We start from the raw sequence: 57,671 nt of genomic DNA, 5'->3' as shown, positions 1-57,671 counted from the left end.
TTCTCTACCTAATGACATAACATCTAGTTTTTTAAAGTCATCATATAAGAATGCAAAAAGTATTAGTATAACTATAATTGATACAAACAGTATCTGTGTATTTACTAAACTAAATGAAGCATATAATCTACTTTGTAATGCATCATATTCATTAGGATCTATAAGAACTTGAATAAAAGTTGAGAAACTTCTAAATAAAGTTCCTAGTACTGTTCCTACTAAAAGCAAGAAAAATATATTGTTTTTCCCTTTTTTTAATACAACTTTAAATAACAGCATTGCAAGTCCTATCATAATTGTTCCTGATACTATGAAGTTTATAGTTTTGTTAGTCATAAATATAGAGCTTGACCCAAATACGAATACTACAAAACTTTGAACTAAGCCATATAATGCATCTAATCCTATTATGCTAGGTGTAATAATTCTATTATTTGTAATAGTTTGAAATAGTATTGATGCTACTGCTATTGTTCCTCCTGCTATTATTATCCCTAAAACCTTTGGAAGTCTATGTGATAAATTGTAAGTATAGTTATTAGAATTTAATCCCCATACAATATATAAAATTAAAAAAATTACTGCTAGTATAAAAAGTGCCCATGTTCTTTTTTTCTTATTTATCATTACTTATTCCTCCTAAATATTAGATAAAGGAATATTATTCCACCAATTACCCCAACAGTTAAATCTATTGGTATTTCATAAGGGAAAATTATTAAACGACTTAATATATCACATGCTAATAAAAAGCTAGATCCTAAAAGTGCAACTAAAGGCATATTATTTTTTAAGTTGTCCCCTTTCCAAATAGATACAATATTCGGGATAATAAGTCCTATAAATGGGATACTTCCAACTGTTATTACAACTAAAGCTGATATTAATGCAACTAATATAACTCCTATATTAGTTACTCTTTTGTAGTTTAGCCCAAGGCTAACTGACATCTCTTCCCCCATACCTGCTAATGTAAACTTATGTACATATGAAAAAGCAATTATTACCAAGGGAATACTTAAGTACAATATTTCATAGTTTCCCTTTATTACTGATGAGAAACTACCTTGCATAAAAACTCCAATATTTTGAGTTAAATTGTATTTGAATGCAAAGAAATCTGTTATTGAGCCTATTACATTTCCGAGCATTATACCTACTAAAGGAATAAAAATTACATTTTTAAATTTTATCTTTTTAAGTATTGCCATAAAAATAAAAGTACCCATTATTGCAAATAAAAAGGATAAAAACATTTTTTGCATTATAGTAGCTGAGTTAAACACTATTAATGAAAATAAAACTCCAAGCTTAGCCGAATCAACTGTTGCTGCTGTTGTTGGAGAAATAAATTTATTATTACTTATTTGCTGCATTATAACTCCACTAATGCTCATTCCTATTCCGGCTACTAATATGCTTAACACCCTAGGTATCCTACTTATCATAAGCACTTCTATTTCTTCTGCTCCTATATTAAAAAAATTAATATCTGATACTCCAACAAATAGGGATATTACTGATAATATAATAGTAGTTGCTATTAAAGATTTCTTAGTCATATACTCACTCCTGTTATTTGATAATACCTATCAACTGATTATCATTATAAATGATAAAGATTATCATTGTCAATATACTTTTGGAAAATCAATCTAATTCTTTTTATATAGAATTAACATTTTTAAATTTTCTGCATATTATGTAATATATCAATAACTTATGAAAAAAGGAGAAATACAAATGAGTATTGACAATTATCCAAATAATTTTTATTACGATGATTCTTCAAATGATTATTCAGAATCTAAAGCAATGTACGAAGAAGATGAATGTGATGATAAACACAGATGGCATGATGAGCACAAATGTCATGATGAGCATAGATGTGATGATGATCACAGATGTCATGAAAAACATTGTAGAGAAATAAGATTAGCTTCAAGTATAATTCCATTTGCATCAGGAGGTACTGTAAGTTTAAATGTAATTCAACCTAATACTGTTAATGTAAATGAAAGTGCAATTGCTTTTGGTAATAATGCAACTCCACTTACATTAAATGTACCGAGTGGAACTATTACTTTGCCGCTAGCGGGCACTGTTAATATGGCATTTACTATGCCAAGAAATGGAATTATAAGATCACTAGCTGCAGATTTTACTTTATCTAATTTATCAGGTATTACTGCAGGGGCAGTTCTTATAAGGGCTCAGTTATACAGATCATTCCCACCAAGTATTACTTTCACAGCAATACCAGGTACAGAAGTAACATTAGCACCACCAATCACAGGTGCTTCAATTATAGGTAGTGTATCTACTGGAATTAGGCGAAATATAAATATACCTGTAAGAAGGCAAACACGCTTAATGTTAGTTTTCTCAGCTATAGCTCAAGGAACAACAACTGTTGCTCCTAATCCAATAGTAGGTTATGCAAGTGCAGGATTGGGTATATTATAAAAAATTTAAAATAGATTTAAATAATATCTTATAAAAAATAAAAAATAGGGGATATTTTCACATGTCTAAATTGTGAAAATATCCCCTTCTTTAAAATACTAATTATTGATTTTTAAATATTAATTATCTTTATACTTATTTATATCTCTTTTAATAGATACTAGTAGATTGTTAAGTTCATATATCTCTCCATCTTCTATTAACTTATTTAATGAACTTTCATATCTACTTGCTTCAGCAAACTTTCCTAATGATATAAGAGTTAATATATTATGCATTATACTTGAAATAATATCTGACTTTATTTCAAATAGCCTTTGAGCATCTTTAATTTCATCCTTAATATCAAGCATTTGTTCATCTAATTCAAAAGCTGCATCAGCTGCTTTCTTAAGCTTCTCTCTTACATTATCAGGTAATTGTTTTTTATACTTATAATTTAAAGAATGCTCTATAGTTGCCCAAAAGTTCATAGCTAATGTTCTTATCTGAAATTCAGCTAATATCTCCTTTTGGCCTTCTGCCATATTTATTGGATACTTAATTATAATATGATAGCTTCTATATCCACTTTCTTTTACACCTCTAACATAGTCCTTTTCATAGAGTATTTGCATATCTTTTCTTGCTCTTAATATTTCTACAACTCTATCTATATCATCTACAAACTGACACATTATCCTAATGCCAGCTATGTCTTCAATTTCATATTGAAGCCTATCTAAAGGAATTCCGAATTTATTAGCTTTTTCAAGAAGACTTGATATTTCTTTTACTCTTCCTGTAACAAATTCTATTGGAGAATATTCATTCTTCTTTCTATATTCCTTTCTTATGCTTCTAAGTTTTACTTTCAGTTCATCTACAGCCTGTTCATAAGGCATAAAAAAACTTTTCCAATCTTGAATTGCCATATCTTATCACCCTTTTCAAACTTCACCTTAACTATTATATCAAAAATATTAAAATGTGTAATCAAATTATTTAAGTTATATTCTTATATTTATAAATGCCTTATCTACAAAATTACTCCAATATGTTATAATTAACTATATGTGTAATATTGAGGTGGTAACTTATGATAAAATCTTCAGACAACATAAATACTAAAGATTTAAAAGAAGTAAACGATAATAATCATAAATTAATAAATAATTTATTCCTTAAGGAAGTATCTTGTCCAGTTTGTGATAACTCTTTTAGAACACCAGCTGTAAAGGTTAATGCACCTAGAGTTGTTTCTAGAGACTCAGACTTATTTATAAGATATTCTGTTATAAACCCATATTTTTATGAAGTATGGTTATGCCCAACTTGTGGTTACGCGTCCTTAAAAACAGATTTTAATAAAATAAGAGAATTTCAAATAAAACTAGTTAAAGAAAAAATCACACCTAAATGGATCAATCGTGAATATGATATTCCTTTTAATGAAAAAATTGCAATTGAAAGATATAAATTAGCTTTACTTAACGCCTTAATTATTGAAGGTAAGAGTAGTACTAAAGCTATGCTTTGCTTAAAAATCGCTTGGATGTACAGGCTATTAATGGACGATGTTAATGAAAAAAACTTTATTAAACAAGCATTAGTAGCTTTTAATGATACATTTACGAATGAAAAACTTCCAGTATATGGATTGGATAGGTTTTCTATTATGTTCCTAATCGGTGAATTATATAGAAGAATTAGTGAAGATACCCTTGCTCTAAAATGGTTTTCTGAAGTAATTACTTCTATAGGTTCACCTCAAAAAATAAAAGAGATGGCTCGTGATGGAAAGGATAAAATTAGGAGGTACTAAAATGGGTTTATTTTCTAAATCAAAGAAGAATAGTGAAGTAACCAAAAATAATGTAGAGGAAATTTCAAATGAGTTCGTTACTACTAACATTAACAAAAAAGAAAATGCAAACGAGAATCTAAAAAATGAGATGGTTATGTTAAGTGAAAGCAGTTCTAGTATATCTAGTGCAATACACGATGTTAATAGTTCATTATCAAATTTAACTACTGCTACTCTTACACAAGCTGAAGAAATTAATAATGTTAACAATATAATGGCAAATTTCAATAGTCGTATGGAACAGTTAGCTTATAATGTTACTAATGTGCAAATAGCAGTATTTGATACAGATAAAGTTGCTGATGAAGGATTAAATACATTTACTGGCTTAAATGAATCATTAATGTCATTACAACAAGCTTTCACAATAGTAAGCCAAACTGTAAATTCTCTTGTTTCAAAATTAGAATCAGTAAATACAATTACAGATTCTATAAGTCAAATTGCAAGCCAAACAAACTTACTTTCGCTTAACGCAGCAATTGAAGCTGCAAGAGCTGGAGAAGCTGGTAGAGGCTTCTCAGTAGTTGCTGGTGAAGTAAGAAAGCTTGCTGAAAACTCAAAGCAATCTGTTGAAAGTATCACTAAAATATTAGATGATATTAAATCTGATATAATCGATACTTCAAAAGCTGTGCAAGCTGGTAGTTCAGCTATAGATAATCAACAAAAAACCCTTCTTAGCACTAAAAGTAGCTTTACAAATATAAAATCATCAATAAGTGATTCAATTACAGAAATTGATAGCTGTATAGAAAATCTAACTGTAGCTTCTTCTGAAAAAGATAATGTTTTATCTACAATAGAAAGAGTTTCTACTATTTCTCAAGAGCATTCTGCTTTATGTGAAGAAATTGCTGCAAATATGGACTTACAAACAACTAGCCTAGAAAAGCTTGATGATACTATATCTTCATTAAATAATCAAATTTAATAGTATAAATAAATATCTCACAATAGTTATCTAGAATAAATATAGAAATATAATTTCATAAAGAGTAAAAAGGGATATGCAAAACATATCCCTTTAGTTTTTAAGTTTTTTAACTCTTATTTAAATAAATAGGTTAACATTAGAATCATCAGCTTCTCCAAGGTAATATCCTACACCACCATAGCTTATACCATCTATTAATTCTTCTTTTTTAATTCCCATAACATCCATAGACATTGTGCAAACTACTATTTCAACTCCATTTTCAATAGCTGCCTCCATTAAGTCTTCAAGAGATTGAATGTTTTTGTTGTTCATGACACCTCTTATCATTTTAGCACCCATTCCTCCCATATTCATCTTTGATAAGCCTAGCTTTTTGCTACCTCTTGGCATCATGATTCCAAAGGCTTTTTCTATTAAATTCTTGGAAGTTTTAATTTTTTCTGGTTTTCTTAATATATTTAGTCCCCAGAAAGTGAAAAACATAGTGACTTTTTTACCCATCGTTGCAGCACCATTTGCTATTATAAATGAAGCTATAGCTTTATCTAAATCTCCACTAAACACTACCATTGTTTGTCCATTTTTAGTTGGAAGATTTGAACAAGCATTAGAAACTGCTTTTTCTGATAAAAACTGATCTGAACATTTTTTAATCGTAGCTTCTATTATACCTTTATTCTTTTCTATGCTTAAAAGTCTATTATTAGTCTTTTTAGTCCATGCTTCAATATCTCTACAGAAACCCTCATCTGATACCTTTACTTTTAGTACTTCTCCATCATCCATAGTATCCATAGTTGCTTTTACTTGCATTAATGGTCCTGGACAAGATAATCCAGTTGCATTCAATTCTCTTATTTGATCTGCTGCTACTTCCTTCATTACAGAATCTCCGCCATAGTTATTTTCGTTATTATCATCCATAGAATCTTCTATAACTCTAGCTTTATAGTTCCAGTTTGCATAAGTTTTGTATCCACCGTTTAAGTTTCTAGCCTTAAACCCATTAGCCTTTAATATTCTTACAGCTATATAACCTCTTATACCAACAGCACAGTAAACCAAAATCTCCTTATCCTTATCTAACTTATCTAAGTTTTCTCTTAAATCATTAACTGGTATATTTATCGAATCTTTTATTTTACCAAGTTCAACTTCTTGCTTGTCTCTTGTATCTAGTAAAATTTGCTTTGATGAATCAAAGTCTTTTAACTCTTCTATGTTTATAGTATCTACTAATCCTTTGTTTTGATTTTGAGCAACAAAACCTGCCATATTTGCTGGAGATTTTGCTGATAAAAATGGAGGTGCATATGCAAGTTCAAGCTCTGCTAGGTCTTCCATTGTTCCACCAAATTTAATTGAAGTTGCTATTACATCTATAAATTTATCTACACCTTCGTAACCTAAAGCCTGTGCTCCTAATATTTTTCCTTCAATATCATATATAACTTTAATTGTTAATGGTGTAGCATCTGGATAATATCCCGCATGGCTCATTGGATGTAAATAAGCCTTATTAAATTTAATTCCAAATCTATTTAGTGTTCTTTCATTATTTCCAGTTGATGCAGCAACCATATCAAAAACTTTAATTATTGAAGTTCCTAATGTTCCTTTATAAGCTGAGTTTAATCCAGCTATATTATCTGCTACTATTCTTCCTTGTCTATTTGCAGGTCCTGCTAATGGGATAAATGATTCTTTTCCATTTACATAATCTTTAACAACTACGGCATCTCCTACTGCAAAAATCCCCTCTTTATTTGTTCTCATATGATCATCAACTATTATATGACCTCTTTCCCCAAGCTCTATTCCTGTATCTCTAATAAAAGAAGTGTCAGGAGTAACTCCAATTGCTGAAATGACCATATCAGCAACTATTTCTTTTCCACTTCCAAGGTTAACCTTTATTGAATCTGAAGTTTCTTCAAATCCATTAACCTTGTCATTTAGTATTATGCTTATGTCATTTGCATTTAATTCTCTTTCAATTAAACATGAAAATTCAGAATCAAATGGTGCTAAAACATGAGGCGCAGCTTCAACTAAAGTTACTTTTATTCCTCTTTCTTTTAAGTTTTCAGCCATTTCTACTCCGATAAATCCTCCTCCTATAACAACAGCAGATTTAATCTCTTTCGAATCTACATAAGCTTTTATTCTATCTATGTCTGGAACATTTCTAACAGCAAATATTTTTTCACTATCAATCCCTGGTAAATTAGGTCTTATTGGTTTAGCTCCTGGTGATAGAACTAAGTAATCAAAGTTCTCTTCATACTCACCATCCTTTAAAGATTTAACTTTAACAGTTTTCTTTTCTGAATTAATACTTAATACTTCACTATTAACTCTAACGTCTATATTAAATCTAGATTTCATTTTTTCTGGTGTTTGAAGTAAAAGTGCGTCTCTTTCTTTTATAACTTCTCCAACATAGTAAGGAAGTCCACAATTTGCAAATGAAATATATTCACCTTTTTCAAACATTACTATATCAATATTTTCATCTAACCTTCTAAGTCTAGCTGCAGCAGATGCTCCTCCTGCAACACCACCAACTATTAAAACCTTCTTTTTCATTTAAAATCCTCCTAAATTAAATAATACTAATCTTTATAAAAATTTAAATAAATGAATTTCATTTTAATATCTATTTAATAAGTTATTTGTATATTATAATATTACGATTTATGCTATAAATTTAAAGAACAGCTTTATATTAGCTGTCCTAAATTAACAACTACTTATTATCACTTATCATTCAATAAGTGATTTTATTATTTTTCCTGCTCTTTTATCTACTACTTCATAAACTATTTCTAGTCCATTTCTTTCACCTTTTATTATTCCAACACTTTTTAGCTTTTGTAAATGCTGAGAAATTGTAGATTGAGGCATCCCTAAACAACTATGCATATTAGTTACATTACAACAACCTTTTTCTAAAAGATTCTTTACTATACAAAGTCTAACAGGATGAGCTAAAACCTTTAAAAACTCTGCTATATCTTCATATTGTTTATAATTACTATCCAAGCTATCACCTCTTCCCCCTTCTCAATATAAATATCATCGCACTTTGTTATTAATCTGTCAATAATATTACTATATTCAAATTTTATGATATTGTTACTGAGATGTCAATATAAATTTAATAACTCCAATTTATAATTTTAATTTTTCCTCTACTTAGTTTTAAAATGCCACGTTTTTCTAAAGCTTTTAAACTTCTGCTTACAACTTCTCTAGATGAGCCTATATCAGCTGCAATTTTTTCATGAGTGGTATAAATTATCTTACTACCATTATTATCTTTCATTTTTTCCTTAAAATAATTTATAAGTCTATTTTCTATACTGTCAAATGTAACTTTTTCTAACCCTTGCACTACATCTTCAAACTTATTATATAAATTTTTAAATATATATTTTAAGAAACTACTATTATCTAATAAGGTTCTTTTAAAAAAGTCCATTGGTATAAGGGCAATAACAGAATTCTCTTCTACTTCTGCAAAAGAAGTATCTTCTGATTTAGTTAATGCACATAGTATTGTATTAAAACAATTATCACCTTTTTTCAACCTATATAAAGTTATGTCTTTACCGTCATCCCCTAATTTGTAAACTCTTATTGTTCCTTCTAGTATAAAAGAAAAACCTATACAACTTTGTATATTATTAAACATACTATCTCCAATTGAATAATTATTTATAATGATTCTATTGAAAAGCTCTTCTAATAAATCTTCATTTAAATCTTTTAAGAATGGATAACTTTCCATTAATTCATTTCTTAAATCCATATTATACATACCTCATAAACTCTAAAAAAAGTAAAACTAATATTATTTTAGCTTTACTTTTTTTCTTTATCAACCCATTTGATAACTATTTTAATTTATAGTCCTAATAAATTATCTATTCTATTCTTGTCAAACCCAACAACTATTTTTCCATCTATATCTAAAACAGGAACTCCCATTTGTCCACTCTTGTTTACCATTTCCATAGCTGCTGCTCTATTTAAGCCTACGTTAACTTCTTCATAACTTATATTGTTAATTGTTAAATAATTTTTAACCTTAGTACACCATGGACAAGTGTTTGTTGTATAAACTCTTATATTATTCATTTTTATTTCCTCCAATATCATATTATTTATTCTATGATATAAGTATATTCTTTTATATTGTTTTTGACTGTAACAAAGTCACAAAACTTAATTTTTATATTATTATATTAATTTGCTTTTATATAGTTTACTGCAGATTATACTGCTATTTACCATATAAAAATAATCTACATTTTAGATATGCAAAAATCTAAAATGTAGATTATTTTATAAAATTCTTTTAGGATTAAAATCTAAAAAATCACAGGCTGTCATTATATATTCAATTCCTTCGTATTCTCCATTAAGTGCATTTGCTAATGAAGGTCCATGTAAATGTCCATATATAACCTTCTCTACAGCATATTCTTTAAATAGCTCTGTAAAGGCTGAAGGTTCTCTTTTCTCGTTAATTGGAGGATAATGTATCATCACTATTATCTTTGTATATCCTTCTGCTTTTGCTTTATCTAGGGAAAGTCTTAATCTTATAAGTTCTCTATTAAATATCTTTTTATCCTTTTCTGTAAATCTATCTGTTCCTTCTAAGATCCATCCTCTTGAACCACAAATAGCATAATCCTCATAGGTATAAAAATTATTCTGGAGAAACTTTGTGTTTTCATACATCTTATTAAGCTTTGATATTCCACCCCACCAATAATCATGGTTTCCCTTTGATATAATTTTTTTCCCTGGCAGGGCATTTATCCAATCTAAATCAACTTTACTTTCATCCGATCTCATTGACCAAGATATATCTCCTGCTATAAGCACTGTATCATCATTTGTGATTTTATTCATCCAATTATCCTTTATCTTTTCATCATGCTTAAGCCACTTTTCTCCAAATATGTCCATTGGTTTGTCTGTTGTAAAAGCAAGATGAAGATCTGAAATAGCATATAAAGCCATTTAATCTACTCACCTTTCTACTATTCTATCTAAATCTGTTACATATGCAATAATATGTGCTACTGCTTCATAAAGATCAGAAGGTATTTGTTCTCCTATATCTACATTACAAAGCAAGTCTGTCAATTCCTTATTATACACTACAGGAACATAATTTTCTTCTGCTTTTTCAAGTATTTTATCTGCAATATGTCCCATTCCACTTGCTGTAACAATTGGAGCAATTAAATTTTCTTCATATTTTAAAGCAGCAGCCTTTTTTCTTCCTTTCATATTCTCCTCCTAAACTCTTTACTTTAAACTCTCCTATCAAGTGATATTCCTGAGTTTGAACTAAAGAAATCCCTGCATGATGTTAATGAAACTTCACTTTCTTTTTTAGATACTTTTACACCTACTAAAAATCCCATATTCTCTATATTATTAACTAATTTTGTCTTTGCCATATCTACTATTTTAACAAATTTTTCTTCACATTTTAAATCTATGTCTATTTTTCTATCTAAAACCTTCATATATCCATCTATTGTGCCTAAATTTTTAGTATCAACTGTAACTACCATTTTTACATTTGTACTATCTATTTTTTTGCCTTCTTTTCTATTATCCTTAATTATTAGCTTACATGGATATTCTCTTTCTTTAATATTAACTGGAACATCTGCATAATAGTATTCTTCACTTATTTTATTAAACATCTTTATTTCATTTATATTATTTTTTATAATATCTATAACTTTTTCAGAAATTATAGACTCTCCCTTTAAAGTAGATATAATATCTTTAATTATTTCTTTATTATTTTCTCCACCTTTATTAATAGAAGCTTCTATTAACTCTTTTGATGGTATATTTAATTTATTATTAATGGATATATCAGATTTTATTATAGCATCTTTTATTGTAGTATCTTTAATAACTCCATCTTTAAGTAAATCACTTGTTTCAGTATTTTTAATTGAATCTTTATCTAAAGTTTCTTGGTACTTTAAATTTATAACATCCTTTAATTTTGAAAACTCCTCTTCTGTTAATGTTATTCCTTTTCCCATAGCAGTAGATAGTAATTTTTCTAATTGTCCTTTACTAAAGTCTAATGATTCTGTTACTCCTAATGATTCATTATTAGCTTTATTTAAATAATTATTAAACTCATCTACTATATTTTTAGCCCCAATTTCATTAAACTCAGCTATTATTTCTTTAAGCTTGCCTATAAATTCTTCTGGCTTTATTAAATTTATTGAGTTAAAAGTTCTATCAAATTCATTACTTGTAAACTCTACTCTTCTATTACTTAAGATTTCTTTTAATGAAGTATTAAGCAAGTCTTCTGCTTGACCTGAAATAGATTTAAGTAATGAAAGCATACTAACCTTAGAATTACCTGAATCACTTTTTTGATATAATTCATTCACTAATTTATTACTTATATTATTAACCTCTTGCCCCTTATTAGTTTCTTGACCATTACTAACTTTTTGATCAATATTAACTTCTTCCCCATTACTAATTTGAAGATTTTTTATATCTATTGCCTCTTCTATATCTGTAGTCTTAATATTTATATTATTTAACTTCAAATTATCCTTATTATGATTTGAATTATTAAGATTTAACCTATCTTCTAAAATTCCTTCTTTAAACTTTGGAATAGAATTAGAAATATCATCAAGTAATTTAGATATATTATTTTCACCTTTTAAAATATTATTATATCCCTTTATATTTTCTTTATTAAATTCTATATCATTTTCAAAAAATAATAAAATATCTTCTTTTGATAATGTCTTAAACTCTCCTAAAAATTCTTTAAGAATATTATTAATTTTTATTCCTTCTTCACTATTCTTGCTTATTCCTTTGCTCATTAAGTATTTTGATATAAACTCATCTATCTCTTTTGGATTAGCTTGTATCTTATCCGAAAACTGAATTAACCCCTTAATTTCTTTTATATTTTCTTTAGTAAGGGGGATTCCAAACTTTAACATAGACTTTAATAAGTTTGTATCTTCTTTGCTTAATCCTTCTTTCGAAATAATATTATTAAATTCACCTTGAGCTAACTCATCTCCAGAAACACTCTTAGCTATAACCTTTAATTTTAATTTTCCGTTTACAAAACCTTCAACTTGAAATCTTTGTAACCCATTATCTAATGATTCTATATCTCCATCAATTTCCGCTGAAAATTCCCAACCATCTAGCAGCTTTATAGTAACTTCATTTTTATCATCTTTGTTAATTATCTTCCCTGAAAATTTTTCACCAGAATCAAAGGTCAGTTTACTAGATATCCTTTTATTGTTTACATTATATGAATTACCTACATTAAAAACTCCTGGCATAATTTCACCTCATATACATCTATATTATTTATAATGTCGAATACTTTATACAAATTCTTAACATATATAACCTCAGAAAGCTTTATTTAAAATCCAAATTAATTTTCTTTTGGAAATAAGTTAGAAATAACTATATAATCTTTAGAAATTTTTACCTTATATGATATAAGTATAGAAATCAATGGAGGTTAAGAAATGAATAAAAAACTTTTTTCAAAAATAATAATTATATCTGTTATTACAATTTCATCAACCCTAGTATCTTGTCAAAATACTTCAAAAAAAATAACTATATCGGATAATACAAAAAACACAATTTCCTCTGAGGAAAATGAAATAAATCAAGCTATAAAAACTGGTGAGGAATATCTTAATGAAAATAATTTTGATGAAGCTAAAGAATATTTCAATAAAGCAATATCTCTAGATAAAACAAATAAGGACATATATTTAAAAATTAAGGATATCTATATGTCTCTAAATAGATTTGATGATGCCTATTTTATTGTAAAGACAGCACTAACAAACAATATAGATATTGAGAATATGAAATTAATTTTAAAAGATATTTCCTCTAAATTTGAATCAATAAACACGACTTTATCTATATATCAAAATACTAACTACACCTTACCTAACGAAGTTAAAACTGTAATTTCAGGAAATACAATATCACTTCCTATAACTTGGGATAACCAAGTAGTTGACTCTTCAACTACAGGCACTTTTATTTACGAAGGTTTTAATGAAGAATACGGTAGAAGGGCAAAAATGGAATTAACAGTTCTAGAAAATGTTTATGATAAGCAAATTGGATCTATAAATAAAATTTATACTTCTAATGGAAAAACCTATATAGATGTAGATTTAGTAGAATTATATTTAGACCCTAATGAAGCTTTAATTGAAGCCAAAAAAGATAATATGGCTGCTTATGATGAGGAAAAAGGAGAATACTTTCTTCCATTTAGCTACTATATAAGAAATAATAATAGCACTATAACTACTTACGAAGTTTCAAGAGATTGTGTATTCCAACTATTTTTTATTGATTTATTTGTCTTAGGTTATGATAGTGAATCAAATCTACCTGAACTAAATACAGTTTCTTATGAAACCTTCAAAAATTATATTGATATGATGTATAAAATGCACTTAGATAATAAGCAAGAATTAGGTGACAAAATAATAACTAATAGAACAACTTTATGCTGGGTTGAAATCAAAAATAACACTGTGTACTCTATATCTAGAAAATATTTATAAATTCTAAAATAAAGGAGACTTTACTATGAATAAAAAACTTATAAAATTAGCTATTATACCTATTTTTTTAATATTAACTACTTCATTATTTGCCTGCACTGACACGACAAAAAAAGTAACAGTTTCTAATGATACTCAAGGTGAAATTTTAGTAGAAGAAACTGAAGTTAATGAAGCTATTAGCAATGCAAAAAAACTTCTTGATGATGATAAATACGATGAAGCCAAGGCATATTTTAATAAAGCTATTGATCTAGATAAAACAAATAAAGATTTATATTTAGAAATAAAGGATATATATATGAACTCTAATAAACTTGATGATGCCTACTTTATAGTTAAAACTGCTCTAGCTAATGGAGTAGACAGTGAAAACATGAAAACAATAGCTAAAGAAATTTCATCTAAATTTGATGTAATTAAGCTTATAAATTCTGTTTATCAAGATTCAGAATTTAACCTACCTCAAAGTGTAATTACTGATATAAACGAAGAACAAATCTCACTTCCTCTAACATGGAATGTATCAAAAGTTGATACATTAAGTCCAGGTACCTTTAGTTATTATGGTACCAATGAAGAATATGGCCGGCAAGTAGAAATGAACCTAACAGTTTTAGAAAATGTTTATGATAAGCAAATTGGATGTATTAATAATATCTATACTATTGATGGAAAAACTTATATAGATGTTGACTTAGTTGAATTTTATCGTGGCGGAGAAGAATCTCTTAGGGAATTTCTCAAAGATAATAAAGATAAAGATAAGATAGATCTTCCTACTAATGATAAGGGAGAGTATTATGTTCCAGATAGTTATTATATAAGAAATAACTATGATAAATTAACCACCTATGAAATATCAAACAACTGTAGCTTTCAATTATTAAATCATGATTTTCTAGATTTGGGGATTAATGTTGCTCCACCTAAAAATTCTTCTATAACCGAAGTAGCTTCATTTAAAGATTTTAAAGATTATATTAATTTGCGAAAATCAATGGATATAAGAGATCCTGTTATAAAGGATGATAAGCCATTAACTAATAGAGGTACACTTTGTTGGATAGAATTAAAAAATGGATCTGCTTACTCTATCTATAGACAATACACACCTTAAGTTTATTCTTGTAATCTTAATTTTTAATGTATATGAAAGTATAAAAATTTATACTTTTAAAAATATGATTATATAATTTCTTTAAAACATCAATGTTTGAAATTTAGATTTAATTTATACTTTCTTCCTTCAGTTTTCAAGTGGACATATAAGTTATCATTGACTTAGAGCAAAGTGACGGAATAAGCAAATTTATATATGTCCACTTTTTTTATTTCTTTAGTATTACATTTATTATCAATAGTTTTTATGGCTCTATTTATTATTTACTAAATATTTAATATAATTATATTATAATATCCACATTAAGGAGAATATGTAATGAATACTCAAATACTTATTATCGAAGATGATAAATCTATAAATGATATACTATTTCATACTTTAAAGTCTGAAGGTTATTTACCTCATAGTGTCTTTTCTTTAAAAGAAGCTAATGATTTTTTAAGTACAAACTTACCTGACTTAATTTTATTAGATTTAAACTTGCCAGATGGAAGTGGTTTTGACTTATGTAAAGATATAAATGCTAAATATACTATACCTATTATAATTCTTACTGCCAAATGTGATGTATTTGATAAAGTTCTTGGCCTTGAACTTGGAGCTGATGACTACATTACTAAGCCATTCCATATAAAAGAAGTCATAAGTAGAATAAAGGTTGTATTTAGGCGTATTGAAAAGTCCTCTTCAAAAAATAATAAAAATTTTATTAATATAAATTCAAATATAAAAATTAATTTTAATAACAGAACTGTTTTAAAAAATGATGAAGTTATCCAACTTAAACCTAAAGAATATGAACTCCTTGAATTTTTTGTTCAAAACAGAAATAAAGTTTTTTCTAGAGAGCAACTTATAGATAATATTTGGGAGTTTTCTTATGATGGTGATATAAGAACTGTCGATATTCATATAAGAAGAATTAGAAGTAAACTTGATATAGTTGGACAACCATCAATAATTGAAACAGTATTTGGTATTGGATATATGATGAGGTAAACATGAAAATTAAATATAAATTTACTTTAATTATTACTCTTACAATTGTCTTACTTGGTATTTCATTAAATATATCTGTTAGAAAAATATTAAAAGATAATATGGAAAATACAGTTACTTCTTCATTAAAAGAAATAATGAAGAGTACCCGTGAATCTGTTAAATACACATTATCTGTAAGAAATTATCTTTATAAAGATAAAGCTTTATCTCAAGAAAGTAAATATTTAATGGAATATATCTCTTTAAACTATGATAGTAAGCTTCAAATATGTGATATAGATGGTAATGTACTTGCTTCTAATTTAGAAAAAGCTAATCCTGAATTTACTGAAAATCTTCCTCAAGTTAAATCTGGTAAAACTATTGTTGATATAAAATATAATAATAAAACCCTTACAGGAAAGCTTTCTTATCCAATAATAATTAATGAATCCTACATAGGTATAATAAATTTAAATAAAGACTATACCTATCTTTATTCGGATTATACTAAAGCAACAAATATATTAACTTTAATTGAAATAGTGTTAATCTTATTTATCTTCTCAATTTCATATTTCTTAACAAATAAGATAGTACAACCAATTACTTATTTAACTTTAGCTTCTAAAAAAGTTGGAGAAGGTGACTATAATGTTTCTATAGATTATTCAGGAAATGATGAAATTTCCATATTATCTAAAGAATTTATAAATATGAAATCTAAAATCCAAGAACAAATTTTAGATATTGAGCAGGAAAAAGAAAAGGTTGAAAAACTAGCCTTAAGTAGGAAAATATTTTTTGATACTGTTACTCACGAGTTAAAAACACCTCTTACCTCCATTATTGGCTATTCTGAAATGATAATAGAAAATATAGTGGATGATGAAGAATTTAAATCTCGTGCAATTAATCAAATACATTCAGAAAGTCAAAGATTAAATAAATTAGTCCTTGAAATAATAAATATTTCAAAGGGATTATCTTCTATAAATGAAAATTTCGTAGAAGTTGATATATGCTCTTTAATTAAGCAAGTATGCTTAGATATGAATATTAAAGCTGAAAAGTATAATTTAATAATTTCATTTATATTAGAGGATTCTTTTATATCAATTAAACAAAATAAAATAAAAGAGGTATTAATAAATTTATTAGATAATGCAATAAAATACTCCCTAGAAAACTCAACTATAATAATTAATTCATATATAATTGATGATTTCTATATAGTTGATATAGTTAACGAATCTCATCCAATTCCAAATGAAATATATGAACATATATTTGAACCATTTGTAAAGTCAACTACTTCGGATGATTTATATAGTACTGGTCTAGGACTTTATTTATGTAAGGAAATAATACAAGATCATAACGGTACAATTTTATTAGATAATGGTAATGAAATAATTACAACTATAAAGCTTCCCTTAATTACTATAAATTAAGTAGAATTTTTCAATAAAGTGCTTTTTAAACAAAATATTATTAAATATATTATTTACCTTTAATTGTTATATTTAATTAATCACTTATTAACTATAAAATAAAAAATAAATTCAGACGTACTTATTTTATTTAATCTAAAAGGCTATTAATAATTAATACTCTATCTAGAAATAATATTGCTAGATTTTCAGTATTTTATATTAATAGCCTTATTTTTATAATTTACTTATTCAACTACTATTTTATTATAATTTTTCTTTCCTCTTTTAATTAAAGCTGAACCATCTTCTAAATCTGATTCTTCTAAAGTTCTACTAACTTCAGTAACCTTTTCTCCATTTAGTGATAATCCACCTTGTTGAATTAATCTTCTTCCCTCAGCTTTAGATGGAACTATTTTGTTTTCAGCCATTATATCTAAGATAGTTGATCCTAACTTTTCTTTGCTTATAGTTACAGTTGGAACATTACTCATATCTACTCCACCTGAAAATAAAGCTTCAGCAGCTGTTTTAGCTTTATTAGCTTCTTCTTCGCCATGAACTAACTTTGTAACTTCAAATGCAAGACGCTTTTTAGCTTCATTTATAGCTGAACCTTCTACTGAACATATTTCTCTTACTTCATCCATAGGAACAAATGTTAATAATGATAAGCATTTTTCTACATCAGCATCATCAACATTTCTCCAGTATTGATAGAAATCAAATGGTGAAACTTTGTTTGGATCAAGCCATAAAGCTCCTCCAACAGTTTTCCCCATCTTTTGACCTTGGCTATTAGTTAATAAAGTACAAGTCATTGCCATTGATTGACCTTGTGCTTTTCTTCTAACTAATTCAACACCTGCAATCATATTTGACCATTGGTCATCTCCGCCTAATTGCATCTTACAATTATACTTTTGATTTAATACGTAGAAATCATATCCTTGCATTAACATATAATTAAACTCTAAGAAGGAAAGGCCTTTTTCTAATCTTTGCTTAAAGCACTCAGCAGAAAGCATTCTATTTACAGAAAAATGCACTCCAACCTCTCTTAAGAAATCTACATAATTTAAGTTTAATAACCAATCTGCATTATTTACTAATATAGCTTTATCATCAGAAAAATCTATAAATCTTCCCATTTGCTTCTTTATTGAATCAACATTATGTTGAATTTGTTCTTTTGTAAGCATAGATCTCATATCAGTTTTTCCTGAAGGGTCTCCTACCATTGCAGTTCCCCCACCAAGAAGTGCTATTGGTCTATGTCCTGCTCTTTGCATATGAGCCATAAACATTAATGCAATGAAATGTCCAACATGTAAACTATCAGCTGTTGGATCAAAGCCTATATAAAAAGTTATCTTCTCCTTTTCTAGCAATTCTCTAGTTTCATCTTCATGAGTAAATTGCTTTATGTATCCACGATCTAATAACTCATCTAAAACATTAGCCATTCTACGTAACCTCCTACTTTTATTACTTATTATAGTATATCTTTTAATTTAAATATTATCAACTGATTAAAGCTTAAAAAAGTGAACATATATAAGTTTACTTATTCCGTCGCTCCGCTCCAAGTCAACATAAACTTACATATGTCCACTTACAAACTGAAGGTAAGGAAAGTGGATAGTAAAAACTATCCACTTTTGAACCTTTGACATTTATGCTGCATATTTCTTTATAAAGTCTGGTAAATCTTCTTTGCAATCACAATTTAAATTTATAAATAAATTTAGATTAAATTTTTGAGAGAATTCCTTTAATTTCATAAACAGGTTTGTTGATTCTAAATTACTACACTCTACTATATTAGATAAAGCATCTATATATATATTTTCAACATCATAATTTTGAGATATAACTCCACAAAGTAATCCATAAAAGCTATCACAATCTATTACGCCTAATTCATTAGTATTTATAAACCTTATCTTTCTTCTAAGCTGCATCATGTATCTTGTATCATTATCAATGTAAACTGAATCCCCTTTTGCCTGGCTTAAACGTTCATTTGCAAGTTCTATTAATCTTTTAGTTTTACCTGACCCCCTACTTGCGCAAAAAACTTGAATCATTGGAATCCACTCCTTCTATATAAAATTTTTTATTCTCTTAATATATATATATTCTATCTTGTTGAAATTATTTACAATATTATATTTAAAAAAATAAAAAGATAGAGAATTCCTTTTAATCTCTATCTTTTTACCTAAAAAAGTGCGAACTCATTACTTTATTTTTACCTGCATGTTTTGCTTTATAAAGATACTTATCTGCGCAATTTATAACTTCTTCTAAAGTTTCTCCATCATAAGGATAAAAACCTACTCCAAAGCTTGCAGTAACATTTCTAACAATTCCTTCTTTTAAAACAAAGTTTCTAGACACTGCTTCTCTGATTTTATCTATTCTTTCATACACTCCTTCGGTGTCATTCATACAATCTATATATAATATTATTTCTTCTCCACCATACCTTGCAATTATATCTTGTTGATATAACCTATCTCTTATTATGTTTGCAGTTTCTATTAAAACCTTATCACCAAATTGATGCCCTAATGTGTCATTAACCCTCTTAAAATTATCTAAGTCAATCATAACTATAGCATACTTATCTACTCTTCCATTATCCAATCTTTCTTCTATAATTTCATAAAATGTCTTTCTATTATAAATTCCAATTAGTGCATCAAACTTCGCTGCCTTTTCTATTTTTTTATATAAAATAGAATTTTCTAAAGCAATTGCAATTTGACTAGCTATAGAACTTAAAAATATTTCATGAAACTCAGTTAAATAATTATAATGTGTATGATCAACAATTATATATCCTATGAATTTTTCTCCAACCTTAATTGGTACTCCCATTCTTGAGTGAATAAATATACCATTTAATTCATCTTTTACAATCGGTTCTTTTGAATTTACTATAAATGTTTTATTCTTACCTATGTTCCTCTTACACTCTTCTGTAAGCCCTATACTTTCCTTTGTTCCATTAGTAGCCTTTATTACAAATTTAAAATCTTCTAACAAGTATATAGTAGATTGTGTTACTCCTATAATTCCTATTATCATATCATTTATCATTTGTATTATATTCTTATTACTTAAATTTGAATTTATATAATTGCTAATTAATATTACATTAGAAAGCATATCAAGATTTTTTTCATATTGAACATTAACACAACTTAATTCTTGTATTTTTTCTTCTGTGATTTTCTGATAGCTTTCGTACTCTGACTTAAGTTGATGATACTTAACTTTATAATCGTCCATACTCCCTCCCTATTTCATCTTACATAGTATGAATCGAATCCAGACAATCTATAGATTAATATTACTTTATTTTCCTTTTAATATCAATAGCTTTTTCTTACTGAAAATTTTTTAGCTAAACTATTGTTATAGACTATCTTTAATTAAGCTGCTTCCCTCAATTATTAAGTTAACATTAACTTCTAAATCTGTTTTCGAAATAGGATCAGAGACTGCTGCTTTAGGATAGTATATATCCAAAAGTCTTTCAACCTCAAAAACATCTAAATCTTTTTCTTTATACTCATTAAATATATCTTCAAGATAATTTTCTATTTCCTTTGATTTAACCTCTTTTATATATTTCAACAATTCATTATCAACAATAAATCTATCTTGAGTTTCTGCAATTGATACTTTTACTTCTAAATTTTTAACTAACTTTATATTATCTCCATCTAATCTCAGTTTACTTTCTGTATTACTATCTAATACATCAAGAGTTATAAAACCTCTTTTGGATTGTGGATTTGACATTTCAAGGGTTCCTCTTTTAATCTTATTCATTAGTAAATTATAGCTCATAGCATCTTTTGCATCTATTCTTTCAACTAAAGTATTATCCTTTATTATAGCTCCTCCACCTATTTCTATTTTCTTGTCTAATGCATCATCTCTTATTTCAATTACTCCTACTATATATGTATCGCTAGCTGTTATTGAATTACTTAAGTAATCATTTATATTTGCTCTCATTGCTCTTGGGTTTCTTTTATTCTTATGAACTAATTCTTCTAAATATAACCCCAAATATTCTTCATCACTTGAAGTAACTTTTAATAAATCATCAACTTCACCAAAATATACAAATATATCTGGTTTAATTTGAAATTCTTGATTGTTATTTATTAAGTCTACATATTTTTTAATTCCTTTTCTAGCTGCTTTTTCTGTAAATATGTAAGCTCTATTTTGAGAATAATTTAACTCGTAACTAGAAGCTAAATTTACATCTCTTAATGCTTCTAAAGCCGTTTTCCCTACGCCCTTATATATTACTCTTTTTCCTTTATCTGAACTTTCATTAGTACTTCTATAAGGCTTTACACCGTCTACATAAACTATGGCTCTATCGAACTCATCTGTATCAAAAATAACACTTGTTGCAAAGCTTACCTTATTTATATCTCTATAATTAAAACATCCAACTAAAAATAAAGGAATAAAAAATATAGTTAAAATCTTACTTAATATTTTAATTTTCATTTTTAATTCCCCTTTTTTATTATATTCTTTGATATTTTTCCAAGACCACCTCTTAAAACTACGTCTTTAAATCTATATTCGTTTATGCTTCCAACTGGAAATAAAAATTGATATCCAACTGAATCTAATTCTGCTAATTGTATTAATAGTAATAAAGCTCCACATAAAAATCCTGGTATTCCAAATGCAGCTGAAAATACAACTAATATCAATGCCCAAAAGGATACTGCTCCATAAAGCTTTGGAATTAAGAAATATGATAAAGTACTTAATGCTACTACTATTATTGTTATTCTTGATGCAATACCAGCACCTACTGCAGCATCTCCTAAAATTAATGCTGAAACTATGCTCATTGCTCCACCTATCGGCTGTGGTAACCTTAAGCCTGCTTCTTTTATAAATTGAAAGGCAAGCATCATTAACATTACCTCAATAAATGTAGGAAATGGAACCCCCGCTCTAGATACTGCAAGCCTAAACATAAATAATGAAGGTATCATAGCAAAGTGATATGTTATTACGGCAACATAAAGTCCTGGTACTAATGTAGCTATAAAAAATGCGAACCATCGTAATATACGATTAAAATTTGTATAATATTTATTTAAATAGTAATCATCTGGCATTTGAAAATTTTCTAAAAAGAAGTATGGCGCCGTAATTACAAATGGTGTTCCATCAACAATTACTCCAACTCTTCCTTCTAATAATTTTGCACTAACTTCATCTGGTTTTTCTGTATAACCAACTGTATCAAAAAAGCTTTTTTGGTTTTTAAGGGCATCTTCTACATAATTAGTATCTAATATAAATCTTAAATCTAAATTATTTACTTTTTCCTTTATATTCTCTACTAATTCGCTTGGAGCAACTCCATCTATATAACATACAGCTACTGATGTTTTAGATTGTTCTCCTACTACTACTGCCTCAAACTTTAAATTAGGATTCTTAACTCTTCTTCTTATTAATGCAATATTAGTTACCATTAACTCATTAAAGCCCTCTCTTGGTCCCTTCAAAACCGATTCTGTCTGTGGGGTTCCAACACTTCTTACTGGAAAGCCTTTTGTTTCTACATAAATTATCTCTTGAAAGTTATCAAATATTAATATAGGATCTCCTGATAACACATGCATTATTGCATCGTCTATATCTTTAGCAATATCTGTTGCATTTATGTCTAATGCATTTTCTATTACTTCTTTAGGAGAATTAATACTTCTACTATTAGGAGTCATTTCTCCAAATCTCCTTAATGGTAAAACTACATATTCGCTTATCATAGCCACATTACATAAATCATCAATAAATACTACTGTAGCCTTTCCTATTACTGTTTGGATTGGTCTATACTTAACATCAAAAGAGTTCTTTAATTTCTCTTTTACATATTCTAAATTATTCATATACATCACCTGATTGTATTATTTGTTGAAAAACTGTTTAATATTCATTTTTTTGCTAATACTAAATAATGCACAAAATCAATGCATTAGTGAAAATCTTAATTGTTAAGTATTAAATATTCAGAAAGGTGATAAAGATGAATAAAATTTCTAGTAAACATTTTATATTATTTATAATTGGAGTAGCCCTTATATCTGTTAAAACATATCCATCTATATTTGTTGACATAGGGGGAAGAGATACTTGGCTTGCATCATTAATAGCATCTATAGCATTTATAGTTTTCTTAATGTATATAATTAGTGTTTGTAAAACAACAAAAACCTACGATATAAACGATATATTTTATCGTTCCATGCCTAAATGGATAGGTATAATTTTAATGCTTATATTTTTATTAACTTTATTTATAAATGCAATTGAAGCAGGTGCCGTAGAAGCAAATGTATTACATTCCACACTTTTTCTTGAAACTCCTGTTTGGTATGCATTAATTTTTTTCCTTCTTCCATCTCTTTTTATTTTTAATAAAAAGCTAAAAACTATCTTAATCTTTGTCTTAGTTAGCGTATTTATACTTATAGTAAATGGAATAATATTTTTTATCTTATCTCAAAGCTATAAGGATATAAATAATTTACTCCCTGTAATTGGAAACGGAATTTCTATGGAATTTATAATTTCAAGCTTTCTTGTACTTGGGGGATTTTCTTCCTTTATGATAGCCCTACCATTTTTAAAGTACATAGAAAAATATGAAAATATAAGAAGACATACTTTTTACGCTGGAATTATTACCTCTGCCTTGGTAGTTATATCAATGATAGGAGTAATAACAGCCTTTGGTCCATTAAGGACTGCAAATATCTTTTATCCAGAATTTATATTAGGTCAGAGAATTGAAGTTGCTGGTTTTTTAGAATTTGGAGAACTATTTTTTATAGTTCAGACAGTAATGGGATTTTTTGTAAAATATGTTTTATCAACTTATAGCATTCTATTAATTTGTGGGAAATATATGAAAAATAAGCGTATTTTTATAGGTATATATACATTTCTAATATTTGTTTTTTCTAATTTTTTAGGAATGAATAATTATATACTTTATGATGCTTTAAAGTATTTACAAATACTTAATTTATTTAGTTTTATTTTAATACCTCTTATAGTATTTTCTTCTTATTACTTTAAATTTAAGTCTATGGAGAAGTTTTCAAAAAATTCTAAATAATTTATAAATATTTTTATTATATCTTATTGAAATAATTATGATTTATGGTATAATTATTTTGAAAATTTAAATGATTAGGAAAAATCTCGATACATTCTCTATCCCTTAAAGTTCATAGTACACCTTAAGGAAGAAGATTTATCAAGTTTATCCCTATGAATTTTAAGGAGGATTTTAAAATGGAAGATAAGAAAATAATTTGTAAAGATTGTGGAAAGGAATTTGTTTTCACAGTTGGAGAACAAGAATTCTACAAGGAAAAAGGATTTGACAACGAGCCAGTAAGATGCCCTGATTGTAGAAGAGCTAGAAAAGCACAAAACAATAGAAGATAATTCTATTTCTAAAGACTAACCATTAAAGGTTAGTCTTTATTTTACGTATTTTTTTTGGAAATTTGCATAAACTAAGTATCTAGACCTATCATTACATTATAGGAGGACTTACTTAATGAAATTTCTAAAAATATTTTTTAATATATTTGTTTTATTCACATTAATTGCTTTAATATTTAAATTTTCAGTTTGGTCAATTAATATAATACTACTTCTATCTATGTTAGTATTATTTATTGACATTTTTTATGTAAAAGCTTAGATATTATTAATAAATAACATCTAAATTAAATTCTTGATTAATGTATTGGCATTGTAAAGATTTTTAATTTCTCCCTCTCTTAAAAATCTTTTTATATAAATTTAATATTTATCATAATTTAAATTAATCTTATAAACATGCTTCTTACCTAAATTTTTGCCTCTTTATAAAACCTCAAATTAATTCATTACCACTTTCATATTACATCAATATTGCTACCTATAGTATTAATAACTTTAATATTAATCCATCCTTATTGACATCATAATTTTCCAAATCTATAATTAAGAATATAGTTATGGTTATAAATGTTAGTATGCACAAATGAAAGGAGTGCTTTATTTGGAAAGTAATACGGAAAAAAAGAAGGTTATTTTTAGTGGAATTCAACCTTCTGGTCAATTAACATTAGGAAATTATTTAGGAGCAATAAAAAACTGGGTTTCTCTTCAAGATGAGTTTGATTGTTATTTTTGTGTAGTTGACTTACATGCAATAACTGTTAAACAAGAACCAAAGGATTTAAGACGAAGAACTCTTGAAGTTCTTGCAATATATATAGCAGCAGGTATAGTACCTGAAAAAAATACTCTATTTATTCAATCCCATGTTCCTGCTCATAGTGAATGTGCATGGTTATTGACCTGCAATACTTATATGGGTGAACTTAGCAGAATGACTCAATACAAAGATAAATCTCAAAAATATGGAGACTCAATAGGAGCTGGATTATTTACTTATCCAGTATTAATGGCTGCAGATATCCTTTTATATAATACAGACTTAGTACCAGTTGGGCAAGATCAAAAGCAACATCTAGAAATTGCACGAGATATTGCTAATAGATTTAACAATACTTATAGCCCAACATTTAAAATACCTGATCCTTACATTCCAAAGGTAGGAGCTAAGATAATGAGCCTACAAGATCCAAGTAAAAAGATGTCTAAATCAGATGATAATCCTAATTCATATATTTTAATTATGGATCCACCTGAAGTTATCAGAAAAAAAGTTTCTAGAGCTGTTACTGATAGCCTAGGAATTATAAACTACTCTGATGAACAACCAGGTGTTAAGAATTTACTTGATTTATTAATTGCAATTAAAGGATCAACACCAGAAGAACTTGTAGAATACTATAAGGATAAAGGTTATGCTGATTTAAAGAAAGATGTCGCTGACGCTATAGTTGGAGAATTAGAACCAATTCAAAATAAGGTTGAAGAAATCCTTAAGGATAAAAAAGCATTAGAAGATATCTATAAATTAGGTGCTGAAAAAGCAAATTATGTTTCAATGAAAACTTTAAGAAAAATGCAAAAGAAAATTGGGTTTATACCAAGAGGATAGATTAAAACTAGCATAAACAAAAAACTCCCAAATGGAGTCTTTTGTTTATGCTATTATTGATTTATAAAATTTACTTATTCCAATCTCCACTAGTTAAATACTGAATAAATGGTTCTCTAAGTTCTTCCCTCTTTAAAGCATACTCAACTGTTGCTTGTAAAAATCCAAGCTTATCTCCAACATCATATCTTCTTCCTTCGAAGTTATATGCATACATTGCTTCACTTTCTATTAATGTTTGTAATGCATCTGTAAGCTGAATTTCTCCACCTTTTCCTGGAGCTGTATTAGTTAATATTTCAAATATATGTGGTGTTATTATATATCTTCCTAATATAGCAACATTACTTGGAGCCTCATCTATAGAAGGTTTTTCTACTAGTTTTTTAACTTTATAAACTCTGTCTTCTATATGAATTCCATCTACTATTCCATATTTATTTACATCTTCATGAGCTACTGTTTGAACTCCTAATATAGAAGTCTTATACTCTTTGTAACAATCCATTAATTGCTTTAAACAAGGAACTTCTGAGTCAACAACATCATCACCTAATAAAACAGCAAAAGGTTCATTTCCAACAAAAGCCTTTGCACATAGTATAGCATGCCCTAAACCTTTAGGCTCTTTTTGCCTTATGTAATGTATATCAACCATGTCTGATATATCTCTTACAAGCTCTAAAAGATCTTCTTTATGATTTTTTTCAAGTTCCATTTCTAATTCTACGGACTTATCAAAATGATCTTCTATACACTTTTTATTTCTTCCTGTAATTATAAGAATTTCTTCAATTCCTGATGCTACTGCTTCTTCTATGATATATTGTATTGTTGGCTTATCAACTATAGGTAACATTTCCTTTGGTTGCGCCTTTGTAGCTGGTAAAAATCTAGTTCCAAGCCCAGCAGCTGGTATAATGGCTTTTCTTACTTTCATCTTTATCCCTCTCATTCATATATCTTTACATAATATAACCAATTATAATTTTAACATATCTACTTATATAAAACAAATTACATTTATTTAAGCTAAATTATTTTAGTATTCTAATAAACTATAATAATATTTAAATACATGCTTAATATTATTTTCACCTTATTCTTTATTAAAATACACTTTTATCTAATACCTTTTATAAAATTTATATATTTATCATGATTTATAGCAAAATTTCCAGATACCTTTTCTCCATCTTTTAAATTTTTAGTTACTACAGAGCCAAGGCTTACACTAACTTTATTCCCAAGAATTAATCCATTAGAAATAACTGCCCCTAATCCAACCCATGAATCATCTCCAATTATTGTTCTACCTCCAAAAGTTGTTCTTGATGCAATTAAGCATCTATTCCCAACCTTAACTCCATGTTCAATATGAACTAAATTATCTAATTTAGAATAGCTTCCTATTATTGTATTATCCCATGGATAAAGAGCCTTATCTATGCACCCATTATATTGAATTTCTACATTGTCTCCTATTATTACTCCTCCACAATGGTTAACATTCATTATTATCCCATCAGTTCTTTTATACTCATATCCTTCCCCACCTAGAACTACACCTGCTCTTATAATAGAGTTATCTCCTATCACTGTATTTTCTCTAATAACAACAAACTCTTCTATTTTTACATTATTCCCTATTCTCACATTTTTCTTACTTATAGATGCTAAATTATTTATCTCACATCTATCTCCAATAATAGTATCAAAATCCTCTCTCTTATATCCTCTAATATTAGAAAGCTTATTATGTAATTTAAAGTAATCCATCCTTGGATTTTTAGAAATTATTATACCATATGTATCTTTAAGCTTTTCCCCTATTTCCTTTGTTGTTATTAAACATGTGATTTTATCACTTAATCCACTTATATACTTTTCATTTTCTATAAAAGAAAGTAATTTTTCTTCACATACTGCAACAGCAAGGCCTAAAGAGGTAAATTCTCCATCTCTAAAAATTTCTAAATTTTCTACTAAATTAACAATTTCACTTAATAGCATAAGCTTTCCTCCTAAAATTTATGAATTTAACAATTAAGTTTCTCTTAAATATCAATCTCATTATACCATTATTTCTCTTAAGTTTTAATTTAATAATTTATTGAATAATTTCCTTCATCATGGTAATATAAAAAATATACATTTTAACATTTATTTAATAATAATATATTTTTATTATTAAACTATTATTAAATTATAAGTTTTGATAATAATTTGTTTTAAAACTAAATTTTGTTATCACTTTAAGTAAAGGAAGGTAAAAAGATGAAAAAAAGTACAAAAGATTCCATCGTTGTTGGTTTTGCTCTATTTTCAATGTTTTTTGGAGCTGGAAACCTTATATTTCCTGCTTTCCTGGGAAATAAAATAGGAAGTGAATTTTTATTAGGAATTATAGGTTTTATATTTACAGGAGTTGGATTACCACTTTTAGCTATCCTTGCTTGTTCTAAGTGCAATGGTACTTTTGAATCTCTTGCTGGAAAAATAAATAAAAAATTTGCTATTATTTTTACAGCTGTACTATTTACAGCTATAGGACCAATGCTTGGTATTCCTAGAACAGCTGCAACTACTTTTGAGCTTACAATAAATCCATTTTTCCCTAATATATCAGCATTTTGGGCAATGACAATTTATTTTGTAATAAATTTATTTTTTGTTTTAAAAAGTACTTCTATAATAGATGCAATTGGAAAATACTTAACACCTGCTTTAATAGTACTATTAGTAACTATTATTGTTAAGGGTACATTAATGCCTATAGGTCCCATATTAGAAACAAATGCTGTTTCTGTTTTTCCATCCTCATTATTAGAAGGATATCAAACTATGGATGCAATAGCGGCTCTTTTATTCGCTGGAATAATAACAAAGTCAATAAAAGACAAAGGATACAAAGAAACACAGCTTTCATCAATGATTTTAAAATCAAGCCTTGTTGCAGTTATAGGACTTGCATTTGTATATGGTGGATTAACTTACATAGGAGCACAAACTGTTGATTTAGCTCCATCTGACATAGGTAAAACATCCTTATTAATCTTAATATCTAAAAATGTCTTAGGCTCAATTGGTCCTGTAATAATCGGAGTTGCTATGGGTCTCGCTTGCTTGACAACATCTATTGGGCTATTAACTGCTGGTGCAACATTTTTTGAAAAAGTATCAAAAGGAAAGTTACCATATAAATTTAATGCTATAGTCCTAGCTATAATTAGTTTAGGTATTGCTACATTAGGAGTTGATAAAATAGTTCTTTTATCTGTACCTATACTTAATGTATTATATCCAGTTTCTATTACATTAATTGCAACTACTCTTTTATCAAAAGTTTTAAAGAATATAAGAGCTGTAAGACTTGGAGTATATACTTCACTAGCATTTGGATTATTATTTGCAATTCCGGGATTAAATTTAAGTTTTATTCCCTTAGGAGAATTAGGCTTTGGTTGGGTTATTCCAACAGTAATCTCAATTATAATAGGATATATTATATTTACTCCTAAAACTAAAGAAGTAATTCAATTAGATTAGTGTGAATAGTAATTTTACTTGCTCCCTCTCTTCGTTCCAAGTCGCCATAAAATTATTATTCACGCTTGTAGGACTAACCATCACTTCACTCTAAGTCGCTATAAAACTACTATTAACAATTAGAATACTAAAGGTAAGAGCTGTACTTAAAAAGTACAGCTCTAAATATTATAATAATTATGTTTTTTTCTTTTTTTGAATTTTATTAGTAAAAGATAAGAAAGTATTGATGAAATTACTATTATTCCTATTCTTATAAAAATTATCTCTAGATTACCTAATGTATAATAAAAATAAAATTCGTTGATTAAATTGCTTAAAATTGGTGCAAACAATACTCCTAAAAATGTAGCTAACATAAATTGAACTACTTTTTTAGGAAAATTAAACATTATGCCTTCATTCATATATTCAACTAACATCTTATTAGTTAATTTTTTTGCTATTAATATTAAAATTATTCCTGTTACTATAAAACTTAAAGATATACAAGTAATTTGAAGACTACTCATTTTATTTCCGATAGCTACACCTTGCAAGTATTCCGTAAGTCCATTATATACATATCTTATACCTCTAGTATCTGTTGAATCTATATAAGTATATAAGCCCGATTCAAAATTCATTAATAATGAAATTATATATACTCCTATAAATATCATTGATCCTATTAAATAATATATATTAGAAAAAATAGAATCTAATAAAGCTAGTCCACCAATAGTTATAATTGATATACTAATAATTCTAATTAAATCAACAATTATTACTTCTTTAAAGTTACCTATATAAGATATAATCTCCTTATTTTCAATAACACCTTGTCCTACAATAACTAAGTAAATAAGTATATAAACCAAAGCAGACATAACCACTATAACCAATTCTCTCTTTCTTATATCCATTCGAGAAAATGGTCCTGCTAACAAAGTAGACCACTTTTTTCTTTTAAATATTCCCACTGATATTATATAAATAACTATTAAGTATAATATTAAAGTAACTATTCCTACAAAGGGATAAATTAATTGGTTTATATTATTATTATAAAGTTTCTGTCTTATTGTCCAAGTGAAAAACTCGTTAATAATCATCTTATTAAATAAAAAAGCACCTATATAAGCTATAGTTAATGGAAGTATTATTTTAGCATCTCCCTGATAAAATAAGTCTTCACTTAAATATTTCTTCATAATCACACTTCCCCTCTAGCTTATGTATAAATACCTCTTCTAGGTTTAAATCAATTTCTTCTATAAATAATGGTTTAAATTTATTTATCTTTTCCTTAAAGCTATCATTATATTCTTCTGTTATAATAGTAAATACTCTTCCAACTTGAGAAATACTAAAGATCTCTTCTATATTCAAATCTTCTTCATAAACAGGCATATCAAAGGCAACTTGTAATTTTTTTATATTCTTCTTTATACTTTCTAAGGAATTATGATAATAAACCTTTCCATCATTAATAATAAGTATTTCATCGCAAATCCTTTCAAGCTCACCTAAATTATGTGAACTTATTATAACTGACTTTTCTTTGCTATAGACTTCATTCATTATTATTTTTAGAACCTTTTCTTTTAAAATAGGGTCTAAGCCTGAGGTAGGCTCATCTAAAACTAGAAGCTCACAATTTAATGAAAATGCAATCATTAAATTAACTCTCATTTTCATTCCTTTTGATAGTTGCATAAATCTTTTATTTAACGGAATCTTAAACACTTTGTTAATTTTATAAAATCTATCTTCATCAAAGTTAGGATATATACTTTTATAATATTTAATTATTTCTTTTAAAGTTATCAAATAAAAACTACTATGTTCATCTGGCACAAAAGCTATTTTCTTTTTTACCTTTGGATTATCATATACTTCCTCTCCATCAAAAAGTATACTTCCTTCTGTTCCCTTATAAATTCCAACTATTCCTCTAATTAATGAAGTTTTTCCTACTCCACTAGGCCCTACAACCCCTAATACTTTTCCTCTATCAAGTGAAAAACTTATGCTATCTAATATCTTGTTACCACCATAGTTTAAGGAGTAGTTCTTTAATTCTATCATCTTATATTCCTCCCTTATACTAGTTATTTAGATATTGTATTATAATAATCAACTACATATCCTTCTCCCTCATCAACAACTATTAAGTAAATCTCTATATTATTTTTTGATAAATCATAATCTTTATCTACTACAAGTTTATCTACTGTTCCATTAGACTTAACTAAAGTCTTGTCTACATTTTTATTATATGAACCTACTGCATCTAATTTATAATATCTAGTTTCTACTGGTTTTTTATAATTAGGTACACCATCATAGGAGGATTCATAACTTGTTATAAGATAATTTAAATCTTCTTTATTTATCTCACTTAATTCATAACTATAAAGTATAGGAACCTCACCTAAAATCCACTTATTCATATTATCTTCATTTATATATAGTCTATATCTTCGTGATATGCTTTCTAAAAACTCATTTGGAATTATATTATAATATATACTTCTATCCTTCACTACTTCATAACTATTAATATAACCTATGAAGTTAACAATTGCATCCTCTGGATTCTTATATCTCTCTTGCTTTTCATAAACCTTTGATTTATTTCCCATTGCCATGATAACTAAAAATACTACAATTATCCCACTTAAAGCTAAAAGTGTAGATTTCTTCATATAAAATCCCCCTAATTTATATTAAAAAAGTCGCCAATGCGAGTTTTTTTGAGCCGTCGACCTTAAATATAAAAATATAATTTCCTAAAGAGTAAAAAATACTAAGTGCGCTAATTGACATAGTACACTTAGTATTATATGGAATAAACTGTATTTATACAATTAATATTTTCTTAATATAATATTAAATTTGCTAAAAATATAATTAGTTTCAGATTACTTAAAACTCTTCGCATTGACATAAAAGTTTTTGATACGTATAATTATTACATTACAAATAAAGAAAATAATTTTGCTGGAGGGAGTTTCTTTAATGAATAATATAAAAAAAATATTATTTAAACAAATAAATATAATATATTGTTTAATTACGATTATGATGTTATCAACTATAGCAATAATTTCTCCTATAACTACAGAATTAAATATATTAATCTTATTATGGGCTGGAATTTATTTTATTTATGATTTTTTTAATAAAAAGTCATGTCTTAAATCAAGATATAAAAATTTTCTTATACTTTATATGGTAATTTTTTTTATAAGTATAATATTAAATTTTAAAAATAATCCTGTAGACAATATTAAAACATTCGTTTATACAGGTCTATTTCTTTTTGTTATTTATTCTTATGACGTAAGTAAATCAACTGATACAATACAAAAAGAACTTCTTAATTTTAATAATATCGTTATTACAATAAGTTCTCTTACAGGTTTTGCTTCATTACTTACATTTATATTCTTCATACAATTTACATATAATGATATTCCTCAGGGATTCGTATATCCAGATTCACCTGCGTTATGGGGATTTTATAGTAATCCAAACTCAGGTGGTATGATTGCTGTCTTATCTATAATTTTAACAGTAATTAATGTATATCTATATAAAAATAGAAAAGAAAAAAATAATTCAAAGTTACAAACTAAATACTATATATTTAATATAATAATTCAATGGCTATACCTTGTTTTATGTAACTCTAGAGGGGCTGCTCTTTCCTTACTAGGTACACTCTTATTTATTACATTTTATATATGCTATAATAAATTTAAGATTAAATTCAATAATTTAAAATCATTATTAATTGCTATAATTGCTACTGCTATTATTTTTATAAGCTATAATGTAACGCTATCTTTGTCTAAAGTTACATTATCTTACGTACCAAATTTAATAGAGAATTTATATTTAAATAATGATACTACTACGGATAATTCTAATACTAGCATTGTACTTGATAGAGAGATAGAAAGTGGTCATGTTTCTACAGGAAGAGCTGAAATTTGGACATATGGATTAAATACTCTAAAATTCAATCCTTTATTTGGACATGGTCCTAGTAATATAGGATTAGCTAAGCAAAAATTATATCCAAATGATACCTCTAGATACATAATTACTAACAATATGCATAATGGATATATTCAAATATTACTTTCAAATGGAATATTAGGTATGATTGCATTTGGGATATTCTTTATATTAATAGTTAAAGATTCATTAATTTTTGTATTTAATGATGATTTAAAAATGGACATTTCTCAAAGAAAAACTATATTTTTAATACTATTACCTATAGTATCTATATCAATCAATGGTTTATTTGAAAATGTAATTCTACTCACCCAAAGCTATATAACAACAATATTATGGTGCTATCTTGGTTATTTATCTCTTAATTTAGATAAATTAAAAAAATCAGCTTAAAAAATTATTATAAAAGCAATTTCTTATTATAAAAGCCACTATAATTAAGTGGCTTTTATAATCTTATCTTGAAATTTTTTTATTTTTTTCTTCTAATTTAGAACTTTTAATTATATAAAAATTAAATATTCCTAGTATAAATCCTAAGCCATAAGAAATATGTAATAATGGAAATGTAATTACTAAATACATAAAATATTTTAATGATTTAGAAAAAGAAATTTTTGCACTAAAAAATAAATCTAAAAGAATATATAATCCTAATATAATAAAATAACAACTTTCTATTATATTAGAAAAAATGCTAAGTATTCCACCAAAGACTAAAAATAACACAAACATTAATGGAATTAAATGTCTTATAGATGCTGGTTTTTTATGCTTTTGAATTACTCTAACCTTCCAAAATCCATATTGATAATACTGTCTCCATAATTTTTTAAAATCACCTCTACTATAATAAGTAGATTTTATTTTTGGAGATAATAAAATTTTTGCTCCACTTTTTTCTACCCTAAAGTTAAGTTCATCATCTTGATTTCTTACTAACTCTTCATCAAACAATCCAATTTCGTCAAGAAGACTTCTTCTATAAGCTCCAAATCCAACAGTATCTACATAAGTTTCTTTATCTGCATATCTAAACAAGGCATTTCCAACACCGAATGGACAGCTCATTGCCTCTGCTATAGCAGCTCCTTTAGTAGTCTCATTTATGGTTGTAATTACACCACCAGAGCATCCAACTTCACTATTTTCAAGAGCTATAACATTTTCCATAACAAATTCTCTATGAGCATAAGCATGTGCTCCAAATATTATAACTATATCAGATTTAGTGTATCTAATTCCTAAATTCATTCCTTTAGGTGCTGATAAACCTTCATTATCTAACATTACTACATTTTTATGTTTTTTCTCAAAATTTTTAACTGTATCTCTTGTACCATCTGTAGACATACCATCTGCTACTATTATTGTAAGTAACTCCTTTGGGTAACTTTGATTGATAAACGATTCAATACATTTACCTATATAATTCTCTTCATTTCTACATGGTATAATAACTGAAACTGTTTTATTCACAAATTCAACTCCTTAAATTCTTAATAACATATTAATCATTATATTGAAATAAAGCCCCCAAAAGGGCGCTTTAAATTATTTCATATCTGAGCTTGAAAAATTACATAATGGAAAATTTACTGGCATTCCTGTTTTTCTTGATTTATATGCTGCCAATATTATTGACAATGGCACTATTGCATCTTCTCCACTAACATATGGTTTTCTATTATTATTTATAGCATAAATCACATCTCTAAATAAAGGGGTATGCCCTTTTCCATATACACTATCTATTTCAACTTGTAAGTCTTTCTTTACTGTTTCTTCATCTTCCCCTTCAAACCTCCAAGTTTTAAGTTCATTAACAGCTAAACCTCCAATTACTACTGTTCCTTCAGTACCAAATATACTTAAAGTTTCTTCTAAATTTTTAGGATAAACTACTGCACTTCCTTCTATTATTCCAATAGCCCCATTTTTAAATCTAACTACTATAGCTCCAAAATCTTCGCCTTCAATTTTATTTCTATATGTGTCACATTCTGCATAAACTCTTTCAACTTCTGAACCTATCATCCATTGAAGTAAATCAATATTATGAATACATTGATTCATTAGAGTTCCACCATCTAAATCCCAAGTTCCTCTCCATGGAGCTTGCCTATAATAATTATCATCTCTTCGCCATAAAATTCTAGCAGTTCCATTCATTATTCTTCCAAGCTTATTATCCTCAACAGCTTCCCTTAACTTTTGGATTGGTTTATTAAATCTATTTTGATGAGCAACTGATAATTTAACATTATTTTTCTTTGCTACTTCTATCATTTCATTCGCATCATCTATAGACATAGCCATAGGCTTTTCAACAATAATATGCTTACCTTTATTCATGCAGTAAATTGCAATTTCTGCATGATATCCACTTTCAGTAGCAATAGTAACAACATCAATATCTTCTTTTTCAATCATATCTTTATAATCTACATAAGCTGTTAGATTTAATGAAGAATTACCCATTTTTGATAAGTATTCATCTCTTTTAGCTTCAGCAAGTTCTAATTTTACATCACATGTAGCTACTAATTCTGCAATATCATTATTCTCAAATAATCCTTCAACGTGCTTATATGAAATTCTTCCACAACCAATAATAGCAAACTTAAGTTTTTTCATTTTAATCTCCACCTTATATACATTTTATTACAGTTTTAAAAATTAACAGTATATCTAGTAAAATATTACTCTTCTCTATATACTCTAAATTTAATTTAAGTTTATCTTTCATTATTACATTTATATAATACTCTTCTGGATTATCTACTTTTCCTAATATTTCATTTTCGTCCTTATATCTTAACGATGCAAGATCAGTTATACCAGGTCTAACTTCTAAAACTTTTTTTTCTTCAGTAGTATAAAGTTCCACATATTTAGGCACTTCTGGTCTTGGTCCTACTAAACTCATATCCCCTTTTACTACATTAAACAATTGTGGAAGTTCATCAATCTTAAATTTTCTAAGAAATGATCCAATTCTAGTTATTCTATTATCTTTTCCAACAGTAATCTGTTTTCCTACTTTTTCAGCATCTGTTATCATTGTTCTAAACTTATAGATATAAAATAATTTTCCATTCCTTCCAACTCTCTTTTGTAAAAACATAACATCTCCATTAGAATCTATCTTTATTGCAATGCTTACTATTATCAATAAAGGTGATAATATTATTATTCCAAGTAAAGAAGCTATAAAGTCAAATATTCTTTTGATAATTCTATTAATACTTTTCATAATTCAATTCCTCGTCTATTTTTAACTTTTCACTAAGTCTATTTTATACCAGTTACTGCTACTTCATTTACTTCTGAAGGTTCCTTATATGTCGGTACTATTTGCTTCATTTTTTCTTTTACTATATTCTCATCATTTTCTTTTAAAATACTTTCTAACTCTCTTAGCTTACATTCTAATTTATCTATACTATCAAATGTTGGTCTTCCAATATAAATTTTATTATGAGCTGTGTTTACTAACCCTTCTTCACTCATTAATAACTCTTCATATAATTTTTCTCCTGGTCTTAATCCTGTAATTTTTACTTTTATGTCTCTGTGTGGTTCTAGACCAGATAGTTTTATTAAATCAATAGCCAAATCATATATTTTTACTGGCTTTCCCATATCTAAAACAAATATTTCACCACCATTTGCAAATCCACCTGCTTGTAATACAAGTTGAGCTGCTTCCGGAATTAACATAAAGTATCTAGTAATATTTTTATGTGTAACTGTTACAGGTCCACCATTTTTAATTTGATTTTTAAATAGCGGAATTACGGATCCATTACTTCCTAGAACATTTCCAAATCTAACAGCAACAAACTCTGTATTACTTATAGTATTATATGATTGAACTATCATTTCACATAAGCGCTTAGTAGCTCCCATTACATTTGTTGGATTTACAGCTTTATCAGTTGATATTAAAACAAATTTCTCAACTGAATATTCATGAGACTTTTTGACTAAATTTAAAGTTCCAAATACATTATTCTTTATAGCCTCTTTAGGGCTATCTTCCATTAAAGGAACATGTTTATGAGCTGCAGCATGAAATACTACATTTACTTTATATTTATTAAACACTTCGTCTAATCTTTCATAATCCCTAACTGAACCAATTAAAACCTTGATATTTAGTGATTCATAATTAGAATTTAATTCATTTTGTATGTCATATACTGTATTTTCATATATATCAAATAAAATTAAAAGCTTTGGCCCGAATTGTGAAATTTGCCTGCATAATTCTGATCCAATTGATCCACCTGCTCCTGTAACTAATACTACTTTATTATTTAAGTAGTTTGATATTCCCTTATTATCCAATACTACTGGATCTCTTCCTAATAAATCTTCAAGCTCTACATCTTTTATTTTACTAACTGTAGCTTCACCTGAAATTATTTCATAGATTCCTGGAATAATTTTAACTTTGCAATTAGTTTTTTTACAAATTTCAAGAATTTGTCTCTTATTTTCATTATCTATTGATGGAATTGCAATTATTATAGTGTCAATTTCCCTTTCTTCCGCTAATCTAATTATGTCATTTCTATTTCCTTCTACCTTTATACCACTTATTCTTTTACCTTTTTTAAATTCAGTATCATCTATTAAAAGAATAGGATTAAGCTTTAAATTTCTTCGAGCAAACATTTCATTAATTATCATAGTTCCCGCTGATCCAGCTCCTACTATCATAACTCTTTGCTGATCCTTAGAATACTTATATGGCACATACAATAACGTTCTTCTATAAACTCTGTATAATATTCTATATCCTAGTACCAGTATACATGAAATCATAGTTCCAATTACACAAACATTTAATGGTATAGTTGCACCAAAATTTCTAGTATATAAAATTACTAATACTCCAGCTAAAATTCCTCCACCTGCACCTAATAAAAACTCATCTGTCCCTGTTAAATGCCATAATGAGCTATACATCTTAAATAATGCAAAACATATCAAGTAAATTATAGTTACTGAAAATACATCTCTTTGATATATAGTAGATATTTCTGTAAATCTATCAAAAAAGGTAATATTTATTGCTAATAAATAAGCCATATTAACCATAAAAATATCTATTATAACAAGTAAAAGAGTCTTTACTCTATTCATAAAATTTCCTCCTACCCATTTTTAGGTATAGCATTAAACTATCTATTCTTTATTTTTTATTCCATATAATTATACTACTAATAATAATAAATTGTCTATATTACTATGACACATACACTACTTCTTAATTTTTTTTCTAATCAAATTAACTAAATCATTAAAAATGTTTCTATATGAAATTAATATAATAATTATGTTAGCTATAGTTAGTAATAATATTATTAAATTAAATTTATAAACACTTGAATATGCAGCTAAGATATATACAGATATAATACATATCCACAATTTAGAGAATTTAAAATTTATTTTATAAAATTTATTTGCATAATATGTTCTAGCTAAGAAAAACACTATATATGCAAGCCCAGTTGATATTGCTGCTCCTTTAGCTCCATAAATAGGAACTAAAACTAAATTACCAATTATATTTGCAATTGCTGCAGCTGCAGCTATGTAAATATGATATTTTGTTTTCTTTTTAAAATTAATACCTAAAACTGTAGTTTCAGATATAGTGTACATTATTGGCATAAGAACTAAAAAAGGAAAAATAAATTGAGATCCTTCATATTTTTCGCCAAGTAAAATTATTAAAATATCCTTAGTTGCAATTAACCCTACTGAAATAAATAACATAACTGCTGATACAATTTCATTTATTTTTACAAAAAACTCTTTATCATTAGGATTAGTTGAGTACTTTTCATAAGCTACTGGAGTCCAAAAAGTTGTAAACGCTCCTTGAACAGTATTTAAAAGTGAAATTATATACATTGCTCCTGTATATAATCCAATTTGTGCATAGTCATTACTAAAATTTTGTATAGAAATTCTATCTATAGATTGGAAAATCCAAGTTATTGCCATTGAAAATATAAATGGAGATCCATAAATAAATAAATCTTTTGTAGTTGTTTTTATTGGCTCATCACTAAAGTTGAACCAATCATTTTTTTCATATAATATTGCAAGAACTACCATTACTATGTTCGATATTACTGTTGCTAATATCATAGTAATATAGTTATTTTTAAATATATAGAAAAATACAAGCATCAATGCTAAATATGCTAGTTTATTACTAACTCCTAAAAATGAATATACTTTTCCTTTTTGCTTCATTCTAACATGTACCATTGCAAAATTTCCTACTATACTAGCAGTACTGTGTATAATCATTAATAGTACAACTAAGAATGAAGTTTCACTTATCATTAAATTAGAAACTTGTGTATATAATATCAAGAGAAAAACCCCTAAAATCAAATTACTAATTATAGGAACTTTAATGCTGGTTCTTAAAAGCTTCCCTCTATTATTTTCATTTTCGTCATTATAATATCTTATGTATGCTTGGTCTATTCCCATTGTTAATACTAAAACTATAAGACTAGTATATGTTATAAACATAGAGGCTTTTCCATTTTGTGTTGGGTCAATCATTCTTGAAACTATAGGAACAGATACAATTCCTAAAATAAATACTATTGCATTTCCTAATGCAAATTCTATAAATTTTTTAAATAGCTTATTCATTATTATCTCCATTCTTATTTAAAATATCTTTATAGACAGCTATAATTTTATTAGAAATAACTTTTTTAGAAAATTTGCTTTCTACATATTTACGTAACATATTTGGATCAAATTTATTAATATTTTCTATCATCTCTATCATTACATCTTTAAGTATATCTTCATCCTCTGATTCTATCATATATCCAATATCCTCATTATAAAAGTCCTCTGGTCCTCCACATTTAGTTGTAATTATAGGAATACCACATGATAACGCCTCAATATATACTATGCCGAAAGTTTCGTATTTACTAGGTAAAACAAAGGCATTTGATCTATTAATATATTTATTTAATTCTTCTCTTGAAACAGCTCCAACAAACTCCACATTTTCTGATATTCCTAATTTATTTACTAAATCAATCAAATTTTGCTTTTCTGGACCATCTCCTACAATTGTTAATTTCACATTATTATAAACTTTTATAACTTTGTATAATGCTCTTATTGTTAAGTCGATATTTTTATTTTCTTTTAGATGAGAAATTGATATAAAGTTAAAATTCTCTTTTATAGTATTTTTATTAATATTAAACTTTTCTATATCAACTATATTAGGAATAACTTGAACATAATTTTTACTATGCTTATTAATAGATTCTTTTAAGGCTTCTCCTACGCTTATTATTCTATCAGCATAGTCATAAACACTCTTTAATATCGGTAAATCATGTTTTCTTAATTCATCTTTTAAAACAGAAGATGAATGTTCTGTTATTACATATGGTATATCATACAATTTTTTTATATTCATTCCTACTAATCCACCATATAAAGCTGAATGAACATGTATAATATCTGGTTTTCCTTCTAACTCTATATATTTATTAAAGAGTTTTAAAGATTGTTTAACCCAAAGATTAACTCCTAGAGTTCCCCTCATTGTGAATATATTCCATCCATGTAGCCTGTAAGTAGTTAATCCATCTTCAATATACTTTCTAATCTGAAAATGATTTTTATTAAAACTATTAAAATTAATTCCAGAAACTCTCCTAGTTTCAGAAAAAATAACACCTACTTTATTACCAGCTTCTTGTATAGCTTTAGCTTGTTCTTTATAAAAAATGCTACTTAATGGATTTTCTAGCGTAGGATATGCTGATGGTATCACTAAAATATGCATTAATTTTTCACCTCTATTTTTCTAATAATTTTCTATATATATCTATATATTTGTCACCAATTTTTTCCCATTCAAACTCTTCTATAACTTCAATTGCATTATCAGACATTTCGTTGTATCTACGTACTAACTTATTTAAACTCTTTTCTATTGAATCTCCATTATCAACGGCATATCCAACATATCCTTCTTGATAATATCCATATATACCTTGGCCCTTTGTATATAAAACTGGAAGTCCTTGACTTAAAGCTTCTATATATGATAAGCCAAAAGTTTCAAAAGTTGAAGTCATAACAAAAATATCATTTTCATTAAATATTTCTCTAATTTTATCTTTATCATTTATTTTACCAAAGATTCTTATATGATCATTTAGCTTTTTTTCATTAACTAAAGATTTTATATTCTCTAAATATTCTCCATCCCCGACTATATCATATCGAATATTCATTCCCTTACTTATCATATGACTTATATCCTGTATTACTTTATGAATGTTTTTATTCTTAGTAACTTCACCAACATATGTTAACCTTAAAATATCATTTTCCAAACTCTTGCTAGATTTAGCTCTATTTTTTATCCAATAATTATTAAGACCATTTGGTAAAACTATTGACTTACTTTCTATCTCTTTCCTATATTTTTCAGGTATATATGTGTTTATAGTATTCTCCTTATATGATGGAGATATAAAAATAATTTTTTCTGCTCTTAAAAGAATATCTATTCCTAATTTTCTTAAATGAATAAAATACTTAAAAAATACATTAACATCTGTATTTCTCACAGCCACAATATAAGGAATTTTATAAGTTTTATTTAACTCATATGCCATATATCCATTAGTAAATAATGTATGTGCATGAACTATATTAAAGTCATTAATATTTATTTCTGACAATAAACCTGTATAATTTTTCATAGCTTTACGCTTAAAAAACAATCTATCTAAATTATTGCTTGTTTCTTTTATTATAAAATTACAATTATTGAAATCATTTATTTTACCGATGTCTAGACCTGTCTTAATCGGTACGTAAACTACTTGTTTTATATTTTTTTCTCCTAAGTCTTTAAATAAATTTTCATATAACTTAGAACCGTAATAATAAGAACATAAATGTAATACATTAATATCCATAACCTTATAATCCTCCTATTTTCCTACATAGGTTTTATCTTTATCTTAACATATTTATTAAGAAAATAAATAAAAGATTTCTTAAAAACATATTTTTCGAGTAAATTGTTATTTATATGATATAATTCTATATGTATAATATCATTACTGAACTTAATAGATTATTTTAAAAAGGAGATTTTTTTATGAAAATAATATTATCGCATGATGTAGATAATCTTACTACTAAAGAACATAAAAATGATTTAATAATTATTAAAATGATAATAAGGGCATTCATAGAACTATTATTATTTAGAATTAATTTTAATACTTTTTTTACTAGGTTAAAACTAATATTTAATAATAATCTTACTAATATTAAAGAATTAGTAGAATTAGATAAAAAATATAATACAAAAGCGACTTACTTTTTTGCAACCTCAAATGATAATACATTAGCTTACAAAGCTGAAGCTGCTAAGCCACATGTAGAGTACATACTAAAAAATGGCTTAAATGTTGGAATACATGGAATAGCTTTTAATAATTTTTCTAAAATGAAAGAAGAATATGACAAGTTTAATACTATTCACAATACAAGTAATATAGGTATAAGAATGCATTACTTAAGAAAAGATAGGGAAACCTTTGCAAATATGAAAAAAATAGGTTATGCTTTTGATACAACAGAGTATTCACCTGAACTTAAACAACCCTATATTACAAAAGAAGGATTAGTAGAAATACCTTTTCATCTTATGGATAGTTATTTGTTCCAAGATAAAGGACTTCAAAAATATAATTTAGACTATGCCGTAAAATTTACAAAGAAAATTATTGATGATAATTATAATAATGATATTATATTTAACGTTAACTTTCATCAAGAATATTTCTCAAATGGGTGGAAAGATTGGAAAGATTGGTACACATGGATTGTTGAATACTGCCATAACAACAATATAGAATTTATTAGTTATCAGGAGGTAGTTGATGAACTGGGAAATAAATAAAATAGATATTAGTAATAAAGAGTTATTGCTAAAATGGGATAACTTTGTAGATGAATCGCCTGAAGGTACATTTTACCATAAGAGTTATTGGCTTTTAAATAATATAGGAAAAAACTTTAAATCTGCTCAAAGCTACGAGTTTTATTATCTTAGCGATAAAAATAATAATTGGATTTCAGCATTCTATATATCTACTTCAAAAAAAATAGGAAAAAATTTTATAGTAATGCCTCATATGACACCTTTTGGAGGTGTTATGATTGCTCCAATGATACACAAATTAACAATTAGTAAAAGAATAGGAAATATTAAAGAAATAAATGAAATTTTCATAAAAAAATTAAAAGAAAAAACTTTACTTTACTATAGCTTTTCACCAGAACACACTGATATGCAGCCGTTTATTTGGAATAATTATATTACAAGCGTAAGATATACATATAGAGTGAATTTGGACGATGAAAAGATTCTTTGGAGTAATTTACAAGAAAAAACTTCTGTTAATAAAGGTAATAAAAGTAATGTTAAAATTAAATGGGGATTTAATGAATATCTTGATATTTATTTTGAATTAAATGATAAAAGCTTTAGCAGCCAAAATATAGATAACTTTGATAATGAGTTAACTAAAAATCTATTAAAAGAATTAAACAAAAATAATAATTGTATTATAGGGATAGTTTTCGATGAAGATAATACTCCTATTGGTGGTTGTGTTTTAGCTTACGATACCAAAAGAGCCTACTATATTATGGGGGGTATTTCCAGAAATAATAATTTTGGAATGTCTTATTTACTTTGGGAAGCAATGCTATATACTAAAAACATATTAAAGCTTCCTGTATTTGATTTTGAAGGTTCTATGATACCTTCTATTGAAAAATACTTTAGAAAATTTGGGGGTGAGTTAACTCCTTACTATACACTAAATAATTTATTACTTACTATAAAAAATGCTATATCACATTGATATAGCATTTTTATACATATTATTTTTATCTTATGAAATTTATTCCTAAATTAATTAATACATTATCACTAATAATAATTTTACTACCTAATACATAAAGATTATCAATATTAGGTCTAATTTCAGAAATAAGATTTTTCACATCTGGTTCAGGTGAGTTTACGTTTGATAATATAACGAATTCACCATTTTTTCCAGCTAAAGCTGAAGCTGATAAGGCATCTGGAAAATCTAGACCTGATGCAATATATACATCACTTAAGTTTATATCATTCTTAAATCTATCAAATATCTTCTTATTAGTTTCATATCTATCTTTTCCACCAAGTCTTTCAACGTTTGGTAATTTACTAGCTACATTATTAGAAATTGCTCCAGTTGAACCTATAATAAAACTTTTATTTAAGTTTAATCCTGTTATATAATTTGAAACTACATCTGGCAAATTATTGTTTTCAGTTAAAAGTATAGGACTCTTTCTTTTAGCAACAATTGGAGAAATTGATAATCCATCAGCAAAATCTAATCCACTAACTATAGATACCTCACCTGATTCACTTCCAACCTCTTTAGCTATTTTTACAGAAGTCTCATACCTATCTTTTCCACCTAGTCTTGTACTAGATATACCTGAAGCTGAAAGTCCTGATTCAATTGATGAAGGAATAACGCTTGTTCCCCCAACTATAAACGTCTTTGTAACGCCTCTACTCTTTAATAACTCTAATAGTCTAGGCTGATTATTAAGAGTTGTGTTATCAACTAAAATTATAGGTGCATTATACTTTGCAGCTAATGGTGCTGCACATAATGCATCTGGATAGTCTATACCTGAAGCTAACACAGCATAATCTGATACATTCCATCCTCTTTCAAAAATTTCATATGATGTTTCATACCTATTACTTCCAAATATTCTACTTGCAAGTAATGTTCCATTTTCACCTAAACTAATATTTTCAAGCAAATAATCAATAGCTCCATCTGCTATTGCATTAACTAATTTTTCTTGATAGTTCCAATTTTTCATATTATTAGCTTCATTCACATTAGTTAAAAATCCACATTCAACTAAACTTGCTGGCATTCTAGTTTCTCTTACAACATGGAAGTCTTCCCATTTAGCTGATCTATTTATAGCTCCTGTATAACTTATTAATTTATTTTGAAGCTTTTGAGCTAGAGGCTTGTCTATTTCTTTATTGTAATAAGTTTCTATACCTGAAGCACTTACTGCTCCTGCAGAATTTATATGTATAGAAATAAAAATATCAGGGTTTGCATAGTTAGCACCCTTACTTATATCTCCTAATGATACAAATTCATCTGATGTTCTACTCATTATTACCTTTATCCCTTGAGCTTCAAGTTTTTCCTTAACTCTTAACCCAAGATTTAAATTCAAATCCTTTTCTATTATTCCATTTCCACTAGCGCCAGGGTCATATCCACCATGTCCCGGGTCAATATAAACTACGTATTGAGATTTAGCATTTGATACCTCTGAATTTACTGCTCTAACATCAGCCCTCTGAGTTGAAACATATACTTCTTTTATAAAGTATTTAGTATCTTTTTTACCAACTATAAAAGTAGTACCTTCACTAACTCCAATTAAATTATTGCCACTAACTGTAACTATTTCGTCGTTTTCAGACTTCCATACTACACCTTCGTAATTTTGTAAACTTGAAAGATTAATCTCTTCTCCTAAATATGCATATATACCATCCTCAAATATTACATTCTCTTCTCCATATTTAGAAACTACTTCTTTTAACATTTGCTCTACTTGTTGTGAACTACCCTCCTGGGCTTTAGCTTTAACTTCAAATAAAGGAAATGTAAAATTCATTATGAAGGCAAGTAATACAATAGATACTGTTAATTTTAAATTTCTATTATTTCTCAAGATCCCCATCCTCTCTTCTTTGTTTTTTTATTTATATTAAAGTTTACATAATATAATTATATAGTATTAATTCAACCTATTCAACAAACTTAACTAACAAATTCAGTTAATTATTTCATAATTTATGTAAATTTTGTTATAATACTCTATGTAATGGAATAATTTATATTATTCAAATATACATATAGGAGTTATAAAATGAAAAATAAATATTTAAAAACATTAATTTTAACATTATCTATAGTATCAACTTACGTTTTTAATGTACAAGCATCATCAATAGAATATGTGGCTGGACAAAATAGATATGAAACTGCTGCTTTGATATCTGACAAGCTTGATTATTCTACTGTTGTTCTAGTTAACGGACTAGCCTTGGTAGATGGGCTATCTGCAAGTGGTCTTAGTGGGAGTTTAAATGCTCCAATTTTATTAACAGAAGTTAATTCAATTCCAACTTCAACATTAGATAGAGTAGGAAAAGCTACAAATATCTACTTAGTTGGAGGTGAAAGTGTAATATCAAAATCTGTAGAAAAAAAACTTAAAGACTATGGTAAAAACGTAATACGCTTAGGAGGATTAGATAGATTTTCTACCTCTTATTCTGTTGCAAATGAAATCGAAAAAATTAAAGGTGTAAATGAAATTTACTATGTTAATGGTTTAGTTGGAGAAGCAGATGCAATGAGTATTGCACCTGTTGCAGCTAAAACAGGAAACCCTGTTATATTGACTGATGGTAAAACAACAAACTATCTAAAATCTGTAAAATCATATTCCATTGGAGGACTTACTGTTTTAAATTCATCTTTTGATAATTTTTCTGAACGTATAAATGGAATAAATAGATTTGAAACAAATAAAAATGTAATCAAAAAATTTTTTCCTGATAAAACTCATGTAAATTTAAGTAAATCAGAAGAACTTATAGACGCATTAACATCATCTGCTTTAAAAGAGCCCGTTGTTTTAGTTGATAACTATTCAGATAAATCTATAATAGCTGGAGCTAAAAGTGCTACAGTTTTTGGTGATATAAATCAAAGTGCAGTAAATAAAGCAAAAAGCTATGTATATTCTGATAAAGTAATATTTTATTCTCAACACCAAGATGATGAAACATTGTTTGCTGGCAGCACTATAGTTGATGCCATTAAATCTGTTGGTAGAGAAAATGTATATGTAGTATTAATCACAGATGGAGATGAAAGTGGTGTTTTCCTTGATGATAGATATAAAAAACTTAGTATTTTTGAAAAGACAACTTTAAGAAATAATGAATTTAAAGCAGCCGCCTCTCAGTTAGGATTACTAGAAAGTAATTTAATATTTCTAAACCAACCTGAGAAAAATGTTGATGAAGAACTAGTTAAAAATACAATATTAAATTTTGAAAACAATTTTAATAATGTAACACATATAACTCATAGCTATAAGTATGATATACATCCACAACATTTAAGAACAGGTCAGGTTCTATACAATTTATATAAAGAAGGACTTATTAAAGATTGTAGATTCTTTGGACGTAAGGAGCTTATACCTACCAATAATAAAAAGGATCTAATAGAAAGTGTTGCTGATGACATAGATGAAAAAAATAAAGTTTTAATGGCTTGTTATGAATATAAGGTTGATAATAAAGATATGATTAGAGAAGGAATAGGATATAAATCAGTATCCTCTTTATTTAATAATTTAACATCTAATAAACTTGTTCCATCATATTTGCATGAACCTGGATTATAAGCATAATAATAAAATGGACATAGTAAGTTTGCTTATTCCGTCACTTCGCTCCAAGTCAACGCAAACTTACATATGTCCACTTGAAAACTAAAAGAATGAAATTCTAAATAATATATTACAATTGTTGTTTATAATTGTAATATATTATGCCCTTATGATAAAATATTCTTTAGAAAGGAAGTGTACAAATGTCACAACTTGATAATAAAAATAGAAGAAAAGTTAAAAAGAAAAAAAAGAAATCTATAGGCTTTAAAATATTTATTGGATTTCTATGTATACTACTTGCATTTACTATTGTAGGCGGAGGATACGCTATAGGACTTCTAAATAAAATGAAGAGTGTTAAGTTAGATAATAAGAACTTAGGAATAGTTGAAGAAGAATTTAAGGATTATGAAAACTCTAAAAAAATAAAAAATATTGCTCTTTTTGGACTTGACTCAACTGACGGTGAAACCGGTCGTTCAGATTCAATTATGATTGCTACTATAGATCCTGTTCATAACAAATTAAAGATAACCTCTGTTATGAGAGATTCATATGTATCTATAGCTGGACATGGACAAGATAAAATAAATCATGCTTATGCCTTTGGTGGTCCTGAATTAGCAATAAAAACTTTAAATGAAAACTTTGGATTAAACATAGAGGATTTTGTATCAGTTAACTTTTCATCATTACCTGTAATTATAAATATTCTTGGTGGAATTGACCTGGAAATCAGAAATGATGAACTTGAATATATAAATGGCTATATTGATGATATAAATTCAAAAGATGGTACTAATTCTCCACATATAACTTATTCCGGAGTTCAACATGTAGATGGGATTCAAGCTCTTGCATACTCTAGAATAAGATATACTAGTGGCGGAGACTATGAAAGAACACAAAGACATAGAACTGTTCTTGATGCTTTATTTAATAAATTAAAAAGTACATCAGTTGCATCATATAACTCATTGTTAAATGAAGTTTTACCTTATGTTCAAACTAATTTAAACGCTACTGATATCCTTTCACTTGGAACAAAAGTACTTGGTATAGGAAATAACCTAGAACAAGAAAGATTCCCTAGAGATGGTTATGGTGAAGGAACCATGATTGATGGTGTTTACTATTTAACTTTTGATAAGGATGCTACTGTAAAGCAGATGAGAGATTATATATTTAATGATGTGAAATAAATATAATTAAGGGAACTATATTAAAATATCTTTTAATATAGTTCCCTTATAAAATATATTAATACTATAAACATTATTCATGTCATCTTTAAATCTATTCTTTTAATAATATTTTTGAAAATACTTTGTTTAATAATCTTAAAATAGTGTTGTCAATTATAATAGCTATAATAAATGAAATTATAGTTGTTAATATTACAGTAACTAATACCCCAAAAACTGGGTTTATTGTTAATGCACCTATCCCCAACTTTTCACTTATTATATATGCAAGAACAAATGCATGTATTAAATACATAGAATAACTATATTTACTTATTAAAATTATATATTTATTACTATAAGTTATTTTTAAATCATTAGTAAACCATAGAAATACTGCAGAGGACATAAAAATCATAGTTGGGGCAAAATCATAAATATTAGAACTTGCTTTTGGAATAAATCTTAAAATTATTATAGTTAACATTACTGATATTAAACCTAATATGTATATTATTTTACTATTTCTTTTTGCATAATCTCTTGTTAAAAAGTATCCTATTATAAAATATATTACCCACCCATCAAAGACTAAATTATTTATTCCTACACTTAAATTTAATATTGGTCCATATACTTGGATAAATTTAGTTCCAATAATAATTATTATTAATAAAGCTAACATTTTATCCGATAAATTTTTTACCATTACTTTTATGAATGGCGTTACAACATACAATCCAATTATTGTATAAACAAACCATAAATGATAAAAAACCGGCTCTTTAAATATATCCTTTATTGCATACATAATATTATGCGGATTCATTATACTCCATTTATATTTATAAATAAATAAATAAATTCCTGAATAAACAAATAGCGGAACTACTATTTTTATTAGCTTTTTTTTGTAAAAATAACTAATGTCTTCATCCCTGCTATTTAAAGCTAATGCTCCACTTATTATAAAAAATATTGGTAAGGCAATTCTAACAACCACTTGTAATATTGTTCCATACCACCACTGTAAGCTAAACTCATCTACTCCATAAAAAACTCCATCTGATACATGAATAGTAATAATTGCTATAGTGGCTATAGCTCTCAATAAATCAATAGCATATATTCTTAAGCACTTGTCCATAATAATGTTTATCCCCTCATTCTTTTTAGTCGAAATATGCTTTAATTAAATAATAAATTTATTAATACATTAGCCTACCTTTTTGTCTTTTATATGTTCTATAAATAAATTTATTGTACTAATTAAATTCTCATCTTTGAGTATAACTAAAATAATAAAATAGCTTAATATACCTACTACACCACTTATAACTAATGATATTATATAATTATCTATAAATTGTTTTACAAAAATAATTATAATACTCATTACTAAACTAGCAAAAAAATATTTAAGATAATATATATTAATCTTACCTTTAAATATTACTTTTTTAATTATTATTACTCCTATAAAAGCTCCAATTACTTCTGTAATTAATATAGCAATAGCGGCACCTATTACTCCTATAAATTTAATTAGTATAAAATTTAAAAATAGGTTGATAACTGCCATTAATATTTGAATATATAATGTTTTCTTCTCGTTACCTGTTGGTATCAAAATTTGATTTATAACCCATATATAAATAGGGTCAAATATAATGATTAATGACATAATCCAAAGTATATTAGCTCCATCAATGAATTCATTGCCTCCAAAGAAAAACATTATTTCTTTAGATAAAATCCCAATACCAAAGGCCATTGGTATTGATATCATTAATATATATTTCATTGATTTAATTACAGTATCTTTAAATTCATCTTTATTATTTTTATATAAATATGATGCTCTAGGAATCAAAACAGTAGATAGTGATAACGTTAATGTCAATCCCATATTTATTACTTGCCTCGACTTAGTATAGAAAGCTAGCGATTTTTCATCTAACATAAAGCCAACCACTATTGAATCGAATATAGTATATATACTTGTAACTAATGCTGCAATAAAAAATACTCTTAAATTCTTTATATGTCTCATTATGTTAATTTTCTTAAATGTAAAACCAACATGCTTTTTAGCACTTATGAAATTAATTATATTAAATATCCCTAACGAAATTATCTGTATGTAAGCATATAACACATATTGATTAGAGTTTCTAATTAATAATATAGTTGCTAAAAACATAACTGTTTTAAAAAATAAATTTCTAATTGTTAAGTATTCGTATTTTTCTATACCTTGAAATAACCAATCAACCGAGAAAATATATATAGCAAGATTTAAAACCATGGCAATATATAAGGTTGTTTCATTTTGTAACCTATCTACTGTTAAAATTAGTATAATAAATATAATAACACCTATAATTGTCAATATTGATCTAATAATAATTAATTCAGTAAATAAAGATGATAACTTTTTTTTATCATCTTTTACTTTTGCAACCTCTCTTATTCCATATACTGGAATTCCAAATGCAACAATTAATACAAACCATGCAGAAATAGAGTTAGCAAGATTAATCGTTCCTAATTTTTCTGCTCCTAATACCCTTGTAATATATGGTGATAATAACAACGGAAAAAGAATATCTAACATTAGATTTGCAAGATAAAAGATATAATTTTTAATAATTAATTTATTCATTCTCTTTTTCAACCTCTTTAAAAATATAATAAATATATCCTAATACAGTTTTAATTTCAAACTCATTTATGATATCTTTTTTTACTGCTTTATATTTTAAATATAGTTCTTCATTTTGTAGTATATCAATAATAGATTTTTCAAGTGATAAATCATCATTATTACATACAAAACCATATTTACCATTACCTAAGATTTCTGTTGGCCCTCCTGAATCTGTAGCAACTACTACTTTATCTAGTATTAATGCCTCTGCTGTTATCAAAGAAAATCCTTCAAAATATGAAGGAGACACTATAATATCTGCTAAATTCATTATTTTATATGGATTTTCCTGAAATCCAAGTAACTTAACTGTACTATTCAAATTATTTTCTTGAATATACTTCTCTATTAGCTTCCGTTGGCTTCCTTCTCCAACCACAAGCAAATTAAAATTTATGCCCGTATCAAGTATTTTCTTTACTATATTCAGCAATCTTAATATTCCTTTTTCTTGCTCCAATCTACCTATATAACATATTTTTTTTATATTTTTTTTAATTTCTATATTATTGAATTCCTCAACAGATTTTTTCTTAATAGCCATATGGTCTATTGGATTAAATATTTTTACAATTTTATTTTCGAATTCAATTCCATATGTATCAATAAATCCTTTTTTGCATATTTCTGAAACACATATAATTTTATTAAACTGATTATAGCAATGTTTTTCTTCTTCCATATTCTTAAAATAGGACTTATACCACCTATATTCTTTTACATTAGTATGCACCCAGGCTATTTTATTTTTTCCCCTAACATTAGAAACTATTTTTGTTGAAATTCCTTCCATAAATGCTATAACAATATCGCTATCTTTATTTACAATATAATTAGCTACAAATTTAGGATTAAAGCAAATTATAAAATTAAAAAGAAACTTTCTTAGAATCTTCTGTAAAGTTATATTTATTTTTAATTTATTCTTAAAATCAAAAATATATCTAAGCTTTATGTTTTTATTTAAAGAATCTATATACTTACCTTCTCTAGTTAATAGTACTAATTCAACATCGTATATTTCATAATCGAAGTTATTTAATATTTCTATTAATACCTTCTCTGCCCCTCCTCCTAGAAGATTATCTAATAAAAATGTTACTTTTCTCATTTTTTCATTACCCTCTTAACTAGTGATTTTACTTTATATATCTGTGCAAGAATATAACCACTAATTATATTTCCTTTATCTATATCTGGTATCAAATTAACTATTTCTTTTGGTAATGTATTATTAATGAATAAATATTTCACATACTCTTTTTTAGCAGCTTGTCTTTTTTCTTCATTAATAACTTCTTTTATATTTAGAAGTTCTGAATAGTATAATTTAGTGCCCTTAATATTGTTCGCCATTAATGAATCATATTTTTTTGTTAATCCATCATCTAAATATTCTGTGATATATATCACATCATTAAACCATCTAAGCTTATAACCATCACTAGCTATTCTGTTCCAAATTATAGCCTCTGTTAAAAATTTTTCATTTTTAAAAACAGGAAAAATATATTTCTTTAATTTCTCTGTTTCAAATGCTTCAGCTTTATCACCTGAAATATTATATTTATATCTTAATTCTAATGCTGTACAATCAATATAATCTTGTTTTAAATCATCTCCAATTACTTTATTGTTTGAATAGCCTCTATTACCACTTACTCCTATAAATCTATTACAGTCAGTTTCTTTAACTTCTCTCCATCTGATAACTATCATTTCAATAGAATTACAAGTTAATACATCATCTGAATCAACTATAAAAAATAATTCTCCTTCTGCAATATCTAAGCCTTTGTTAATAGCAGTATGTTTTCCTCCATTTTCTTTTTTCTCATATCTAAAATTTATTTTACCTTCACTTTTTATATAATTTACCTTTGATATTATATCATCAGTACTTCCATCATCTATGATTATCCATTCAAAATTTTTATATGTTTGAATTTTTAAGCTCTCGTACAAATCTAGTATCTTATATGCCCTGTTATATAAAGGTGTACATATGGAAACATCATACTTCATTATAGTTACTCCTTTTATAATTTTTAAATCCAATTATTCTATACTTAATTGCAGACTTAAAATAATTTCTTCTTCTACTAACTATTATAAACCCTACTATAGGCCTTATAAGTCTTCCTAAATAAAATCCAATCATTTTATAATTTCTTCTATAAATTATTTCTTTCTTCATAAGAGCTCCTAAACCCAAACTATCCCCTTTTACCCTTGAATCATCATTTTCTTTAAACGGATGATATATGTACTTATTTGAATAGTAGAATCCCTTATATCCTTTATGTAATAATTCAAAAATTAAATCGCTTTCTTCACCACTTGGAAATTTCGCACCCACTCCAAGTTTTTCATCAAAATTTATATCCTTCTTATTCTTAAATTTAATAAATATTGATATACTTACACAATTCTTCATTACTTTTGAAAACTTTAATTCACTATCATTATCTTCAGATTTTCCAAAGCTTTTCTTTGTATTCTTGTCTATAACTTTTGATGTATATATTTCAAAATTAGTAGAATTAAAGAAATAATTTACTTCTTCTAATGTATTGTAATCATACTCACAATCATCATCTGGAAATGCAATTACATTTCCATCAGCCATTTGGACACCAATATTTCTATTATATGAAAGCCCTAATTTATTGCTTCTTTTATATTTCAGTGGTAACTTATCCCTATACTCACTAACAATATTTAGAACTTTATCATCTTTATTTTGATCTACTATTATAACCTCAAAATTTTTATATGTTTGCGAAACTAAACTTTCTAAAAAAAATTTAAACTCTTCACCTCTACCATAAGTAGGTACCACCAACGAAAATTTATTCATACCCTTCCCCTTTTCTATAATTTTTATTAAATTATATAAATATTTATATAATAAACTTATTGTATATTAAATTTTTTTATTATTTAGAAAGATTAATTTTAAAAATAAATAATATTTTACTCATTTTTTTCATTAAGATCTGAATAATAATATTATTATCTAATAACTATTAATTAGAAAATAAGAAGTATAACTATATTAATAGCTATACTAACCTTAATAATTATTATAATAATTACGTATTATACATAAATTCATCTAATTAATACTAATAAACAATAATATACAGCTAATGTATAGAAAGTCAAGAAATCTAATATATTTTTAAATTATAGCAAAATTACTTATAATAAGATCAAATTAGTTTACTTAGTTTTGTTATTTATAAATAATTCTAACTATCATATAAATTTAATAAAATCTTTTCCTCTATAAACATTAATCAACAATGGTAACATATACCAAAACGTGTTTATTGATTCCATATCCGTTATAAAATCAAAATTTAACGCAATTATTATTCCAATAAATGTTACAAAGATTTTTTTATTTAAACCATAAAATTTCTTGCATAAAATAACAAATATACTTGTTAACATGATAAACGCTGGAATACCATATCCAATTAGCTCTTGAATAAATACATTATGAGAGTGGAATGCATTAAACCCTTCATTTATTCCTGTACTAATAACAAAAAATTCCGTTTGTTTTATAACACCCATAGGATTATTAATAAAATACTCTAGTCCTGATCTCCATATTGGTATTCTATAGCCTAATGTCGACACCCCTGTTCTTATACTTAGTCTATAAATAAAGGCAGCACATATGATAGAAGCTAAAATTGCTCCTACTATTATAATTTTTTTAGTGATATATTTTTTTATAATGTCTCTATTTTCATATAATTCATTTATAAATATTACCGATACATATATTCCTAGTACAGTTATTGAGCTTGATAAAAATATTAATATACAACTAATTGCTATAAATATAATCTTTTTAGTTTTATTATATTTAAATAATTCTATAAACATATATAAACTTAATATATATACAGCAAATCTAGATTTATGAGTAAAGAAAAAAGATAACCTTCTCTCTCCATATAATTCTAAATTTTCTTTTCCATATATAAATTTTATAACTTCATTAAATGATATCTGCATAGTATCTATTCCAAATATATAAATTGTAATTGATACTATAAAGCAAATTATCATAGATAATTTCATTATATTAACTAATTTCATATTAAGCTCATCTTTACCTTGTAATACATATAATAATATTCCAAAGGTTATAATTGGTATGACATTTGTTAAAGTATAAACTATCATTGTTGAGTCAATTAATACTGTAAGACAAATTTTATATAATGAATAAATTAAAATAATAGTATTAATATAATAGTCATTAATAAAAAAATCTTTTACTTTATTCTCTCTAATAATTTTATAAATAAATATTATAATTATTACTATTGATAAAACACTGCTTATGGATATTATTTCTTCAGTGCCTGGAATCTTAAAAATATAAACTATTAAATATGTAATTATATATAGTAAAGTTATTATATTATTCATATCTACTCCTAATCTAAAAAATCTAATAAATTACTCTTAATTCCATCAAAAGAGTACTTTTCTTCATATGTTTGATATGCATTATCCGAAATTTTCTTTCTTAACAAATTAGAGTTTTTGAGTTCATCTATAGCTTCAACCATTTCTGATTTATTATCTGCTATAAGTATATTTTTATGATCAACTACATCTAGCCCTTCAGCGCCTAAAGTTGTTGATATAACTGGAAATCCTTTTGAAAATGCTTCTATAATTTTTACCCTTAATCCACTACCAGTGAATATAGGAACAATCATACAATCACAAATCGTATATGCATCATTTATATCTTCGATATATCCTATAATATTAATATTTTCATATTTTTCTGCTTTAGAAATTAATTCATTATTTATTCCTTTTCCAACTATGTGTAATTTATATTTTAATTTCTTATTAAGTAAAGGAATCACTTCATCAATGAACCAATTAATCCCTTCATAATTAGGATACCATGACATAGTTCCAAGAAATAAAATATTAATGGCATTATCTAACTTAATATCATTT

At 26.5% G+C, this 57,671-nt stretch carries 52 protein-coding genes (2 of these 52 only partly in view); 17 read left to right on the top strand and 35 right to left on the bottom strand.

Annotation, left to right across the window (positions count from 1 at the left end; genetic code table 11):
• Together ACZJV1_RS03735 and ACZJV1_RS03730 are read right to left on the bottom strand one after the other, a co-directional pair.
• Positions 1 to 627, bottom strand: partial view of an iron chelate uptake ABC transporter family permease subunit gene (locus ACZJV1_RS03735; RefSeq protein WP_463651491.1) — the 5' portion only. 327 nt of this gene lie to the left of the window's left edge; 627 of the gene's 954 nt are visible here — the first part of the coding sequence; it begins with the start codon at positions 625 to 627; the stop codon falls past the left edge of the window.
• A complete protein-coding gene (locus ACZJV1_RS03730) occupies positions 627 to 1,562 on the bottom strand; it encodes an ABC transporter permease (RefSeq protein ID WP_463651490.1) in 936 nt (311 codons plus the stop codon). Before ACZJV1_RS03730 ends, ACZJV1_RS03735 begins: the two co-directional genes overlap by 1 nt.
• Before the next feature lie 181 nt (positions 1,563 to 1,743).
• Between ACZJV1_RS03730 and ACZJV1_RS03725 the strand changes: the two genes are divergently transcribed.
• Positions 1,744 to 2,466: an exosporium glycoprotein BclB-related protein gene (locus ACZJV1_RS03725; RefSeq protein ID WP_463651489.1), complete on the top strand. Its 723-nt coding sequence runs from the start codon at positions 1,744 to 1,746 to the stop codon at positions 2,464 to 2,466.
• 119 nt (positions 2,467 to 2,585) lie between these two features.
• On the opposite strand, the gene yjbM is transcribed toward ACZJV1_RS03725, so the two are convergent.
• The gene (gene yjbM, locus ACZJV1_RS03720) at positions 2,586 to 3,380 is read right to left on the bottom strand and encodes a GTP diphosphokinase (RefSeq protein WP_411169912.1); all 795 of its coding nucleotides are present in this window, start codon (positions 3,378 to 3,380) and stop codon (positions 2,586 to 2,588) included.
• 164 nt (positions 3,381 to 3,544) lie between these two features.
• Here yjbM and ACZJV1_RS03715 point away from each other — a divergent pair, with 164 nt between their 5' ends.
• Positions 3,545 to 4,270 carry a DUF2225 domain-containing protein gene (locus ACZJV1_RS03715; protein WP_463651488.1) on the top strand — a complete coding sequence of 242 codons (726 nt, stop codon included), beginning with the start codon at positions 3,545 to 3,547 and terminating at the stop codon, positions 4,268 to 4,270.
• A 1-nt stretch (position 4,271) separates the two neighbouring features.
• Positions 4,272 to 5,246 carry a methyl-accepting chemotaxis protein gene (locus ACZJV1_RS03710; protein WP_463651487.1) on the top strand — a complete coding sequence of 325 codons (975 nt, stop codon included), beginning with the start codon at positions 4,272 to 4,274 and terminating at the stop codon, positions 5,244 to 5,246.
• A gap of 120 nt (positions 5,247 to 5,366) precedes the next feature.
• On the opposite strand, the gene ACZJV1_RS03705 is transcribed toward ACZJV1_RS03710, so the two are convergent.
• From ACZJV1_RS03705 to ACZJV1_RS03675, 7 genes are all read right to left on the bottom strand, one after another.
• On the bottom strand, positions 5,367 to 7,841 hold the full coding sequence (locus ACZJV1_RS03705) for a DsrE/DsrF/DrsH-like family protein (RefSeq protein ID WP_463651486.1): 2,475 nt from the start codon (positions 7,839 to 7,841) through the stop codon (positions 5,367 to 5,369).
• A gap of 177 nt (positions 7,842 to 8,018) precedes the next feature.
• The gene (locus ACZJV1_RS03700; protein ID WP_411169908.1) at positions 8,019 to 8,297 is read right to left on the bottom strand and encodes an ArsR/SmtB family transcription factor; all 279 of its coding nucleotides are present in this window, start codon (positions 8,295 to 8,297) and stop codon (positions 8,019 to 8,021) included.
• Positions 8,298 to 8,412: 115 nt separating this feature from the next.
• Positions 8,413 to 9,066 (bottom strand): Crp/Fnr family transcriptional regulator, encoded by a 654-nt coding sequence (locus ACZJV1_RS03695; protein WP_460286237.1) that lies wholly within the window; start codon positions 9,064 to 9,066, stop codon positions 8,413 to 8,415.
• A 95-nt stretch (positions 9,067 to 9,161) separates the two neighbouring features.
• Positions 9,162 to 9,395 (bottom strand): glutaredoxin family protein, encoded by a 234-nt coding sequence (locus ACZJV1_RS03690; RefSeq protein ID WP_460286236.1) that lies wholly within the window; start codon positions 9,393 to 9,395, stop codon positions 9,162 to 9,164.
• A 207-nt stretch (positions 9,396 to 9,602) separates the two neighbouring features.
• Positions 9,603 to 10,289: a metallophosphoesterase gene (locus tag ACZJV1_RS03685; protein WP_460286235.1), complete on the bottom strand. Its 687-nt coding sequence runs from the start codon at positions 10,287 to 10,289 to the stop codon at positions 9,603 to 9,605.
• Between the two features lie 9 nt (positions 10,290 to 10,298).
• A complete protein-coding gene (locus ACZJV1_RS03680) occupies positions 10,299 to 10,562 on the bottom strand; it encodes an EscU/YscU/HrcU family type III secretion system export apparatus switch protein (protein WP_411169905.1) in 264 nt (87 codons plus the stop codon).
• A 23-nt stretch (positions 10,563 to 10,585) separates the two neighbouring features.
• The gene (locus ACZJV1_RS03675) at positions 10,586 to 12,640 is read right to left on the bottom strand and encodes a hypothetical protein (protein WP_463651485.1); all 2,055 of its coding nucleotides are present in this window, start codon (positions 12,638 to 12,640) and stop codon (positions 10,586 to 10,588) included.
• A gap of 195 nt (positions 12,641 to 12,835) precedes the next feature.
• On the opposite strand from ACZJV1_RS03675, the gene ACZJV1_RS03670 reads away from it, so the two are divergent.
• The 4 genes from ACZJV1_RS03670 (at position 12,836) to ACZJV1_RS03655 (ending at position 17,467) form a co-directional block, all read left to right on the top strand.
• Positions 12,836 to 13,906: an Ig-like domain-containing protein gene (locus tag ACZJV1_RS03670; RefSeq protein WP_463651484.1), complete on the top strand. Its 1,071-nt coding sequence runs from the start codon at positions 12,836 to 12,838 to the stop codon at positions 13,904 to 13,906.
• A 25-nt stretch (positions 13,907 to 13,931) separates the two neighbouring features.
• Positions 13,932 to 15,026, top strand: a complete 1,095-nt coding sequence (locus ACZJV1_RS03665) for a tetratricopeptide repeat protein (protein ID WP_463651483.1) — start codon at positions 13,932 to 13,934, stop codon at positions 15,024 to 15,026.
• Between the two features lie 321 nt (positions 15,027 to 15,347).
• A complete protein-coding gene (locus tag ACZJV1_RS03660; RefSeq protein ID WP_460286231.1) occupies positions 15,348 to 16,031 on the top strand; it encodes a response regulator transcription factor in 684 nt (227 codons plus the stop codon).
• A gap of 2 nt (positions 16,032 to 16,033) precedes the next feature.
• Complete coding sequence (locus ACZJV1_RS03655; RefSeq protein ID WP_463651482.1) at positions 16,034 to 17,467, top strand: HAMP domain-containing sensor histidine kinase; 1,434 nt, start codon at positions 16,034 to 16,036, stop codon at positions 17,465 to 17,467.
• A 227-nt stretch (positions 17,468 to 17,694) separates the two neighbouring features.
• Here the strand turns inward: ACZJV1_RS03655 and tyrS are convergent, their stop codons facing one another.
• The 5 genes from tyrS to ACZJV1_RS03630 form a co-directional block, all read right to left on the bottom strand.
• The gene (tyrS, locus tag ACZJV1_RS03650; RefSeq protein ID WP_463651481.1) at positions 17,695 to 18,915 is read right to left on the bottom strand and encodes a tyrosine--tRNA ligase; all 1,221 of its coding nucleotides are present in this window, start codon (positions 18,913 to 18,915) and stop codon (positions 17,695 to 17,697) included.
• A 210-nt stretch (positions 18,916 to 19,125) separates the two neighbouring features.
• Positions 19,126 to 19,539: a hypothetical protein gene (locus ACZJV1_RS03645; RefSeq protein ID WP_463651480.1), complete on the bottom strand. Its 414-nt coding sequence runs from the start codon at positions 19,537 to 19,539 to the stop codon at positions 19,126 to 19,128.
• Between the two features lie 130 nt (positions 19,540 to 19,669).
• A complete protein-coding gene (locus ACZJV1_RS03640; RefSeq protein WP_411169897.1) occupies positions 19,670 to 20,749 on the bottom strand; it encodes a sensor domain-containing diguanylate cyclase in 1,080 nt (359 codons plus the stop codon).
• A gap of 126 nt (positions 20,750 to 20,875) precedes the next feature.
• Positions 20,876 to 21,994, bottom strand: coding sequence for a Ger(x)C family spore germination protein (locus tag ACZJV1_RS03635; RefSeq protein ID WP_460286227.1), 1,119 nt, complete (start codon positions 21,992 to 21,994; stop codon positions 20,876 to 20,878).
• A 2-nt stretch (positions 21,995 to 21,996) separates the two neighbouring features.
• On the bottom strand, positions 21,997 to 23,406 hold the full coding sequence (locus tag ACZJV1_RS03630) for a spore germination protein (RefSeq protein ID WP_460286226.1): 1,410 nt from the start codon (positions 23,404 to 23,406) through the stop codon (positions 21,997 to 21,999).
• Positions 23,407 to 23,543: 137 nt separating this feature from the next.
• Between ACZJV1_RS03630 and ACZJV1_RS03625 the strand changes: the two genes are divergently transcribed.
• The 4 genes from ACZJV1_RS03625 (at position 23,544) to trpS (ending at position 26,588) form a co-directional block, all read left to right on the top strand.
• The gene (locus ACZJV1_RS03625) at positions 23,544 to 24,638 is read left to right on the top strand and encodes a GerAB/ArcD/ProY family transporter (RefSeq protein ID WP_463651479.1); all 1,095 of its coding nucleotides are present in this window, start codon (positions 23,544 to 23,546) and stop codon (positions 24,636 to 24,638) included.
• A gap of 179 nt (positions 24,639 to 24,817) precedes the next feature.
• Positions 24,818 to 24,973 (top strand): zinc-ribbon domain-containing protein, encoded by a 156-nt coding sequence (locus tag ACZJV1_RS03620; protein ID WP_016207738.1) that lies wholly within the window; start codon positions 24,818 to 24,820, stop codon positions 24,971 to 24,973.
• A 115-nt stretch (positions 24,974 to 25,088) separates the two neighbouring features.
• Positions 25,089 to 25,235: a hypothetical protein gene (locus tag ACZJV1_RS03615; protein WP_411169892.1), complete on the top strand. Its 147-nt coding sequence runs from the start codon at positions 25,089 to 25,091 to the stop codon at positions 25,233 to 25,235.
• Positions 25,236 to 25,577: 342 nt separating this feature from the next.
• Positions 25,578 to 26,588 (top strand): tryptophan--tRNA ligase, encoded by a 1,011-nt coding sequence (trpS, locus tag ACZJV1_RS03610; protein WP_463651478.1) that lies wholly within the window; start codon positions 25,578 to 25,580, stop codon positions 26,586 to 26,588.
• 70 nt (positions 26,589 to 26,658) lie between these two features.
• Here trpS and galU read toward each other — a convergent pair whose 3' ends face one another.
• Both galU and ACZJV1_RS03600 read right to left on the bottom strand, forming a co-directional pair.
• Positions 26,659 to 27,528 carry a UTP--glucose-1-phosphate uridylyltransferase GalU gene (gene galU / locus ACZJV1_RS03605; protein ID WP_460286224.1) on the bottom strand — a complete coding sequence of 290 codons (870 nt, stop codon included), beginning with the start codon at positions 27,526 to 27,528 and terminating at the stop codon, positions 26,659 to 26,661.
• A 182-nt stretch (positions 27,529 to 27,710) separates the two neighbouring features.
• Entirely contained in the window at positions 27,711 to 28,601 is an 891-nt protein-coding gene (locus tag ACZJV1_RS03600; protein ID WP_463651477.1) for a UDP-3-O-(3-hydroxymyristoyl)glucosamine N-acyltransferase, read from the bottom strand.
• A gap of 264 nt (positions 28,602 to 28,865) precedes the next feature.
• On the opposite strand from ACZJV1_RS03600, the gene brnQ reads away from it, so the two are divergent.
• The gene (brnQ, locus tag ACZJV1_RS03595) at positions 28,866 to 30,137 is read left to right on the top strand and encodes a branched-chain amino acid transport system II carrier protein (RefSeq protein WP_463651476.1); all 1,272 of its coding nucleotides are present in this window, start codon (positions 28,866 to 28,868) and stop codon (positions 30,135 to 30,137) included.
• Positions 30,138 to 30,298: 161 nt separating this feature from the next.
• On the opposite strand, the gene ACZJV1_RS03590 is transcribed toward brnQ, so the two are convergent.
• Genes ACZJV1_RS03590 through ACZJV1_RS03580 form a run of 3 tightly spaced genes read right to left on the bottom strand, consistent with a single transcriptional unit; the run spans position 30,299 to position 32,827 of the window.
• On the bottom strand, positions 30,299 to 31,330 hold the full coding sequence (locus tag ACZJV1_RS03590; protein ID WP_463651475.1) for a hypothetical protein: 1,032 nt from the start codon (positions 31,328 to 31,330) through the stop codon (positions 30,299 to 30,301).
• Positions 31,311 to 32,207 carry an ABC transporter ATP-binding protein gene (locus tag ACZJV1_RS03585; protein WP_460286220.1) on the bottom strand — a complete coding sequence of 299 codons (897 nt, stop codon included), beginning with the start codon at positions 32,205 to 32,207 and terminating at the stop codon, positions 31,311 to 31,313. The genes ACZJV1_RS03590 and ACZJV1_RS03585 overlap by 20 nt, the downstream gene beginning before the upstream one ends.
• A 23-nt stretch (positions 32,208 to 32,230) precedes the next feature.
• The gene (locus ACZJV1_RS03580; RefSeq protein WP_463651474.1) at positions 32,231 to 32,827 is read right to left on the bottom strand and encodes a hypothetical protein; all 597 of its coding nucleotides are present in this window, start codon (positions 32,825 to 32,827) and stop codon (positions 32,231 to 32,233) included.
• 313 nt (positions 32,828 to 33,140) lie between these two features.
• Between ACZJV1_RS03580 and ACZJV1_RS03575 the strand changes: the two genes are divergently transcribed.
• On the top strand, positions 33,141 to 34,541 hold the full coding sequence (locus ACZJV1_RS03575; protein WP_463651473.1) for an O-antigen ligase family protein: 1,401 nt from the start codon (positions 33,141 to 33,143) through the stop codon (positions 34,539 to 34,541).
• A gap of 63 nt (positions 34,542 to 34,604) precedes the next feature.
• Here ACZJV1_RS03575 and ACZJV1_RS03570 read toward each other — a convergent pair whose 3' ends face one another.
• The 7 genes from ACZJV1_RS03570 to ACZJV1_RS03540 all read right to left on the bottom strand — a co-directional run bounded on the left by ACZJV1_RS03570 (position 34,605) and on the right by ACZJV1_RS03540 (position 43,156).
• Positions 34,605 to 35,627 carry a glycosyltransferase family 2 protein gene (locus ACZJV1_RS03570; RefSeq protein WP_463651472.1) on the bottom strand — a complete coding sequence of 341 codons (1,023 nt, stop codon included), beginning with the start codon at positions 35,625 to 35,627 and terminating at the stop codon, positions 34,605 to 34,607.
• 75 nt (positions 35,628 to 35,702) lie between these two features.
• Complete coding sequence (locus ACZJV1_RS03565) at positions 35,703 to 36,785, bottom strand: Gfo/Idh/MocA family protein (protein WP_463651471.1); 1,083 nt, start codon at positions 36,783 to 36,785, stop codon at positions 35,703 to 35,705.
• Between the two features lie 13 nt (positions 36,786 to 36,798).
• A complete protein-coding gene (locus ACZJV1_RS03560) occupies positions 36,799 to 37,404 on the bottom strand; it encodes a sugar transferase (RefSeq protein WP_463651470.1) in 606 nt (201 codons plus the stop codon).
• Positions 37,405 to 37,442: 38 nt separating this feature from the next.
• Positions 37,443 to 39,302: a polysaccharide biosynthesis protein gene (locus ACZJV1_RS03555; protein ID WP_463651469.1), complete on the bottom strand. Its 1,860-nt coding sequence runs from the start codon at positions 39,300 to 39,302 to the stop codon at positions 37,443 to 37,445.
• Positions 39,303 to 39,419: 117 nt separating this feature from the next.
• Positions 39,420 to 40,841 (bottom strand): oligosaccharide flippase family protein, encoded by a 1,422-nt coding sequence (locus ACZJV1_RS03550; RefSeq protein ID WP_463651468.1) that lies wholly within the window; start codon positions 40,839 to 40,841, stop codon positions 39,420 to 39,422.
• Positions 40,834 to 42,009 (bottom strand): glycosyltransferase, encoded by a 1,176-nt coding sequence (locus tag ACZJV1_RS03545; protein WP_463651467.1) that lies wholly within the window; start codon positions 42,007 to 42,009, stop codon positions 40,834 to 40,836. Before ACZJV1_RS03545 ends, ACZJV1_RS03550 begins: the two co-directional genes overlap by 8 nt.
• Positions 42,010 to 42,022: 13 nt before the next feature.
• A complete protein-coding gene (locus tag ACZJV1_RS03540) occupies positions 42,023 to 43,156 on the bottom strand; it encodes a glycosyltransferase family 4 protein (RefSeq protein ID WP_463651466.1) in 1,134 nt (377 codons plus the stop codon).
• A gap of 185 nt (positions 43,157 to 43,341) precedes the next feature.
• Here ACZJV1_RS03540 and ACZJV1_RS03535 point away from each other — a divergent pair, with 185 nt between their 5' ends.
• Positions 43,342 to 44,151, top strand: coding sequence for a polysaccharide deacetylase family protein (locus ACZJV1_RS03535; RefSeq protein ID WP_463651465.1), 810 nt, complete (start codon positions 43,342 to 43,344; stop codon positions 44,149 to 44,151).
• Positions 44,132 to 45,121: a hypothetical protein gene (locus ACZJV1_RS03530; protein WP_463651464.1), complete on the top strand. Its 990-nt coding sequence runs from the start codon at positions 44,132 to 44,134 to the stop codon at positions 45,119 to 45,121. Before ACZJV1_RS03535 ends, ACZJV1_RS03530 begins: the two co-directional genes overlap by 20 nt.
• 25 nt (positions 45,122 to 45,146) lie before the next feature.
• On the opposite strand, the gene ACZJV1_RS03525 is transcribed toward ACZJV1_RS03530, so the two are convergent.
• Positions 45,147 to 47,042, bottom strand: a complete 1,896-nt coding sequence (locus tag ACZJV1_RS03525) for a cell wall-binding repeat-containing protein (protein ID WP_463651463.1) — start codon at positions 47,040 to 47,042, stop codon at positions 45,147 to 45,149.
• Positions 47,043 to 47,231: 189 nt separating this feature from the next.
• On the opposite strand from ACZJV1_RS03525, the gene ACZJV1_RS03520 reads away from it, so the two are divergent.
• Both ACZJV1_RS03520 and ACZJV1_RS03515 read left to right on the top strand, forming a co-directional pair.
• Positions 47,232 to 48,785 (top strand): cell wall-binding repeat-containing protein, encoded by a 1,554-nt coding sequence (locus ACZJV1_RS03520; RefSeq protein WP_463651462.1) that lies wholly within the window; start codon positions 47,232 to 47,234, stop codon positions 48,783 to 48,785.
• Between the two features lie 188 nt (positions 48,786 to 48,973).
• The gene (locus ACZJV1_RS03515; protein WP_463651461.1) at positions 48,974 to 49,975 is read left to right on the top strand and encodes an LCP family protein; all 1,002 of its coding nucleotides are present in this window, start codon (positions 48,974 to 48,976) and stop codon (positions 49,973 to 49,975) included.
• Between the two features lie 94 nt (positions 49,976 to 50,069).
• Here ACZJV1_RS03515 and ACZJV1_RS03510 read toward each other — a convergent pair whose 3' ends face one another.
• The 7 genes from ACZJV1_RS03510 to ACZJV1_RS03480 all read right to left on the bottom strand — a co-directional run.
• A complete protein-coding gene (locus ACZJV1_RS03510) occupies positions 50,070 to 51,104 on the bottom strand; it encodes an acyltransferase (protein WP_463651460.1) in 1,035 nt (344 codons plus the stop codon).
• 69 nt (positions 51,105 to 51,173) lie between these two features.
• Entirely contained in the window at positions 51,174 to 52,622 is a 1,449-nt protein-coding gene (locus tag ACZJV1_RS03505) for a flippase (RefSeq protein WP_463651459.1), read from the bottom strand.
• Entirely contained in the window at positions 52,615 to 53,778 is a 1,164-nt protein-coding gene (locus ACZJV1_RS03500; RefSeq protein WP_463651458.1) for a glycosyltransferase, read from the bottom strand. Before ACZJV1_RS03500 ends, ACZJV1_RS03505 begins: the two co-directional genes overlap by 8 nt.
• Entirely contained in the window at positions 53,775 to 54,692 is a 918-nt protein-coding gene (locus tag ACZJV1_RS03495) for a glycosyltransferase family 2 protein (RefSeq protein ID WP_463651457.1), read from the bottom strand. Before ACZJV1_RS03495 ends, ACZJV1_RS03500 begins: the two co-directional genes overlap by 4 nt.
• A complete protein-coding gene (locus tag ACZJV1_RS03490; protein WP_463651456.1) occupies positions 54,682 to 55,527 on the bottom strand; it encodes a glycosyltransferase family 2 protein in 846 nt (281 codons plus the stop codon). Before ACZJV1_RS03490 ends, ACZJV1_RS03495 begins: the two co-directional genes overlap by 11 nt.
• A gap of 401 nt (positions 55,528 to 55,928) precedes the next feature.
• A complete protein-coding gene (locus tag ACZJV1_RS03485) occupies positions 55,929 to 57,122 on the bottom strand; it encodes an O-antigen ligase family protein (protein ID WP_463651455.1) in 1,194 nt (397 codons plus the stop codon).
• 8 nt (positions 57,123 to 57,130) lie between these two features.
• Positions 57,131 to 57,671, bottom strand: the final stretch of a protein-coding gene (locus tag ACZJV1_RS03480; RefSeq protein WP_463651454.1) for a glycosyltransferase. Its footprint extends 668 nt past the window's final position; 541 of the gene's 1,209 nt are visible here — the last part of the coding sequence; the start codon falls outside the window, past its right edge; it ends in the stop codon at positions 57,131 to 57,133.

Source organism: Clostridium sp. LS3 (genome assembly GCF_055330225.1).
The sequence above is the reverse complement of the archived record's forward strand: the minus strand, read 5'-3'. Positions and strand labels throughout refer to the sequence as shown.

What these genes read in the sequence shown, in the direction of transcription:
- ACZJV1_RS03630 (WP_460286226.1), bottom strand. Translation starts at nt 23,406, where the DNA reads ATGAATAATTTAGAATATGTAAAAGAGAAATTAAAGAACTCTTTTGAT.
- ACZJV1_RS03550 (WP_463651468.1), bottom strand. Translation starts at nt 40,841, where the DNA reads ATGAATAAGCTATTTAAAAAATTTATAGAATTTGCATTAGGAAATGCA.
- ACZJV1_RS03690 (WP_460286236.1), bottom strand. Translation starts at nt 9,395, where the DNA reads ATGAATAATATAAGAGTTTATACAACAAACACTTGTCCATGGTGTACT.
- ACZJV1_RS03495 (WP_463651457.1), bottom strand. Translation starts at nt 54,692, where the DNA reads ATGAAGTATGATGTTTCCATATGTACACCTTTATATAACAGGGCATAT.
- tyrS (WP_463651481.1), bottom strand. Translation starts at nt 18,915, where the DNA reads ATGGCTAATGTTTTAGATGAGTTATTAGATCGTGGATACATAAAGCAA.
- ACZJV1_RS03535 (WP_463651465.1), top strand. Translation starts at nt 43,342, where the DNA reads ATGAAAATAATATTATCGCATGATGTAGATAATCTTACTACTAAAGAA.
- ACZJV1_RS03620 (WP_016207738.1), top strand. Translation starts at nt 24,818, where the DNA reads ATGGAAGATAAGAAAATAATTTGTAAAGATTGTGGAAAGGAATTTGTT.
- ACZJV1_RS03680 (WP_411169905.1), bottom strand. Translation starts at nt 10,562, where the DNA reads ATGAAAGGAAGAAAAAAGGCTGCTGCTTTAAAATATGAAGAAAATTTA.
- ACZJV1_RS03510 (WP_463651460.1), bottom strand. Translation starts at nt 51,104, where the DNA reads ATGGACAAGTGCTTAAGAATATATGCTATTGATTTATTGAGAGCTATA.
- ACZJV1_RS03675 (WP_463651485.1), bottom strand. Translation starts at nt 12,640, where the DNA reads ATGCCAGGAGTTTTTAATGTAGGTAATTCATATAATGTAAACAATAAA.
- ACZJV1_RS03695 (WP_460286237.1), bottom strand. Translation starts at nt 9,066, where the DNA reads ATGGATTTAAGAAATGAATTAATGGAAAGTTATCCATTCTTAAAAGAT.
- ACZJV1_RS03710 (WP_463651487.1), top strand. Translation starts at nt 4,272, where the DNA reads ATGGGTTTATTTTCTAAATCAAAGAAGAATAGTGAAGTAACCAAAAAT.
- ACZJV1_RS03565 (WP_463651471.1), bottom strand. Translation starts at nt 36,785, where the DNA reads ATGAAAAAACTTAAGTTTGCTATTATTGGTTGTGGAAGAATTTCATAT.
- ACZJV1_RS03670 (WP_463651484.1), top strand. Translation starts at nt 12,836, where the DNA reads ATGAATAAAAAACTTTTTTCAAAAATAATAATTATATCTGTTATTACA.
- ACZJV1_RS03615 (WP_411169892.1), top strand. Translation starts at nt 25,089, where the DNA reads ATGAAATTTCTAAAAATATTTTTTAATATATTTGTTTTATTCACATTA.
- ACZJV1_RS03540 (WP_463651466.1), bottom strand. Translation starts at nt 43,156, where the DNA reads ATGGATATTAATGTATTACATTTATGTTCTTATTATTACGGTTCTAAG.
- ACZJV1_RS03660 (WP_460286231.1), top strand. Translation starts at nt 15,348, where the DNA reads ATGAATACTCAAATACTTATTATCGAAGATGATAAATCTATAAATGAT.
- ACZJV1_RS03580 (WP_463651474.1), bottom strand. Translation starts at nt 32,827, where the DNA reads ATGAAGAAATCTACACTTTTAGCTTTAAGTGGGATAATTGTAGTATTT.
- ACZJV1_RS03590 (WP_463651475.1), bottom strand. Translation starts at nt 31,330, where the DNA reads ATGAAGAAATATTTAAGTGAAGACTTATTTTATCAGGGAGATGCTAAA.
- ACZJV1_RS03665 (WP_463651483.1), top strand. Translation starts at nt 13,932, where the DNA reads ATGAATAAAAAACTTATAAAATTAGCTATTATACCTATTTTTTTAATA.
- ACZJV1_RS03715 (WP_463651488.1), top strand. Translation starts at nt 3,545, where the DNA reads ATGATAAAATCTTCAGACAACATAAATACTAAAGATTTAAAAGAAGTA.
- galU (WP_460286224.1), bottom strand. Translation starts at nt 27,528, where the DNA reads ATGAAAGTAAGAAAAGCCATTATACCAGCTGCTGGGCTTGGAACTAGA.
- ACZJV1_RS03655 (WP_463651482.1), top strand. Translation starts at nt 16,034, where the DNA reads ATGAAAATTAAATATAAATTTACTTTAATTATTACTCTTACAATTGTC.
- brnQ (WP_463651476.1), top strand. Translation starts at nt 28,866, where the DNA reads ATGAAAAAAAGTACAAAAGATTCCATCGTTGTTGGTTTTGCTCTATTT.
- ACZJV1_RS03600 (WP_463651477.1), bottom strand. Translation starts at nt 28,601, where the DNA reads ATGCTATTAAGTGAAATTGTTAATTTAGTAGAAAATTTAGAAATTTTT.
- ACZJV1_RS03520 (WP_463651462.1), top strand. Translation starts at nt 47,232, where the DNA reads ATGAAAAATAAATATTTAAAAACATTAATTTTAACATTATCTATAGTA.
- ACZJV1_RS03555 (WP_463651469.1), bottom strand. Translation starts at nt 39,302, where the DNA reads ATGAATAGAGTAAAGACTCTTTTACTTGTTATAATAGATATTTTTATG.
- ACZJV1_RS03530 (WP_463651464.1), top strand. Translation starts at nt 44,132, where the DNA reads ATGAACTGGGAAATAAATAAAATAGATATTAGTAATAAAGAGTTATTG.
- ACZJV1_RS03685 (WP_460286235.1), bottom strand. Translation starts at nt 10,289, where the DNA reads ATGGCTTTATATGCTATTTCAGATCTTCATCTTGCTTTTACAACAGAC.
- ACZJV1_RS03500 (WP_463651458.1), bottom strand. Translation starts at nt 53,778, where the DNA reads ATGAGAAAAGTAACATTTTTATTAGATAATCTTCTAGGAGGAGGGGCA.
- ACZJV1_RS03625 (WP_463651479.1), top strand. Translation starts at nt 23,544, where the DNA reads ATGAATAAAATTTCTAGTAAACATTTTATATTATTTATAATTGGAGTA.
- ACZJV1_RS03725 (WP_463651489.1), top strand. Translation starts at nt 1,744, where the DNA reads ATGAGTATTGACAATTATCCAAATAATTTTTATTACGATGATTCTTCA.
- ACZJV1_RS03645 (WP_463651480.1), bottom strand. Translation starts at nt 19,539, where the DNA reads ATGATTCAAGTTTTTTGCGCAAGTAGGGGGTCAGGTAAAACTAAAAGA.
- ACZJV1_RS03515 (WP_463651461.1), top strand. Translation starts at nt 48,974, where the DNA reads ATGTCACAACTTGATAATAAAAATAGAAGAAAAGTTAAAAAGAAAAAA.
- ACZJV1_RS03730 (WP_463651490.1), bottom strand. Translation starts at nt 1,562, where the DNA reads ATGACTAAGAAATCTTTAATAGCAACTACTATTATATTATCAGTAATA.
- ACZJV1_RS03490 (WP_463651456.1), bottom strand. Translation starts at nt 55,527, where the DNA reads ATGAATAAATTTTCGTTGGTGGTACCTACTTATGGTAGAGGTGAAGAG.
- ACZJV1_RS03505 (WP_463651459.1), bottom strand. Translation starts at nt 52,622, where the DNA reads ATGAATAAATTAATTATTAAAAATTATATCTTTTATCTTGCAAATCTA.
- ACZJV1_RS03560 (WP_463651470.1), bottom strand. Translation starts at nt 37,404, where the DNA reads ATGAAAAGTATTAATAGAATTATCAAAAGAATATTTGACTTTATAGCT.
- ACZJV1_RS03635 (WP_460286227.1), bottom strand. Translation starts at nt 21,994, where the DNA reads ATGAAAATTAAAATATTAAGTAAGATTTTAACTATATTTTTTATTCCT.
- ACZJV1_RS03485 (WP_463651455.1), bottom strand. Translation starts at nt 57,122, where the DNA reads ATGAATAATATAATAACTTTACTATATATAATTACATATTTAATAGTT.
- ACZJV1_RS03705 (WP_463651486.1), bottom strand. Translation starts at nt 7,841, where the DNA reads ATGAAAAAGAAGGTTTTAATAGTTGGTGGTGTTGCAGGAGGAGCATCT.
- ACZJV1_RS03545 (WP_463651467.1), bottom strand. Translation starts at nt 42,009, where the DNA reads ATGCATATTTTAGTGATACCATCAGCATATCCTACGCTAGAAAATCCA.
- yjbM (WP_411169912.1), bottom strand. Translation starts at nt 3,380, where the DNA reads ATGGCAATTCAAGATTGGAAAAGTTTTTTTATGCCTTATGAACAGGCT.
- ACZJV1_RS03525 (WP_463651463.1), bottom strand. Translation starts at nt 47,042, where the DNA reads ATGGGGATCTTGAGAAATAATAGAAATTTAAAATTAACAGTATCTATT.
- ACZJV1_RS03640 (WP_411169897.1), bottom strand. Translation starts at nt 20,749, where the DNA reads ATGGACGATTATAAAGTTAAGTATCATCAACTTAAGTCAGAGTACGAA.
- ACZJV1_RS03575 (WP_463651473.1), top strand. Translation starts at nt 33,141, where the DNA reads ATGAATAATATAAAAAAAATATTATTTAAACAAATAAATATAATATAT.
- ACZJV1_RS03585 (WP_460286220.1), bottom strand. Translation starts at nt 32,207, where the DNA reads ATGATAGAATTAAAGAACTACTCCTTAAACTATGGTGGTAACAAGATA.